50 protein-coding genes (2 of these 50 cut by a window edge) are annotated in these 57,322 nt (G+C 62.7%); 38 read left to right on the top strand and 12 right to left on the bottom strand.

Annotated features, from left to right (window positions below; genetic code table 11):
- The 5 genes from QUW25_RS06580 to QUW25_RS06560 all read left to right on the top strand — a co-directional run.
- A protein-coding gene (locus tag QUW25_RS06580) for an aldo/keto reductase (RefSeq protein WP_289511417.1) crosses the window boundary here: on the top strand, positions 1-652 show its 3' portion. Its footprint begins 374 nt before the window's first position; 652 of the gene's 1,026 nt are visible here — the last part of the coding sequence; its start codon lies off the left edge, out of view; the stop codon is at positions 650-652.
- A 36-nt stretch (positions 653-688) separates the two neighbouring features.
- The gene (locus tag QUW25_RS06575; RefSeq protein WP_289511416.1) at positions 689-1,648 is read left to right on the top strand and encodes an AEC family transporter; all 960 of its coding nucleotides are present in this window, start codon (positions 689-691) and stop codon (positions 1,646-1,648) included.
- Between the two features lie 19 nt (positions 1,649-1,667).
- Entirely contained in the window at positions 1,668-2,558 is an 891-nt protein-coding gene (locus QUW25_RS06570; protein WP_289511415.1) for a MurR/RpiR family transcriptional regulator, read from the top strand.
- A 199-nt stretch (positions 2,559-2,757) separates the two neighbouring features.
- The gene (locus QUW25_RS06565; RefSeq protein ID WP_289511414.1) at positions 2,758-4,635 is read left to right on the top strand and encodes a beta-glucoside-specific PTS transporter subunit IIABC; all 1,878 of its coding nucleotides are present in this window, start codon (positions 2,758-2,760) and stop codon (positions 4,633-4,635) included.
- Positions 4,636-4,708: 73 nt separating this feature from the next.
- Positions 4,709-6,121, top strand: a complete 1,413-nt coding sequence (locus QUW25_RS06560) for a glycoside hydrolase family 1 protein (RefSeq protein ID WP_289511413.1) — start codon at positions 4,709-4,711, stop codon at positions 6,119-6,121.
- Between the two features lie 218 nt (positions 6,122-6,339).
- Here the strand turns inward: QUW25_RS06560 and QUW25_RS06555 are convergent, their stop codons facing one another.
- Positions 6,340-6,612, bottom strand: a complete 273-nt coding sequence (locus QUW25_RS06555; protein ID WP_289511412.1) for a GNAT family N-acetyltransferase — start codon at positions 6,610-6,612, stop codon at positions 6,340-6,342.
- Positions 6,613-6,719: 107 nt separating this feature from the next.
- On the opposite strand from QUW25_RS06555, the gene QUW25_RS06550 reads away from it, so the two are divergent.
- Together QUW25_RS06550 and QUW25_RS06545 are read left to right on the top strand one after the other, a co-directional pair.
- Positions 6,720-7,649, top strand: a complete 930-nt coding sequence (locus QUW25_RS06550) for a CorA family divalent cation transporter (protein WP_289511411.1) — start codon at positions 6,720-6,722, stop codon at positions 7,647-7,649.
- 57 nt (positions 7,650-7,706) lie between these two features.
- Positions 7,707-8,399, top strand: coding sequence for an SdpI family protein (locus QUW25_RS06545; RefSeq protein ID WP_289511410.1), 693 nt, complete (start codon positions 7,707-7,709; stop codon positions 8,397-8,399).
- A gap of 4 nt (positions 8,400-8,403) precedes the next feature.
- On the opposite strand, the gene QUW25_RS06540 is transcribed toward QUW25_RS06545, so the two are convergent.
- Positions 8,404-9,900 carry an ATP-binding cassette domain-containing protein gene (locus tag QUW25_RS06540; protein ID WP_289511409.1) on the bottom strand — a complete coding sequence of 499 codons (1,497 nt, stop codon included), beginning with the start codon at positions 9,898-9,900 and terminating at the stop codon, positions 8,404-8,406.
- Positions 9,901-10,077: 177 nt separating this feature from the next.
- Between QUW25_RS06540 and QUW25_RS06535 the strand changes: the two genes are divergently transcribed.
- The 4 genes from QUW25_RS06535 to QUW25_RS06520 all read left to right on the top strand — a co-directional run bounded on the left by QUW25_RS06535 (position 10,078) and on the right by QUW25_RS06520 (position 14,892).
- Positions 10,078-12,084 carry an elongation factor G gene (locus QUW25_RS06535; RefSeq protein WP_289511408.1) on the top strand — a complete coding sequence of 669 codons (2,007 nt, stop codon included), beginning with the start codon at positions 10,078-10,080 and terminating at the stop codon, positions 12,082-12,084.
- 40 nt (positions 12,085-12,124) lie between these two features.
- Positions 12,125-12,604 carry a GNAT family N-acetyltransferase gene (locus QUW25_RS06530; RefSeq protein WP_289511407.1) on the top strand — a complete coding sequence of 160 codons (480 nt, stop codon included), beginning with the start codon at positions 12,125-12,127 and terminating at the stop codon, positions 12,602-12,604.
- Positions 12,605-12,754: 150 nt separating this feature from the next.
- Complete coding sequence (locus QUW25_RS06525; protein WP_289511406.1) at positions 12,755-14,158, top strand: ATP-binding protein; 1,404 nt, start codon at positions 12,755-12,757, stop codon at positions 14,156-14,158.
- Positions 14,159-14,166: 8 nt separating this feature from the next.
- A complete protein-coding gene (locus QUW25_RS06520; protein WP_289511405.1) occupies positions 14,167-14,892 on the top strand; it encodes a hypothetical protein in 726 nt (241 codons plus the stop codon).
- A gap of 32 nt (positions 14,893-14,924) precedes the next feature.
- Here the strand turns inward: QUW25_RS06520 and QUW25_RS06515 are convergent, their stop codons facing one another.
- Positions 14,925-15,881: a Fic family protein gene (locus QUW25_RS06515; RefSeq protein WP_289511404.1), complete on the bottom strand. Its 957-nt coding sequence runs from the start codon at positions 15,879-15,881 to the stop codon at positions 14,925-14,927.
- A 242-nt stretch (positions 15,882-16,123) separates the two neighbouring features.
- Between QUW25_RS06515 and QUW25_RS06510 the strand changes: the two genes are divergently transcribed.
- Positions 16,124-17,554 (top strand): alanine/glycine:cation symporter family protein, encoded by a 1,431-nt coding sequence (locus QUW25_RS06510; RefSeq protein WP_289511403.1) that lies wholly within the window; start codon positions 16,124-16,126, stop codon positions 17,552-17,554.
- 63 nt (positions 17,555-17,617) lie between these two features.
- Positions 17,618-19,018: a hypothetical protein gene (locus QUW25_RS06505; RefSeq protein ID WP_289511402.1), complete on the top strand. Its 1,401-nt coding sequence runs from the start codon at positions 17,618-17,620 to the stop codon at positions 19,016-19,018.
- Positions 19,019-19,151: 133 nt separating this feature from the next.
- On the opposite strand, the gene QUW25_RS06500 is transcribed toward QUW25_RS06505, so the two are convergent.
- The 3 genes from QUW25_RS06500 to QUW25_RS06490 all read right to left on the bottom strand — a co-directional run bounded on the left by QUW25_RS06500 (position 19,152) and on the right by QUW25_RS06490 (position 21,229).
- A complete protein-coding gene (locus tag QUW25_RS06500; RefSeq protein ID WP_289511401.1) occupies positions 19,152-19,511 on the bottom strand; it encodes an HNH endonuclease in 360 nt (119 codons plus the stop codon).
- A 191-nt stretch (positions 19,512-19,702) separates the two neighbouring features.
- A complete protein-coding gene (locus QUW25_RS06495; protein WP_289511400.1) occupies positions 19,703-19,939 on the bottom strand; it encodes a hypothetical protein in 237 nt (78 codons plus the stop codon).
- Between the two features lie 87 nt (positions 19,940-20,026).
- Positions 20,027-21,229, bottom strand: a complete 1,203-nt coding sequence (locus tag QUW25_RS06490) for a hypothetical protein (RefSeq protein WP_289511399.1) — start codon at positions 21,227-21,229, stop codon at positions 20,027-20,029.
- Between the two features lie 302 nt (positions 21,230-21,531).
- Between QUW25_RS06490 and QUW25_RS06485 the strand changes: the two genes are divergently transcribed.
- From QUW25_RS06485 to QUW25_RS06475, 3 genes are read left to right on the top strand one after another with little or no spacing between them, the layout of a single operon-like run.
- On the top strand, positions 21,532-23,130 hold the full coding sequence (locus QUW25_RS06485) for an HsdM family class I SAM-dependent methyltransferase (protein ID WP_289511398.1): 1,599 nt from the start codon (positions 21,532-21,534) through the stop codon (positions 23,128-23,130).
- Positions 23,117-24,226 (top strand): hypothetical protein, encoded by a 1,110-nt coding sequence (locus QUW25_RS06480; RefSeq protein ID WP_289511397.1) that lies wholly within the window; start codon positions 23,117-23,119, stop codon positions 24,224-24,226. Before QUW25_RS06485 ends, QUW25_RS06480 begins: the two co-directional genes overlap by 14 nt.
- Before the next feature lie 8 nt (positions 24,227-24,234).
- Complete coding sequence (locus QUW25_RS06475; RefSeq protein ID WP_289511396.1) at positions 24,235-27,402, top strand: type I restriction endonuclease subunit R; 3,168 nt, start codon at positions 24,235-24,237, stop codon at positions 27,400-27,402.
- A 64-nt stretch (positions 27,403-27,466) separates the two neighbouring features.
- Here the strand turns inward: QUW25_RS06475 and QUW25_RS06470 are convergent, their stop codons facing one another.
- A complete protein-coding gene (locus QUW25_RS06470) occupies positions 27,467-28,825 on the bottom strand; it encodes a reverse transcriptase domain-containing protein (protein ID WP_289511395.1) in 1,359 nt (452 codons plus the stop codon).
- Positions 28,826-28,827: 2 nt separating this feature from the next.
- Positions 28,828-29,406 carry an SLATT domain-containing protein gene (locus QUW25_RS06465; protein WP_289511394.1) on the bottom strand — a complete coding sequence of 193 codons (579 nt, stop codon included), beginning with the start codon at positions 29,404-29,406 and terminating at the stop codon, positions 28,828-28,830.
- A gap of 330 nt (positions 29,407-29,736) precedes the next feature.
- Here QUW25_RS06465 and QUW25_RS06460 point away from each other — a divergent pair, with 330 nt between their 5' ends.
- The 5 genes from QUW25_RS06460 to QUW25_RS06440 all read left to right on the top strand — a co-directional run bounded on the left by QUW25_RS06460 (position 29,737) and on the right by QUW25_RS06440 (position 35,025).
- Entirely contained in the window at positions 29,737-32,637 is a 2,901-nt protein-coding gene (locus tag QUW25_RS06460; RefSeq protein ID WP_289511393.1) for a GmrSD restriction endonuclease domain-containing protein, read from the top strand.
- A gap of 434 nt (positions 32,638-33,071) precedes the next feature.
- Entirely contained in the window at positions 33,072-33,413 is a 342-nt protein-coding gene (locus QUW25_RS06455) for a hypothetical protein (protein WP_289511392.1), read from the top strand.
- Positions 33,410-34,450 carry a type II TA system antitoxin MqsA family protein gene (locus tag QUW25_RS06450; RefSeq protein ID WP_289511391.1) on the top strand — a complete coding sequence of 347 codons (1,041 nt, stop codon included), beginning with the start codon at positions 33,410-33,412 and terminating at the stop codon, positions 34,448-34,450. The genes QUW25_RS06455 and QUW25_RS06450 overlap by 4 nt, the downstream gene beginning before the upstream one ends.
- A gap of 2 nt (positions 34,451-34,452) precedes the next feature.
- Positions 34,453-34,638 carry a hypothetical protein gene (locus QUW25_RS06445; protein ID WP_289511390.1) on the top strand — a complete coding sequence of 62 codons (186 nt, stop codon included), beginning with the start codon at positions 34,453-34,455 and terminating at the stop codon, positions 34,636-34,638.
- A 123-nt stretch (positions 34,639-34,761) separates the two neighbouring features.
- Entirely contained in the window at positions 34,762-35,025 is a 264-nt protein-coding gene (locus QUW25_RS06440; protein WP_289511389.1) for a DUF1016 N-terminal domain-containing protein, read from the top strand.
- 159 nt (positions 35,026-35,184) lie between these two features.
- Here the strand turns inward: QUW25_RS06440 and QUW25_RS06435 are convergent, their stop codons facing one another.
- A complete protein-coding gene (locus QUW25_RS06435) occupies positions 35,185-36,102 on the bottom strand; it encodes an Abi family protein (RefSeq protein WP_289511388.1) in 918 nt (305 codons plus the stop codon).
- A gap of 523 nt (positions 36,103-36,625) precedes the next feature.
- Here QUW25_RS06435 and QUW25_RS06430 point away from each other — a divergent pair.
- From QUW25_RS06430 to QUW25_RS06405, 6 genes are all read left to right on the top strand, one after another.
- The gene (locus QUW25_RS06430; RefSeq protein WP_289511387.1) at positions 36,626-37,417 is read left to right on the top strand and encodes an ADP-ribosylglycohydrolase family protein; all 792 of its coding nucleotides are present in this window, start codon (positions 36,626-36,628) and stop codon (positions 37,415-37,417) included.
- Positions 37,418-37,561: 144 nt separating this feature from the next.
- Positions 37,562-37,939 (top strand): type II toxin-antitoxin system RelB/DinJ family antitoxin, encoded by a 378-nt coding sequence (locus QUW25_RS06425; protein WP_289511386.1) that lies wholly within the window; start codon positions 37,562-37,564, stop codon positions 37,937-37,939.
- Positions 37,940-38,425 carry a type II toxin-antitoxin system VapC family toxin gene (locus tag QUW25_RS06420; RefSeq protein WP_289511385.1) on the top strand — a complete coding sequence of 162 codons (486 nt, stop codon included), beginning with the start codon at positions 37,940-37,942 and terminating at the stop codon, positions 38,423-38,425.
- Positions 38,426-38,448: 23 nt separating this feature from the next.
- Positions 38,449-39,183, top strand: coding sequence for a hypothetical protein (locus tag QUW25_RS06415; RefSeq protein WP_289511384.1), 735 nt, complete (start codon positions 38,449-38,451; stop codon positions 39,181-39,183).
- Between the two features lie 180 nt (positions 39,184-39,363).
- Positions 39,364-40,104, top strand: a complete 741-nt coding sequence (locus QUW25_RS06410) for an SDR family NAD(P)-dependent oxidoreductase (protein WP_289511383.1) — start codon at positions 39,364-39,366, stop codon at positions 40,102-40,104.
- A 404-nt stretch (positions 40,105-40,508) separates the two neighbouring features.
- The gene (locus QUW25_RS06405) at positions 40,509-40,907 is read left to right on the top strand and encodes a DUF3592 domain-containing protein (protein ID WP_289511382.1); all 399 of its coding nucleotides are present in this window, start codon (positions 40,509-40,511) and stop codon (positions 40,905-40,907) included.
- A gap of 24 nt (positions 40,908-40,931) precedes the next feature.
- Here the strand turns inward: QUW25_RS06405 and QUW25_RS06400 are convergent, their stop codons facing one another.
- Complete coding sequence (locus tag QUW25_RS06400) at positions 40,932-41,465, bottom strand: biotin transporter BioY (protein ID WP_289511381.1); 534 nt, start codon at positions 41,463-41,465, stop codon at positions 40,932-40,934.
- Between the two features lie 252 nt (positions 41,466-41,717).
- On the opposite strand from QUW25_RS06400, the gene dpaL reads away from it, so the two are divergent.
- The 7 genes from dpaL to QUW25_RS06365 all read left to right on the top strand — a co-directional run bounded on the left by dpaL (position 41,718) and on the right by QUW25_RS06365 (position 49,787).
- Positions 41,718-42,929 carry a diaminopropionate ammonia-lyase gene (gene dpaL, locus QUW25_RS06395; RefSeq protein ID WP_289511380.1) on the top strand — a complete coding sequence of 404 codons (1,212 nt, stop codon included), beginning with the start codon at positions 41,718-41,720 and terminating at the stop codon, positions 42,927-42,929.
- A 75-nt stretch (positions 42,930-43,004) separates the two neighbouring features.
- A complete protein-coding gene (locus QUW25_RS06390; RefSeq protein ID WP_289511379.1) occupies positions 43,005-44,411 on the top strand; it encodes a YgeY family selenium metabolism-linked hydrolase in 1,407 nt (468 codons plus the stop codon).
- Between the two features lie 166 nt (positions 44,412-44,577).
- Positions 44,578-45,780: a knotted carbamoyltransferase YgeW gene (gene ygeW, locus QUW25_RS06385; protein ID WP_289511378.1), complete on the top strand. Its 1,203-nt coding sequence runs from the start codon at positions 44,578-44,580 to the stop codon at positions 45,778-45,780.
- Between the two features lie 132 nt (positions 45,781-45,912).
- The gene (gene arcC / locus QUW25_RS06380) at positions 45,913-46,854 is read left to right on the top strand and encodes a carbamate kinase (RefSeq protein ID WP_289511377.1); all 942 of its coding nucleotides are present in this window, start codon (positions 45,913-45,915) and stop codon (positions 46,852-46,854) included.
- A gap of 83 nt (positions 46,855-46,937) precedes the next feature.
- Positions 46,938-47,882 carry an NTP transferase domain-containing protein gene (locus tag QUW25_RS06375; protein ID WP_289511376.1) on the top strand — a complete coding sequence of 315 codons (945 nt, stop codon included), beginning with the start codon at positions 46,938-46,940 and terminating at the stop codon, positions 47,880-47,882.
- Positions 47,883-47,966: 84 nt separating this feature from the next.
- Entirely contained in the window at positions 47,967-49,340 is a 1,374-nt protein-coding gene (gene hydA / locus QUW25_RS06370; RefSeq protein WP_289511375.1) for a dihydropyrimidinase, read from the top strand.
- A 60-nt stretch (positions 49,341-49,400) separates the two neighbouring features.
- The gene (locus QUW25_RS06365) at positions 49,401-49,787 is read left to right on the top strand and encodes a Rid family detoxifying hydrolase (RefSeq protein WP_289511374.1); all 387 of its coding nucleotides are present in this window, start codon (positions 49,401-49,403) and stop codon (positions 49,785-49,787) included.
- 98 nt (positions 49,788-49,885) lie between these two features.
- Here the strand turns inward: QUW25_RS06365 and QUW25_RS06360 are convergent, their stop codons facing one another.
- On the bottom strand, positions 49,886-50,194 hold the full coding sequence (locus QUW25_RS06360) for a CDP-alcohol phosphatidyltransferase (RefSeq protein WP_289511373.1): 309 nt from the start codon (positions 50,192-50,194) through the stop codon (positions 49,886-49,888).
- A 109-nt stretch (positions 50,195-50,303) separates the two neighbouring features.
- Complete coding sequence (locus QUW25_RS06355) at positions 50,304-50,984, bottom strand: HAD family hydrolase (RefSeq protein ID WP_289511372.1); 681 nt, start codon at positions 50,982-50,984, stop codon at positions 50,304-50,306.
- A 422-nt stretch (positions 50,985-51,406) separates the two neighbouring features.
- On the opposite strand from QUW25_RS06355, the gene aspS reads away from it, so the two are divergent.
- From aspS to QUW25_RS06335, 4 genes are all read left to right on the top strand, one after another.
- Positions 51,407-53,176 (top strand): aspartate--tRNA ligase, encoded by a 1,770-nt coding sequence (aspS, locus tag QUW25_RS06350; RefSeq protein WP_289511371.1) that lies wholly within the window; start codon positions 51,407-51,409, stop codon positions 53,174-53,176.
- Between the two features lie 137 nt (positions 53,177-53,313).
- Positions 53,314-53,787: a MarR family winged helix-turn-helix transcriptional regulator gene (locus tag QUW25_RS06345; RefSeq protein ID WP_289511370.1), complete on the top strand. Its 474-nt coding sequence runs from the start codon at positions 53,314-53,316 to the stop codon at positions 53,785-53,787.
- On the top strand, positions 53,787-55,526 hold the full coding sequence (locus QUW25_RS06340) for an ABC transporter ATP-binding protein (protein WP_289511369.1): 1,740 nt from the start codon (positions 53,787-53,789) through the stop codon (positions 55,524-55,526). Before QUW25_RS06345 ends, QUW25_RS06340 begins: the two co-directional genes overlap by 1 nt.
- Positions 55,527-57,322, top strand: the 5' portion of a protein-coding gene (locus QUW25_RS06335) for an ABC transporter ATP-binding protein (RefSeq protein WP_289511368.1). It continues 43 nt past the right edge of the window; 1,796 of the gene's 1,839 nt are visible here — the first part of the coding sequence; it begins with the start codon at positions 55,527-55,529; its stop codon lies beyond the right edge, outside the window.

Below are 57,322 nucleotides of genomic sequence, written 5' to 3'. Positions count from 1 at the left end.
CATCCATCGATTTGACTACGAAACGCCGATTGAGGAGACCATGGAGGCCCTCGACTCCCTCGTGCGTGCCGGCAAGGTGCGTGCCCTCGGCGCTAGCGCCATGTACGCCTACCAGCTCCACAATATGCAGGTCACGGCCGAGAAGAACGGTTGGACCCCGTTCACGAGCATGCAGTGCCACTACAACCTGCTCTATCGCGAGGACGAGCGCGAGATGATTCCCGTCTGCCGTCAGTTTGGCATGGCGCTCACGCCGTACAGCCCGCTCGCCTCGGGGCACCTGTGCCGTCCCACCTGGGACTCAGCGTCCAAACGCTCCACGACCGACACCACGATGCGCAACAAGTACGACGCCGACCGCGAGCGCGACATGCCCATCGTCGCGCGCGTGGCCGAGCTGGCCGAGCGCCGCGGCGTGCCCATGTCGCGCATCGCGCTCGCCTGGCACTGGGCGCGCGGCGTGGAGGCGCCGATTGTGGGCTGCTCCAAGCCCGAGCGCGTGGACGACGCGGTGGCCGCGCTCGACGTGGCGCTCACGGCAGACGAGGTTGCCTACCTCGAGGAGCCCTACGTGGCACACGAGCTCGTGGGTCCGGCAGCCCGCCCCGGCGAGAAGCCCCTCGCCGGCACCACGAACCCCAACGCAAAGTAGGCCAGCCGTGTGTGCCAATTGGCAGAAAGGACGCGCATGGACATCCTCACCGTCATCGGGAGCATGGGTTCACTTGTGCTCGTGACGCTCATCGGCTACGTTGCCGCACGAGCGGGCTTCCTCACCTCGGAAGTGCGGCCTAAGCTCTCCGCGCTCATCTTCAACGTGACCCTCCCGTGCACGATCCTGGCGTCGGTGGGCGAGGTCGACAGCTCTGCGGGCGCCGAGCAGATCACGTGGTCGTTCGTCCTCGGCACGGCGCTCTTCTTCGTGATGCTTGCCGCGGCTGCGCTGGCGTGCCTCGCGCTGCGGGTGTCGCGCGATGAGCGGCCGCTCTACCTCTTCATGGGCGTGCTCACCAACACGGGCTTCATCGGCTTTGCCGTGCTCGAGTCGCTCTTCGGCGGCGGGTCGGTCTTTCTCGGGAGCATCTTCATCGCGGTCTCCAACGTCTTTCTCTACAGCATCGGGGTGGGGGTCCTGACCTCGGCCGGCGAGAAGAACGGCGAGAAGGATGCGGCGCCCACGTGTTCTTCTCGTCTGGCGGGCGTCCTCAAGAACGTCCTCAACGTCCCCATGGTTACGAGCGTCATTGCGCTCGTCGTGTTCTTCTCTGGTGTGCCGCTGCCCGGCCCTGTGGCCCAGGCCGTCGACATGGTGGGTGGCGCGACGTCACCCCTGGCCATGATGCTTGTGGGCCTTGCCATCGCCGAGGCTGATCTGCGGCGGGTTCTGGGCAGCTGGCGCCTCTGGGGCTTCTCGGCCATCCGCTTTCTGCTCGTGCCCGCCATGTGCTACCTGCTGCTGGTCCCGGTGGTGCCGGACGCGCTCTCGCTCGGCGTCTTCATCGTTATGCTCGCCATGCCCACGGGTTCGATGGCGGCGGCGATCGCCTCCACGTACGGCCGTCCCGGTGAGCTGCTCTCCCAGGGCACCATCGTCTCAACCATCGCGTCGTTTGTCATCGTCCCCGTGCTCATGGCGCTCATGGGCTGACCCACGAAAGCGAGCCCCCATGTATCTCGTCCATCGTATCGAGGAAGTCGCCGCCACCTACGACGACTCGCGCCGGACGCTCGCCGAGTACGTGCTGCGCGAGCACGTCCGGCTGCCCGAGCTCACGATTGCTGAGGTCGCTCGCGAGACCTACACCTCAAAGGCCTCCGTCACGCGTTTTGCCAAGGCGCTCGGCTTCGACGGCTGGCGCGAGTTCCTCCGCGAGTTCGTGCGCGAGAGCGCCTTCGAGCGCCAGCACGCGGCCGACGTGGACGTTAACTTCCCGTTCACCGCGCAGGACTCGGACGCGCGCATCCTCGAGAACATCGGCAACCTCATGGCCGAGTCCGTGGCCGCCACCTACGCACAGCTCGACCGCGGCATGCTCGCCATGGCGGTGAGACATCTGCAGCGCGCCGAGCGCATCTGGGTCTTTGGGCGCACACCCAACCATTACTACGGCGAGTCCTTCTGTCGAAAGCTCCTCGCTATAGGCAAGCAGGCGACGGCGGTGAGCCCCGGCGACATGGGCATCGTGGCGCGCAGCCTCGGCCCGGACGACTGCGCGATCATCATCTCCTACTCGGGCAACAACGCCGACGCCAACCCTATGGCACAGGTGGGGGTGATGATCTCTAATCGCGTACGGCTCATCGCGCTCACGAGCGGTGGAAACAACTACCTGCGCAAAACCGTCCCGTGCGTGCTCACTATCGCCTCGCGCGAGCGGCTGTACTCAAAGATTGCCAACTTCTCAACGGAGGAGTCGGTGAGCTACCTCCTGAACGTCCTGTTCTCCTGCTACTTCGCGCGTGACTACGAGAAGAACCTCCAGGCCAAGCTCGTCGGCGGCCACGCGCTCGAGGAGGAGCGCCTTGCCGCGCTCAAGGAGATCTCCGAGCGGCGCTGAGGCGTCCCGCCGCTCGCCGACGCCTCGCCTCGGCGAGCGGAAAAGTTTCATCCCGTTTCACGTTCCTGGCCTCCCGCCCTTCTCGCCATGAAACCTCGTTTCATCATCTCCGGAAGTTATTGAGCCTATCTACCAGCGCTTTTATCGTCTCTCTCAACACGGTGCGGCACGGGCCGCACCACGACCGCAAGGAGGGACCATGTCCAAGAAGTACGAGGGGCTGGCGCGAGACATCGTGCGGCTCGTGGGCGGGAAGGAGAACGTGACGCAGGCGTACCACTGCCAGACGCGCCTGCGCTTCACCCTCGCCGACGAGGGCAAGGCCGACGAGGATGCCATCAAGGCACATGACGGCGTCGTGGGCGTCATCCATGGCGCGGGCCAGTTCCAGGTGTGCATCGGCCCGCACGTCGCCGACGTCTTCGAGGAGGTGGAGAAGCTCGTCGACACGGGCGAGAAGGACGCCGAGCCCCCGGCGGAGAAGAAGGGCGCCTTCGACCGGGTGATCGACTTCGTGGCCGGCACGTTCCAGCCCATCATCCCGGCACTCTCCGGCGCCGGCATGGTCAAGGCCGTGATGGCGCTGCTCACCACCTTCGGGCTCATCAGCACGGACTCGCAGACCTACCAGATGCTCAACATCTTTGCGGACGGCGTGTTCTACTTCCTGCCGATCCTGCTCGCCTTCACCGAGGCGCAGAAGCTCAAGTGCAACCCGATCCTGGCCGCAGGCGTGGCCGCGATGATGCTGCACCCCAACTGGAGCGCGTTTGTCTCCGCCGCCGAGCCGGTGAACTTCTTCGAGGTCATCCCGTTCACACTGGCAAGCTACGGCAGTAGCGTCATTCCCATCATCCTGATCGTGTTCGTCCAGTCCTTTATGGAGAAGTGGCTCAACAAGCACATCCCGGCCTCGGTGAACCTGGTCTTCGTCCCCATGCTCACGTTCCTCGTCATGGGCACGCTGGCCTTCTCCGTCCTTGGCCCCATCGGCTACATCGTGGGCGAGTGGCTCAGCGTCTTCTTCACGTTCCTCGCTGAGAACGCGGCGTGGGTACCGGCCGTGCTCATCGGCGGACTCTGCCCGGTGATGGTCATGTTTGGCATCCACAACGGCATCGCGCCGCTCGGTCCCATCCAGATGGCCGACCTCGGCTATGACTCCATCTGGGGTCCCGGCAACATCGTCTCCAACATGGCCCAGGCCTCGGCCGGCCTCGTGGTGGCGCTGCGCTCCAAGAAGGACCGCAAGGTCGCCATGCCCGGTGCCATCACCGCATTCATGGGCATCACCGAGCCCATCCTCTACGGCACCAACCTCCCCAAGAAGTACCCGCTCGTAGCAGCCATGATTGGTGGCGCCTGCGGCGGCCTCTACGCCGGCCTCACGCAGACCCACCGCTTTGCCACCGGCTCCGGCGGCCTGCCCGCGGTCCTGCTCTACATCGGCGACGGCACCATGCAGCACCTGATCAACATCATCATCGCCATGCTCATCGCCGCAGGTATCTCCGCCGCCCTCACCTTCGTCCTCTACAGTCACTTCGAGAAAGACGAAGAGCATGCGACCGAGAAGGAGGCTCCCGAGTCCGTCCCGGCAGCTCCCGCCGCTCTCGCGCTCGTCAGCGGCACGCTCGTGGCACCGATTGCCGGCGAGGTGCTCCCCATGGAGAGCTGCTCCGACCCGATCTTCGCCGGCAAGGGCATGGGCGACGGCTGCGTGGTCGTGCCCGCAGACGGCACGCTCGTCTCGCCCTGCGACGGCACCGTGAGCCTCGTCGCGGACACCGGACATGCCGTGGGCCTCGTCTCCGACCAGGGCGCCGAGATCCTCATCCACATCGGCATCGACACGGTGAACCTCGAGGGCAAGCCCTTCACGGCGCACGTGGCACCGGGAGACCGCGTGAGCGCGGGCCAGTTGCTCATGGACGTCGACCTGGAGCAGGTCAAGGCAGCTGGCCTCTCGACCGAGACCATGGTCATCGTGACCAACACGCCGGACTTCTCCGCCGTCACCACGACGGCTTCCGGAACCGTCGCCGCCGGTGACGAACTCCTGGATCTCACGGTCTAGCCGGGATGTGGAAAAGGGACAGTCCCTTTTCCACATCCCATCCCGTTCTTCTCGCCACAGAAAAGGAGCAACCATGTTCTACAAGGACCTCAAGCCGTTCCCCGAGGGCTTTCTCTGGGGCGCCTCCACCTCCGCCTATCAGGTCGAGGGCGCGTGGGACGAGGACGGCAAGGGCATGAGCCTGCAGGACCTCCACGAGCCGCCCGCCGGCGTCACGGACTTCAAGGTCGCGAGCGACCACTACCACCACGTGGAGGAGGACGTGGCGCTGATGGCAGAGCTGGGCCTCAAGGCGTACCGTTTCTCCATCAGCTGGTCGCGCGTGGTGCCGGACGGCTTTGGCGAGCCCAACGAGGCGGGACTCGCGTTCTACGACCGCCTGATTGACGCCCTGGTGGCGCACGGCATCACGCCGGTGGCCACGATGTTCCACTTTGATTTGCCGCTCGCGGTGCACGAGCGCGGGGGCTGGGCGAACCGCGAGTCCATTGATGCCTTCGAGCGCTACGCGCGTCTGATCTTTGCGCGCTACGGCGACCGCGTGAAGCACTGGCTCACCATCAACGAGCAGAACGTCATGGTGATCCATCCCAACGCGATGTATCCCGCCGCGATGGGCGTGCTGCCGGAGAAGAGGGACCTCTACCAGCAGAGCCACAACATGTTCGTGGCGAGCGCCAAGGCAACGCTGCTGCTTCATCAGATGTGGCCCGACGCCAAGATCGGCCCTGCGCCCAACATCACAGCAATCTACCCCGCCACGTGTGACCCGGCGGACGTGGTGGCGGCGGACAACTGGGAGTCCATCCGCTGCTGGAACTACCTCGACGTGGCGTGCTTTGGCCGCTACAACCCCATCGCCTGGGCGTACATGGTCGAGAAGGGCGTGGCTCCGGAGTTCGCCCCCGGCGACGCGGAGCTTCTCGCCGCGGCAAAGCCGGACTACCTGGGCGTGAACTACTACGCCACGGCGACCGTCGCGGCCGCGCGCAACGACGGAACCGACTGCGCGCCGCGCGCCGGAGACCAGCAGGTCATGCTCGGCGAGGAGGGCGTGTATCGCTCGGCGACCAACGAGCACCTCACGGCAACTGAGTACGGCTGGATCATCGACCCGGTTGGCATGCGCACCACGCTGCGTCGCGTGGCGAGCCGCTACGGCCTGCCGATCCTCATCACCGAGAACGGCCTCGGCGCGCGGGACGAGCTCACAGCCGACGGCCACGTGCACGACCCGTATCGCATCGACTACCTGCGTCGCCACTTCGAGCAGGCGCAGCTGGCGCTGACCGACGGAGTGGACCTCATCGGCTACTGCCCGTGGAGCTTCATGGATTTGGTGAGCACGCACCAGGGCTACGGCAAGCGCTACGGTTTTGTCTACGTGGACCGAGGCGAGGATGACATACGCTCGCTCGCGCGCATTCCCAAGGACAGCTTTGCCTGGTACCGTCACGTGATCGAGACCAACGGAGCCGAGCTGTAGCGCCTGGCCGGACGAGGTCACCCCGCTTGCTCGCAGTAACGTTGTGTACAAAGGCCCCCGCGTTGTGTACAGAGTTGCAAACTTGATGCTCTTCTCGCCTGTCGCTGACTTGCGAAAACGCGGCGAGAAGAGCGTCGTAAAAGTTTGAACTGTGTACACAACGCGGGGGCCACTGTGCACAACGCGGGAACGAGCGCACACAGCGCCCGGACGTGCCCCTACGCAAGAAGCGCAGCGTGCTCCGGGTGCTTCTCAAACCAGCTGACGGCGTACGAGCACGTGGGGCGTGCGTAGAACCCGCTTGCGGCGATGCTCGCCACGGCACGACCCAGAAGCTCGCCGGCAATACCCTGCCCGCGCAGGCTCTCGTCCACAAAGGTGTGGTTGATCTCAACGATGCCGGGCTTCACCTGCGGGAAGGTCACCTCGGCCAGGACGTTCCAGGCCTCGTCCAGCACCTGCACGCGGTCGCGCTCCATGATCCAGTCCATGTTGCCTCCTTCGATTGCGGTCTGCGGGGCTATTGTCTCACACCGCAACGGGTAGGAAATGATACGAAGGGACAGTCCCTTCGCATCATTGGCGAGCGGAGGCTGGCATGGCACGGGCTTGGCACATCGCAAACGGGCATCTCGCGACGGGCGAGAAGGACGGCGGGCACGTCGTCACCCTCCTGCGCCTGGAGGAGGCGCGGGTGCGCACCCTCTCCCACACGCAGCGCGAGGTGCTCGACCAGCTGGAGCACGCCGCGATGCCCTTTTTGGAGCGCACGTCCACCGGGGCGGCGGGCCTCGTGGTCACGCCGAGCGGGCGCCGTCGCTTTGGCTTCATCCTCACCCCCGTTGAGCTGGTGCTCATCGACGATGGGGACGTCTGCGCCACGGCGCTCGGTCGAGCCGTGGAGGACCGGGCGCGCGTCGAGGGGCCTGCCGGTGCCCTCTGCGCGCTGCTTCGCGAGCTGCTGCGCGACCACCCGGCGCGCCTCTCCCGCATGCGCGAGGACTTCGAGCTGATGGAGCAGCAGGTCTTGGAGGGCCGCGAGCGTCCGGACCGGCGCAAGATGATGGCGGACTCGCGGCGTATGCTCGGGCTCGACACGTTCTACCAGGGCATGTCCGACCTTGCCGCGGAACTTGCCGAGGATGACTCCGGCCTCGTGACGCCGACGGACCGCGCGCGGCTCCGCTCGCTCGCGCGCCTGCTGGGCCGGCTCGCCACGCGTCTGGAGTCGCTGCAGGACTACAGCCTGCAGGTCCACAGCCTCTACCAGGAGTCCATCGACGTGCGGCAGAACAACGTCATGCAGTGGCTCACGGTGGTGACCACGATCGTGATGCCGCTCACCTTTGTCACCGGGTGGTACGGCATGAACTTTCCGCGCATGGCGCTCTTCGACGTGCCGTGGGGCTACGTCGCGGTGATCGTGGTGTGCGTGGTGATTGTGGCCGTCGAGGTGGCGTTCTTCTGGCATCACGGCTGGCTGAGCTTTGGCGAGCGGCGCCACGGGGGCGGCGAGCGGCGAGATTGATAAGCGCTCGCAGGAGGGATATAACATCGCGTATCAAGTTCGTCTGAGGAGGCTCGCATGGCTGGCTTGGACTACACGACGCGTGACAAGGCCCTATGGGGCGCGCTGCTCGCCCTGTGTCTGGCGAGTGCGGCGGCCTACGTCCTCTGGGCGCTGCCCGCGATGCCGGAGACGGTGCCCACGCACTGGGGCGTGGATGGCACGGCGGACGGCTGGGACAGCAAGGGCTCCACGATCCTCATGGGCGCGCTCATGCCGCTTCTGATCCTGGTGTTGCTCTTCGCGGTCCCGCACCTCGACCCACGCGGCGCGAGCTTCAATCGCTTCAAGGGCATCTATGAGGGATTCTCCGCTGCATTCACGGTGTTCATGGTCGTCGTGGCGTGGATCACGCCGCTCTCGGCGCTCGGCGTCCTCCCGACGGCGGGCGGCTCGGTCGTCAACATCATCGTCTTTGGCTTCCTGGGTCTCCTGTTCGTGGGACTCGGTGTGGTGATGCCGCGTATCGAGCCCAACTACACCTTCGGCGTGCGCCTGCCCTGGACGCTCGCGGACCCGGAGAACTGGCGGCGCACGCATCGCTTCGCGGGCCCGGTCTTCGTGGTCATGGGCGTGGTCACGGTTGCCTCGGCGCTTCTCGCCTCCATGGCGCCCGAGCTCACGCTGGTTGTGCTGCCGGTCGCCCTTCTCGGCGGTGTTGCGCTCGTCGCGCTCTACAGCTTCCTGCTCTGGAAGGGCGTCATCCGGTAGGCGCTCACGCCTCCCGCACGAGGCCGTCGCGAACCTCCCAGGTGCGTGTGGTGCACGCCGAGAGGAACCGTCGGTCGTGGCTCACCAGCACGAGCGCGCCGGGGTAGGCGGCGAGCGCGCGCTCGAGCGCCTCGGTCGAGTGCAGGTCCAGGTGGTTGGTGGGCTCGTCCATGACGATGAGCGCGGGGTGGCGCAGGATGCCCTCCGCCAGCATGAGCTTGCGCAACTCACCGGGACTCGTGCACCCACCCTCGAGGATGCGGTCTGGGTCTGAGTTGAGCTGCGCCACCGTGGAGAGCACGCGCCCGCGGTCGGCCGAGGTCAGCGCGGCGATGCGTCCCACCATGGCCTCGCGCGCCTCCGCCGGCAGCTCCTGCGGGATGTCCAGCACCTCCACGCCCTGTCCGGCCTCCGCCGCCCTGGCGAGCAGGGCGCGCAGGTGCACGAGGAGCGTGGACTTGCCGGCGCCGTTGGGGCCGACGACGCCCACGTGCTCGCGGCTCCCCACCCAGAGCTCGGGAATTTGGAGCGTGCCCTTCGGCCCGCAGGGGATGGTGGTGGCGGACACGTGCAGCACGGTGCGCCGGCGCGAGGGCTCAGCGTCCACCCAGAGGTCTCCGTCGTAGCGCTTGGACACCCGCGCGGCGGCCAGGCGCTCCTGAGCGGCTGCCACCCGCGCGTCCATCTGTGAGGAGAGTCGCCCCGCCTGCCCGTCCTTGCCGGTGAAGATCGCGAGGTCGATCTTGCCGCGCGTGTCGCGGTCGCGCGGGTCCAGGCCGCGCTTGCTGCGCCGCGCGTCGGCGCGTGCCGCCTCGTGGGCACGCGCGTCCTTCTCGGCAGAGAGCCGTGCCAGCTCGCGCTTGGCACTCGCCCTCTCCGCCACGGCCGTCGCGCGCTCGAGCTCCGCCTGGCCATGCGCCGCGCTGTAGCCGCCCGGCCGCACGACGATGCCCCCGGGCTCGAAGGACGCACAGCGCGTGGCGAGAAGGTCCACGAGGTCGCGGTCGTGGCTCACGAGGATCCCGATGCCGCGGAAGCGCGCGAGCGCTGCGCCCAGCTCCTCGCGGGCGTCCGAGTCCAAGTGGTTGGTGGGTTCGTCCGCCACGAGCACGTCCGGGCGGCCCCAGAGAGCGACCGCCACCTGCAGCTTCTTGCGCTCGCCAAAGGAGAGCTCGCCAAAACGCCAGGGCATGTCGTCCTCTATGCGGAAGGCCTCGCGCAGCTCGCGGGCCTCGCGGCCGTAGTCCAACGCAAAGTCGGCGAGCCCCTCGGGTGGCTCGTCGGCGTCCTGCGCCACGTAGGCGCAGACCAGGCCGTGCGTGACGGAGCCCGCGTCCGGCGCCAGCAGGCCGCAGGCGATCTTTGCCAGTGTGGTCTTGCCGCAGCCGTTGTCGCCCAAGAGCGCGGTCCAGCCGACGGGGAAGGTGATGGTGACGTTGTTGAGCACGGCCTCGCGGGCCGCGGGATAGGCGTAGCGCACGCCGGAGAGCACAAGCTGCATAGACATCTCTTCTCTGGCGAGGCGTCGAGTGAGCGTCCTTCTCGCCATCAGGGGTTTCTTAGCTGATGATGTCTAGCGAATGCGCACGGCTCCGGGTCCTTCCGACGGGGCTACGACGTCGCCAGTATACCCTATGATGAGACGGGTTCGTCGGTTGTAGTCAGAGGGGAAGGTAGCATGAGGCAGGCGGTCGTGGGACTCCTGGCGCACGTCGACGCGGGCAAGACCACGCTCGCGGAGGCGCTGCTCGCCGAGGCGGGCGCCATCCGCAATCCCGGCCGCGTGGACAGCGGCACCACCCACCTGGACACCGACGCCATGGAGCGCGACCGCGGGATTACGATTTATTCGGCCACCGCCGCACTCGACTGGGCGGACGCCCACCTCATGCTCGTCGACGCGCCCGGCCACGTTGACTTCTCCGCGGAGGCGGAGCGCACGATCGCCGCGCTCGACTGCGCGATCCTGGTGGTGGGCGCAAGCGATGGCGTGCAAGGGCATACCGAGACGCTCTGGGACCTGCTCGTACGCTACGAGGTGCCCACCTTCGTCTTTGTGAACAAGTGCGACCTGGAGAACCCGGGGCGAGAAGAACTTCTCGTCGAGCTTGCCTCGCGGCTCTCGCCGGGATGTGTCGACGCGTCCTCGCTGCTCGCGGGCGACGCGGGCGCGTTGGAGGACGCGGCGTCGACGGACGAGGCGGCGCTCGAGGAGTATCTGGAGTCGGGCGCGCTTCGGTCGGACACGCTGCGTCGACTGGTGGCCGAGCGAGCCGTCTTCCCGGTCTTCTTTGGCGCGGCGCTGCGCGACGACGGCGTGCGCGAGCTGCTCGACGGCATGTGCGCCCTTCTCGCCGAACGCGCCTGGCCCACCGCGTTTGCGGCGCGCGTCTACCGCGTGAGCCGCGGCGCGCGTGGCGAGCGGCTTGCCTGGGTGAAGGTCACGGGCGGCATGCTCCGTGCAAAGGAGCAGGTCACAGGCGTGGACCGTCGCGGCGAGCCATGGGCTGAGAAGATCAACGAGGTTCGCCTCTACCAGGGTACGAGCTTTGAGACCGTGGCCGAGGTGCCGGCCGGGCAGATCTGTGCCGTCACCGGGCTCAGCCACGTGATACCGGGAAGCGCCCTCGGCGCGGAGCCGGAGGGTGCGCGCCCGGTGCTCGCGCCCGTCCTGTCCTACCAGGTAATCCCCGAGCCGGGTACGGACGTCTCCGCCTTGGTGCGGGCGCTGCGCGAGCTTGCCGACGAGGACCCGATGCTCGGCGTCACGTGGCAGGAGCAGCTGCAGGAGGCGCACTTCCAGCTCATGGGCGAGGTCCAGCAGGACGTGATTGCCGAGCTCCTGCGCGAGCGCTACGGCTTCAACGTGACCTTTGGTCCCGGCGGCATCCTCTACAGGGAGACGCTGACCGCGCCCGCCGAGGGCGTGGGCCACTTTGAGCCGCTGCGCCACTACGCCGAGGCGCGCCTTCTGGTGGAACCGCTGTCGCGCGGTGCCGGCGTGGAGTTTGGCACGCGCTGCTCCACGGATGAGCTGGACCTCAACTGGCAGCGCCTCATCCTCACCAACGCTATGGAACGCGACCACCTGGGCGTCCTTACGGGCGCGCCGCTCATGGACGTGCGCATCACCCTGCTCGCCGGGCGGGCGCACCCCAAGCACACCGAGGGCGGGGACTTCCGCCAGGCAACGTATCGCGCCGTGCGTCAGGCGCTCATGGGAGCGCGCGAGCGCGGGGAGTGCGAGCTTCTGGAGCCGTGGTACCGCTTCCGCCTGACGGTGCCGGCCGACCGCGTGGGCCGCGCGCTCACCGACCTCACGCGCATGGCGGCTGAGTTTGACGCACCGGCGGCGACGGGCGACGCGGCGACCATCACAGGCGAGGTGCCCGCCTCCGAGGTGGGGGAGTACGCGCTCGAGGTCGCGCGCTACACGGGCGGGCGCGGGCGCATCTCGCTCGAGCTCGCGGGCTACCGGCCGTGCCACAACGCCGGCGAGGTCATCGCCACCGCTGCCTATGACCCCGAGGCCGACCTCCCCAACACGCCCGACTCCGTTTTCTGTAGCCACGGTGCCGGTCATACCGTTAAGTGGTACGACGTGCCCGCGCACGCCCATACCGTCGTGGACCCCACGCGCCAGCGTCCGTACCGCCCCGCCGACGCCACGTTCTTCTCGCGCTGATGGAAGGCGACGGCGGCTTTCCATCGTCTGGAGGTCAAAGATGAGCAACGAGCCGCAGTTCAGGGATGCCGAACGTGTTGATGTGCCGCTCATCCTGCAGTTTATTTGCGAGCTGGCCGACTATGAGGGCATGCTCGACGAGGTTGTGGCAGATGAGGCCACGCTGGAGGAGTGGATCTTCGACAAGCGCCGAGCCGAGGTGATCTTTGTGCTGGACGGCGGGCGCGAGGTTGGCTTTGCTCTCTTCTTCCACAACTTCTCGACCTTCCTCGGTCGTGCCGGCATCTATCTGGAGGACCTCTACGTGCGACCTGAGCATCGTGGCAAGGGTTATGGAAAGGCGCTGCTCAGGCGGCTTGCGCAGATTGCCGTGGAGCGCGGCAGCGGTCGCCTGGAGTGGTGGTGCCTGGACTGGAACCGCCCGAGCATCGACTTCTACCTCGCTATGGGCGCCGAGCCCATGAGCGACTGGACGGTCTACCGCGTGGCAGGCGAGAAGCTCGGGGAGCTAGCGAGGTAGGCGGAAAACTGAGATGGCTGGCCGGCGAGTGGCACCGTAGGGCCAGCGTCCGCAGCTTTACTGCCAGTGGCGGTGAAACCTCTTGCCACCAAAGATTATTCTAAATAGAATAATTCTGTAGAGAATAATCTTTACCGAGAGGAGTCGTCCATGCGCGCCTTCGTGGATCGAGACGCAGAGCTTCGAGCCCTCGAGCGCGAATATGCGCGCGAGGGGTCCTCCTTCGTCGTTGTCTACGGTCGTCGTCGTGTGGGCAAGACGGAGCTCATCTCCCAGTTCATTCGCGACAAGCGTGCCCTCTACTACCTCGCAACGGAGGAGCCCGAGCTCCAGAACCTCGAGAGCTTCCAGTCCGTGGCGGCAGACTTCCTCCAGAGCGACCTGCTTCGCACGGCGCGCGTCTCGCGCTGGGAGGACATCTTCCGCGAGATTGCTCGCGCGTGCAGCCCTGCGGACGAGCGCACGGTCATCGTGATCGATGAGTTTCAGTACCTCGGCAAGGCAAACCCCGCCTACCCGTCGATCTTCCAGCGCGCCTGGGACACGATGCTCAAGCATGCCAACATCATGCTCATCCTCTGCGGCTCGCTCATCTCGCTCATGAGGGATCAGGTGCTCTCGGAGGAGAGCCCGCTCTACGGTCGCCGTACGGCTCGGATCGGGATGGGCCAGATTCCGTTCTCTCACTATCGTGAGTTTCTGCCGGGGCGCTCGACGCGCGAGCTGGTGGAGCGCTACGCCGTGACCGGCGGCGTGCCCAAGTACATCGAGCTCTTTGAGGATAAGAAGGACGTCCACTCGGCAATCTCCGCAAACGTCCTCGACCGCAGCGGCTTTCTCTATGACGAGCCGAACTTCCTGCTGCAGCGTGAGGTCCCCGACGTGGGCACCTACTTCGCCCTCATCCGCGCAATCGCAGGGGGAGCGCACCGTCCCAATGAGATCTCACGCGACTTTGGCCTGAAGCAGACGAGCCTGGGCAAGTACCTCAAGACCCTCATCGACCTCGACGTCCTTGAGCGCGAGGTGCCCGTCACGGCGGGCAATCCTAACAAGAGCAAGAAGGGCCTCTATCGGATAAAGGACAACTTCCTCCAGTTCTGGTTCCGGTTTGTGCTGCCCAACCTGAGCTACCTGGAGACGGGTCGTACAGCGGCGGTGGAGCGGCGCATACGCGATCGCTTCATCGACGGTCATGTGGCGTACGTGTACGAGGACGTTTGCCGCGAGCGCCTGTGGGAGCTGACGGATTCTGGTGAGTTGGGCTTTGTGCCGGAGCGCATTGGTCGTTGGTGGTCGGGGAGCGACGAGATTGACGTCGTTGGCCTGAGCACGGGCGAGAAGCGCGCCGTCTGGGGTGAGTGCAAGTTCTGGAAGGATCCCGTCGGCGCGAATGTCCTGCGCACCCTGGAGGATAAGGTGGCACGCGTCCCGTGGGAGAGGGACGCGCGGGCGGACTCCTTCGCGCTCTTCAGCGTGAGCGGCTTCACGGACGAGCTGCGGCGGATTGCCGCCGCGCGCGACGACGTGCTGCTGGTGGACGACTCGGAGTAGGAGGCTGTATGGCTTCGCAAAGGGCAGACAATCAATTGCTAATAAGGTGTTTTACTCTTTGGAAAAGGGATATCGGTAGAAAGGGCAGGGCCTGGCGTACAGTTGTGTTTGTCGTAAAGCTCGTTATGTGGATAGTGTTGACACTTGTTGGCGCGATGCTCGTAGCGCAGCAATTACTAGACATCGGAACTGTGATGCTTTTCCTGTCACTTCTTTGTGCGATGAGTTTTGATTTCATGTCAGGCTGCAGCCTCGTGAAACAAGACACTGATTGGCCTTCTGATGAGCGGAAAGCCACTATATCCCGGTTTATCTTTAGCTTGAAGGCTGAAGGGGAGTTTGAAGCGTCAGACCTTCCCACTCTGATTTCTGTAATCGATGAGCAAAAGACCCTCATGGACGAAAAAGTTCGCAATCTGCGCTCGTTAATGACCGATGTTGTAGCTGCCGGGTTGTTTGCGACAATTTGCACTCAGGCAATGAGTATTAACGTACTAACTGAGGAGGGCTCGATTCAGGAGACTGTTGGATCGATATTGCTGCTTGGAATGGCGCTCGTTGCTCTTGTGGTTTCGATTGCGATAGTTGCGCAGCACTTTCTGGACGAATGCATTTGGATGTCTGGATCTGATCTCAGCTCTTGTAAGGAGGCTTTACGCCTGGCATCGATGAGCTGTTTTCAAGACTGTTGGATGACAGCCGAACGTATCGGAAAGCATATGCGACATGTGTGACCGGAACACATGTTCAAATTATACATATGACGTTATTCCCGAACAGCCCACGTGCCACCCCGGGCGCCTCCCTCGCGCCTGAGCTTGCCCTCTTGGCGCAGGCTCGCTACAAGGCGCTCGGCCGAGCGCTTGGAGCAGCCGAGAAGGTCGGCGAGCTCCGCAATCGTCCCCTTGGGGTGAGCCGAGAAGTACGCGAGGGCCTGTCGGACGCGGCTCTCCCTTTGGGTCTCCGGTAACGAGAAAGGGAGCAGTGCGTCGTGAATGACTTGCAGCATGAACGTGACAAAGCGCTCCGAGGAGCCTGCGGCGTTGGACTCCGCCAGCACACGGTAGTACTCATGCTGCCGCTCGCGAATGACGCTCTCGACGGGAAGCCATGCGAGGGCGGGCCTCCAGCGCGAGAGCAGCAGTGTGTGCCAGAGCCTCCCCGTGCGCCCGTTGCCGTCGGCGAAGGGGTGGATGAACTCGAACTCGTAGTGGAAGATACACGAGACGAGAAGCGGGTGCAGGTTGGTCGCGCCAAGCCACCCGAAGAGGTCCGACATGACCTGCGGGACGTAGTTTGCCGGCGTACCGGCATGGATGAGCGTCTCCCCGTCAAAGACCCCGACGTCACCCGAGCGGAAGCAGCCAGCGTGCTCGATGAGTCCGTCCATCATGACGCGATGGGCGCGCAGGAGGTCGTCCAGGCTCAGCGGGTCGAGGGAGTCGATGAGCTCATAGGCCCGCTTTGCGTTCTCTACCTCGAGGATGTCCCTTGCGGGTCCGAGAACGCGCTTGCCGTCCATAATGGCGGTCACCGCTTCCTCGGAGAGTGTGTTTCCCTCGATCATGAGAGACGAGCGGATGGTGCGGATGCGCAACTCGCGGTGGAGGGTCGGGCTTGTGCCAAGGCCCGAGTCAGGGTGCAGCTTGCCCACGAGCTCTGCAATCTCCATGCAGAGGTCGTCGATCTCTGACGTTCTCTCAAAGGGCGGCTCATATCCCATGCGACCTCCTTTTACCGCCATTATTTTACCGCCATTGGCGGTAAAACGTATGTCGGCAGTGCGATACCAAGATTATTCCGCCGAGAATAACCCTGCGTCTGAGAAGAACACGTCGCTGGTAGATGGCTCGGAATGAGGTGTCCCATCTGTCAACGCTCCCGTCATGCTGCGGAAACACGCGTAGGGCAAAGTTAACCACTGCATAGCCGACGCCGCTCCGCGCGCCTAACGAGAGGCCTCTCATGTTCGATTTCCTCATGTCCGCCATCACCGCCCTGAACGACAACGTGCTGTGGGGCGTCCCCATGGTCGTGCTGATGCTGGGGACCGGCCTGTTCCTGCTCTTCATCACCCGCGGCGTCGTGTTCACGCGCTTCAACGTGGTCATGCGCTACACCACCAAGACGCTCTTCCAGCGCGCCGACCCGCGCGCGGCAGGGGAGGGCACCATCTCGCCCTTCCAAGCGGTGTGCACCGCGCTCGCGGCGACGCTCGGCACCGGCAACATCGTGGGCGTGGCGCTCGCGGTGGCCACGGGCGGCCCGGGGTCGATCTTCTGGCTGTGGCTCTCCGCGCTGGCCGGCATGGTCATCAAGTTCTGCGAGGTCACGCTCTCGGTGGCGTACCGCACGCGCAACGAGCGCGGCGAGATCGTGGGCGGCCCCATGTACTACATCGCCCGCGGCCTGGGCAAGACCTGGCTCGCCATGCTGTTTGCCGCCTTCGGCTTCCTTGCGTCGTTCGGCATTGGCGCGAGCGTGCAGGCCAACTCGCTCGCCGGCAGCGTGAACGCGACCTTTGGGGTGCCGCTTCCCGTCATTGGCATCGTCGTGGCGCTTCTCGCGGGCCTTGTCCTTATCGGCGGCATCACCCGCATCGCGCAGATCACCGAGAAGCTCGTTCCCTTTGCGGCGATTTTCTACCTCGCCGGGGCGGCGGCGGTGCTCGTGGTGAATGCAGCCGAGATTCCCGCGGCGATCGCCCAGATCTTCCGCGACGCCTTCACCGGTACGGCCGCCACGGGTGGTTTTCTGGGCGCCACGGTCATGTACGCGTGCCGCGTGGGCATGTCGCGCGGCGTGTTCACGCACGAGGCGGGCATGGGCTCGGCGCCCATCGCGCACGCCTCCGCCGACACCGACCACCCCGCCCGCCAGGGCCTGTGGGGTACGTTCGAGGTGTTCTTCGACAGTATCGTCATGTGCACGGTCACGGGTCTTGTGATCCTCACCTCGGGGCTGTGGCACGCCGACCCCATGATGTCCGAGGGCGCCATGAGCTCGGCGGCCTTTGGGCAGAGCATCCCCGGCGGGCAGTACATCGTGACCGTGGGCCTCATGCTCTTCGCGTTTGCCACGCTCATCGCGTGGTACTACTACGGCGAGAAGTGCGTCGAGTACCTCTTCCGCAGGAGCCGCGGCATGCGCGCGGCCGTGCGCGTCTACCAGGTTGCCTACGTGGCCATGGTGTTCGCGGGCTGCGTGACCAACCTCGACGTGGTCTGGGAGTTCGCCGACTGCTTCAACGGCCTCATGGCGATCCCGAACCTCATCGCGCTGATCGCGCTCTCGCCGGTGATCCGCCGGCTTGCGGCGGACTTCTTCCGCGACCCCGACCGTAGGCGGTCGCGCGATGCGGATTACAGCGGGTTGCTGTCGTTCAGGGACAAGTAGCGGGCCCCTGGCGTTCGTTCTGCGACAATGGAGCCACAATCCCCCTCGCGCGGGAGGTTCCCCATGACGTATGCCATCGCCCCGATTTTGCGCCGCAAGCTCGCCCCGCTCGTTCTTCTCGCCATAGTGACCGTTCTTGCCCTCGGGAGTTGCGGCAACCTGGGGGAGTTCGACGAGGAGGATGTCGCCAGGCAGGCGGAGCAGTATTACGCCGAGAAGTACGGTGACAACGCCCACGTGGTCGACGTCTGGGAGGACCGGTCGTACGCCCTGTTTGGCTACCAGTCGTCCGGTCGGGCGTTCTGCACCATGAGCGACGGTCAGACGGTGCTCGTGGACTTTGAGGACGGCGTCGTTGGCGACAACCGGCAGCAGGACGAGGTCACGGCAGCCTACGAGCAGCGCTTCCGCGAGGAGCTCGAGGGTTGCTGTGAGCGCCTGGGGGACGCGGGCTGCGACGTTGCATCCGTGACCGTGAACGGCGTCCCGCTTGAGGGGGACGGCTTCTTTGAGGGGTGCATCTCGACGTACTACTGGCCGGAGGATCCAGCTGGCGAGAAGAACGGCGAGGTCGAGACGACCGTGGAGCAGAGCGCCTCGTTCTTCTACGCGCGCTACACGGGCGACGACAGCTTTTTCGAGCAGGAGGCCTCGCGCGTCAGCCTGGGTGTGCCGTACGTTAAGATCGAGCTCTCCAGTGTGGACGCGGACTACGCGGACGGCTTCCCGACAGACGTTCCCGAGACGCCCGCGTGGGTGGCGCCCATCGAGGGGGCGTGCCGCGCGCTGCTTCCTTTGACGGACGGGGACGCGGAGACGCGGGTGGTCGTCTACCAGGCCGGGTGTCGCGATGGGGTGCCCGAAGACACCGACGCCGCCGTTCTCAGCGACGCGGAGAACGGCAAGCTCGGCGAGCTCAGTCCCTTTGACGATAGTGATACGGGTGCCGATGACATTGGCAGCTGGCTCATCGTGGAGTGGTTCCCCGTGGGCAAGGGCGTTTACGTCACCTCCGACGAGTGCGGCGTGCGTCTGCGCACGGGTGATGTGGAGCTGGAGACCGTGGAGAGTCCCGTCTCGCTGGAGGAACTCCAGGAGAGTGGGAGCCTCGAGCGCTTTGACGAGCGCGAGTTCGCACCGGGGGCCTTTGAGGCCTATAGCCTAGCGGTGGCCCCAGACCTCTTTGCGCGTCTGCCGGAAAGCGTGCGGGACAAAGGTTGGTTTAACATCAGGTTGGCGTATGACAACCAGGACCCGCAGACGGGCCTTGCGGAGCTGGGCGTCACGCCGGGCGGCCTTGCGCCCACGCTCTATCGGGTCGAGAAGAACTCTGCCGCCGAGGACGTCGACGACGCACCTCCCTACGAGGTGATTGCGATGCGGACGGAGACGCTGGCGAACGGCTTCCAGTACAGCGAGCCCGAGCTGTACGCTGACGCGCCCACGCTCCTTGTGCGGATGTAGGTGGCGTACCGCGTCCATCGCCGTGAAGGCAGGAGCCTTTTTGGTCTCCATCACACCGTCAAGGAGGCAATGTCCGCGCTCGATGAGGAGTGGCCGCTAGGACTTTGAGTGTCGGTAGTGATTGATGGCTCGGCTATACACGCCGCTCGAAGACGCGGTCGTTGTGGTAGTGGATGAAGTCGAGGCTCGGCCAGGTCGACTCGTCGCTGCCTGGCAGGGCGATCTTCCTCCCGTCGAAGGCGCAGAGCCATTGGTCGTTGGCGGGCGTGTGCGGCACGCGCGAGGAGACCACGACGCGGTAGCGGTCGTCGAGCGTGATGAGACCACGGTCGAAAGCGCGGTCGTGCAGCGCGTTGAGCAAAAGGCCGTTCGACGACATGAGGCGCTCGCCCGGCGTGGCCACCGCCCACGGCTTGATGTGGCTCGCCGTGAGCAGGGCAGGAATGTCGATGCCCGTGAGACAGCAGGTGCCGCCGTAGTTGGCGAGAAGCACGCTGCGGAAGTAGTCCTGGTTGACGCGCGTGCGAACCTGTTCGACGCGATCCAGCCCGAGCTGCTGCGGCCGGTCGGGGCGAGAAGAACCCGAGGCCTCGATCTCTCCGTCGTAGGAGATTCAAATCCCGATCTGCTCGAGCTCCCACATCGCCTCGGACATGGTCGCGTCCGGGTCGGCGAGGTACTCGCTTATGACCTGTCTGTCCATTCCGGCGGTGTTGGCGAAGCCGATGTTGGTCTGGTTTGGGTCGCTGCCTTGAGGTTGGCGGTCTTGAGGCAGACGGCAGACTCTGTGCGCTCGATCTCTCCGGCAAGAAGCTGGATCTCGGCGTCGCTGTCGTCCCAGTTCTTCCGGGGAAGGGGAGGGCACAGGTAGAAGGCGAGCGCCATGAGGGTCTCCTGACGCGACCAGTTCCTGCGGGACATCACGCCTCCTCTTACCAGCGTCCAGGATAGCAAGACAGCCAGCAGATACGCTGTACGAGCAAAGTCGAGTGAAACCGGACGGCAGGGCTATTCCGAGTTCTCTAGCTCTGAACTGTCGACGATGGGAGAGACTGCTGGAAAGGCGATGGTTTCCCGTATGGGAGTTCCATTCCACATCAGAGTAATGTCTACCCGTTCGGCTGTCGCCGCCTTTTCCAAAAAGTTTGCAAGCCGTTCCATTTCACCATTTACTGGTTTAACAGTTTTTTCTGAAAAAGCCTGTTCAAAGGAAAGTTTGTTAATTGGGATGGTGCTGTTTTCTGGCTTGCCTTCTAAAAGAATTTCATCGTTAATGTTGATTACAACGCTGTTTTGCTCTTTGTCGAAGGCATAGAAACCCTCGTATGTATCGAATACCTCGCCCGACGCATCGATGAGCAGGGCGTCTACGGCGCAGGCGGGGCATTGAATGCGCCTTGCTATGACTACATTCAGCTTCTTAAACTCAGGCATTTTATCCATGGAGATACCTTGGGCAGGTATTGAGCCGGCAGGGCCGACGTATGCAATACCGATGCCAAGTTCGCAAGGTCCGCCACCTGCGACGACTTGTGACGTCCATATTTCAGGTGAAAGACCAAGATTATGCGAGCTATCGATTTCCCGAATCAAATTAAGCAAAGAGCATACTTTAGTTGCAAGAAGAGATACGAGGAATACGCCCCGGTTGTATCTGGTGTTGTATGGGAACCTTAAGACAACCTCTTTCTCCTGTTTGGGGTCGGAATGGACGAGGTCCGCGTAATACCATCCGAGCCCAAGCAAGGTGTCAGTTGCAGACGCTATTTCACCAGAATCAAGTTGCTCTATCTCTTCCTGAGTCGCGATTGCTGCATGAGAATTAGGCGCGATATGATTCTCGTACCAAGTATCTATTTCATCCAATAGCTCGACCTGTTGTTCGTTCAATTCTGCGTCTTTAGTGAGAATACGGATGGCGGCGACAACCTTTTCGAGCTGGATGGGCTCGCTGTCAACAATGCACGGGCGGATTCTTGCCGCAAGAGACTCGAATACCTCTTCATCCTCAGGTCTGCTATTCAGTCGCAGTAACGTGGACGACCCATTAAAGAGTAAGGTGTAGTTCTGTCGTGCGAATTCCTCGACCTTTCGGCTTTTCACCAGCGAGTGAGCCTCAATCCTCCGTGCTCGGGTCACGAAACGCTCAAGAGTGTCGACTGCATCGTTGGGGGTTTCCGGAAGCCTGATGTATCGTCTGGTTTTCGTCATAATCCCTCCTTAATTGATTGAATATAGTTTGCCCACATATTGGAAAAGGAAATCGATAAGTTTCTGATTAAGATGTGGCTGAGAGAAAGGCTTCTCTAGTCCTTATCGCAGGCCTAGCTTATACAGTCAGGCCTCGATGTCGCTGGGTAAGGCGCGGTCGGATGGGCTGAGCTGTGGTGCATCGAATGCTAAGAGATTAACATCGTCACGCTGGTACAATGAAATTTGCTGACACATTTGCGCACCTTTATCCAACTGGAATCCAGCGATGCAACTCGCGTATAACGACTGGAGTGTGAGGGATGGCTAGAGCCGCCAAGAAGCAGAAGGAGAAGACCCTAGAGGAAGTTCTTTGGAACTGTCGAGTTGCCCTAAGGGGTGTCGGTAGCATCGAGAAGAACCGCGACGCTGTCATCAGCCTCGTGTTCCTCAAGTTTGCCGGCGACAAGTTCAAGGCGCGGCGCAAGGAGCTCATTGAGGAATATGGCGACGTCCCCGCCTTTCTTGAGAAGCCCTCTTTCTACAACGCTGCTAACGTCTTCTATCTACCCGAGGAATCGCGCTGGTCATACTTGGTCGCCAATGCGTCCCAGAACGACATCGCCACCAAGATCGACACGGCCATGGCACATGCGGAGGAGAAGAACCCCTCGCTCAGGGGCGCGCTGCCTCTCGGCCTGTTTGCCACGCTTGGTGCCGACCTTCGTTCGGTGAAGGCGCTCATCGACAACGTCAACGACATCAGCGAAGAGCGCTTCCACGAGGAGGACCTCATCGGTCGTGTGTACGAGTACTTTCTCCAGTCTTTCGCCGTGGGCAGCTCTAAGGAGGACGGAGAGTTCTACACGCCCGCCTGCGTGGTCCAGCTCATCGCAGAGCTCATCGAACCCTACGAGGGCGTCGTGTACGACCCGTGCTGCGGGTCCGGCGGCATGTTCGTCCAGTCCCACAAGTTCGTCGAGCAGCACCACGGCAACCGCTCGGCGATCTCCGTTGTGGGCCAGGAGTCAAACCCCGACACGTGGCGGCTCTGCAAGATGAACCTCGCCGTCCGGGGTATCGCCAACAACCTCGGCGAGAAGGCTGTCTCGACCTTCACTGACGACCAGCACAAGGACAAGAAGGTCGACTACATCATGGCCAACCCGCCGTTCAACCTCAAGAACTGGCGCGGGGAGGACGAGCTCCTCAAGGACGCGCGCTGGAGCGGCTACCCGGTGCCACCCGTGTCTAACGCCAACTACGCCTGGATCCTGCACATGCTCTCCAAGCTCGACGTCAACCACGGCGTCGCCGGGTTCCTGCTCGCCAACGGTGCCCTCAACGCCGACGGGGACGAGGGAGAGATCAGAAGGAAGCTCCTCGAAAACGACCGCGTCGAGGCGATAATCGTGCTCCCGCGAGACATGTTCTACACCACCGACATCTCCGTGACGCTGTGGATCCTGAACATGGACAAGCACGAATCCGAGCGAAACGGCCGCAGGCTGCGCGAGCGCTCCGGGGAGGTGCTGTTCGTCGACCTGCGCACCTGGGACCAGAACATCGAGAAGTACCAGCTCGACAAGAACAAGACGAAGAAGAAGGTCGTCCTCACGCCCGAGCAGATCGCGAGAGTGAAGGACATCTACGAGTCCTGGCAGGACGTCGACGGCGGGTACGAGGACGTCTCTGAGCTCTGCAAGTCCATGCATGTCGAGGGCGCAGATAGTATTGCCTCCCACGGATACAGCCTGACTCCCAGCAAGTACATCGAGTTCATCGATCGTGATCTTGACATCGACTACGACGGCGAGATGGGTCGCATCCAATCCGAGATGCGTGAAATCCTTGCGATGGAGAAGGAGTCCCAGGCGATGCTCGAGACCGCGTTCGAGGGGATTGGCTATGGGATTGATTAGGCTCGGCGCACTTATATCTAGGTCTAATGTTCGCAACGACGGCGGAGAGTACGGCATCGATGATGTCAGGGGCATGTCCGTTGAAAAGAAATTCATTCCCACGAAGGCGGACATGAGAGGTGTTTCTCTTAGGCCGTATAAGGTTGTTAGGCCCAAATGGTTCTCGTACGTAACAGTCACTTCCCGAAATAGCGGCAAGTTGACATTAGCCTATAACGACTCCGGTGAGACTTATCTGGTTTCGGGCACCTACGAAGTCTTTTCCGTTGCGAACGAAAATCAGCTTGACCCTCGATACCTCTTTCTTCTGATCAATCGAGGAGAATTCGATCGCCTAGCCCGCTTCAACTCGTGGGGCAGCGCGCGAGAAACTCTCTCTTGGGAAGATTTTTGTGACGTTGAACTCGATTTGCCCCCGATTGAAATCCAGCGCAAATACGCCGCAATCTATGAATCGATGCTTACGAATCAGCGTTCCTATGAACAGGGGCTGGATGACTTGTCGATTTCTTGCGCCTTGCTTTTGGATAAGTGCAAAATGGCAAGTCGATGGGAACCTATCGGTAACTTCCTCCGGGAGATCGACCTCCGGAATAGAGACGGAATTTGTGAGCGTGCTCATGGAGTAAACCTTGCAAACCAATTCGTGGAATCGAAGGCAAGTAGCGATGATCTCAGGAAGTATAAGCTTGTAGAGCCCGGTCAACTTGCATGCAACTTACTTCACGTCGGACGAGACGTCGCCTATCCGATTGCAATCAATGACTCCGACGAAGTTCGTGCGGTATCGCCGGCATATGCTGTTTTTGAACCGGATGATTCGGTTGCTTCGTACTACCTTCTAGCGTGGCTATCTCGTGATGAAGTTGGGCGATACGGCTGGTTTATCTGTGACGACAGCATACGTGGAAGTATGAGTGTGGCGAGATTCTTATCTCAGAAAGTCCCCGTGCCCGACAGAAAGTTGATGGAGGCTGCTGCAGAGCTGTCTATTGCTTTTCGCAATCGTCATGCGATAAACGAACGGCTTAAGTCCCAGCTCAAAGAGATCACTCCCGTTCTCATCCGGGGATCTGTCGAAGAGGCTTCGCGTTAGGAATCGCCATGGACAAGTACCGGCAGTTCATCAGAGGAAAGTTCACTGAAGAGGAGCTCGAGAGTGCCATCATCGGTCTCTTCCAGGAGGAGGGGTGGGGCTACGCCCACGGCGAGTCCCTGCACCGCCGCTACGAGGACGTGCTCATGGAGGACGCCCTCGCCGACAGCCTCCGCCGGAGGTACGCAGACCTCGCTCTGACGGACGGCGAGGTATGCTCCCTGATCAACGAGCTGAAGTACACCCCATCCGCGCCCCTCTACAACGGCAACCGAAGGACTTTCTGGCTCATCAACGAGGGAATCGACCTCCCGCGCGAGGACGCGAGCCTCCCCGCGGCGCACATCGAGTACGTGGACTTCGACGACGTGTCCGCCAACGATCTGCTTGTGGTGAACCAGTACAGCGTCACCGACAAGGCGACGCGCCGTCCCGATCTGCTGTGCTTCGTCAACGGTATCCCGCTCGCCATCCTGGAGTTCAAGTCCGCCGTCGAGGAGGGGACGACCATCCACGACGCGTGGAGGCAGGTGTGCGTCCGCTACGCCCGCGACGTTCCGAGCCTCCTCAAGTACTGCTGCGTCGCCGCGATATGCGACGGGGCGAACAACAGGCTCGGCACCGTGTTCACCCCGTACCCCTACTTCTACGCCTGGAACAAGGCGGACGATGCCGACAGGGTCTCCAATGGAATCGGGTCACTCTACACCCTCGTCAAGGGTGCCTTCGCTCCCGAGAGGTTCCTCGCGATCGTCCGCGACTTCGTCTTCTACCCCGACGACGGCGACAAGGAGATCGTCTGCCGGTACCCGCAGTTCTTCGCCGCGACGAAGATGCTCGACAGCATCTGCGCCCACCTCCGCCCCTCCGGCGACGGCAAGGGCGGCACCTACTTCGGCGCCACCGGGTGCGGCAAGACTTACACCATGCTCTTCCTCTCACGCCTAATGATGCTCAGGCGCAGCAGCGTGCTCGGCAACCCGACGATCGTCATCATCGTGGACAGGGAGGACCTGGACAGCCAGACGAGCGAGCTGTTCGTGACGGCGAAGCGGTTTCTGCATGAGGAGGACGTCCGCAGCATCGAGTCGCGCTCCGAGCTGAGGAGCACGCTCGCAGATAAGGCGTCCGGGGGCGTCTACGTCACGACCATCCAGAAGTTCAGCGAGGACACGGGGCTGCTCTCCGAACGGACCAACATCGTGTGCATCTCCGACGAGGCGCACCGCACGCAGACGGGCGTCGGCTCCAAGCTCAAGAGGACCGACAAGGGCGTGTTCACCCGGTACGGCTTCGCGAAGTACCTCCGCGACGGTTTCCCGAACGCGACCTACGTCGGCTTCACCGGCACCCCGATCGACGAGACCATCGCCGTGTTCGGCCCCGTGGTCGACCGGTACACGATGAAGGAGTCGAGCGACGACGGGATCACGGTGCGCATCGCGTATGAGCCCCGCCTCGCCCGCGTGCAGCTCTCCGATGATCAGGTGAGCAAGATCCAGGAGTACTACGACCGCTGTGCGGAGCAGGGGTCGACCGAGGAGCAGATCGAGGAGAGCCAGCGCGCGATGAGCGCGATGTCCGTGATCCTCCGCAACCCCGAGCGCATCGCGCGCCTCGCGGAGGACCTCGTTGGCCACTACGAGGCGCTCTGCTCCGAGAAGCCGGGGGTCGTCCAGAAGGCGATGGTCGTCTGCTCCGACCGCCTGCACGCCTTCGACCTCTACAAGGCGATCGTCGCCATACGGCCCGACTGGGCGGTCGCCCGTAAGGCCGAGGACGAGTCGGAGCTCACGCAAGACCAGCTCGAGGACCTAGAGGCTCTCCCGAAGATCAACATCGTCGCGACGAGGGGCAAGGACGACGAGAAGGAGCTCTACGACCTCTGCGGCACCAAGGAGCGGCGCAAGCTCCTCGACAGGCAGTTCAAGAACAACGACTCCAACTTCAAGGTCGCCGTCGTCTGCGACATGTGGATCACGGGCTTCGACGTGCCGTCTCTCGCCGTCATGTACATCGACAAGCCCTTGCAGAAGCACACGCTCGTCCAGACGATCAGCCGCGTCAACCGCGTCTTCGAGGGCAAGGACAAGGGTCTCGTCGTCGACTACATCGGCATCAAGGACAACATGATGGAGGCGCTCAAGAGGTACGGGGACGACGACGAGGGGTCCGTGGACGAGCTGGCGGTCTCGCTCGGCATCTTCCGCAACCACCTCGCCATGCTCGACGAGCTCATGGTGAACTTCGATGCCTCCAGGTTCGTCTCGGGCGCCCCGCTCGAGCGCCTCGCGTGCCTGAACGACGCGGCGGAGTACGTGCAGCTCTCCAAGGACTTCCAGACGAGGTTCATGGGCCTGTCCCGCATCCTGAAGTCCGCCTACGGGATATGCTTCCCCTCCGGCGAGCTCACCGACCACGAGACCGCGGTGGCCCAGTTCTACCTGGCGATCAGATCGATCGTCTACAAGCAGACCATCGGCGACGCGCCCGACACGGAGACGATGAACGCGGTCGTCGAGGACATGGTGGCCAAGGCCATCAGCTGCACGGGGGTCGAGAGCGTCGTCGACGCGCAGAAGTCCGAGGACCTCTTCAGCGACGAGTTCGTCGCCGAGCTCGACGCGGTCAAGATGCCCATCACGAAGTTCAACGCACTGCTCAAGCTCGCGCGAAAGGCAATCAGGGCATACGGCAGGACGAACAAGGTGAAGTCAGTCGAGTTCAGCGAGCGACTGCGCAAGGTCGTCGACGCCTACAACACGCGCGACAGCCTGCAGTTCACGAGCGAGGTCGTAGCCGACTTCGTCGACGACCTCTCGGACCAGCTTCTCACGATCCTGAAGAATCTCGAGGAAGACAAGCGCTCGTTTGAGAAGATGGGCATCACGTACGAGGAGAAGGCCTTCTACGACATCCTGGTGAGGGTCCGCGACGACCACGGCTTCCCCTACGCCGAGGAGAAGTGCGTCACTCTCGCCAAGGAGATCGCAAAGCTCGTGAACGACAAGGCACAGTACGCAGACTGGTCGACGCGCGACGACATCAAGAGCCAGCTCAACATGGATCTGACCGTTCTCCTCTACCGTAATGGGTACCCTCCCGAGTGGGACGAGGAGGTCTTCGAGAGGGTAATGGAGCAGGCGGAGAACTTCAAGGCGAATGCGACGATATGAGAATGGCTGAGTTTTCTGTAAGCCGGTCTCGACTATGACCCAACTTACGAAAACCGGCTTGATGCTACGAGACTACTCCAACGTCCTTTTCCAAAGTTCTTATTATTCGATTTACAACTTGTTGGAATAGCTGCTTTATGTCTTCGTCCGAGTAGGAGTCAATGATTTCTTTGGCAACTAGACCTGTAAGTTGCGCGCGAATATCGGCGGCAGGCCGACTGAAATCAAAAACAGGGAAGTAGCTGCTTTCACGACCATTGAAGCGCATTTGATAGTACGCCGTTTTGAATCTGGGCAGCTCTCCATCGAGACTAACGTTATACCTATTTGCAAGCTTACGGACTAGCGAATCTAACTTGCCGAGATATGCAACATCATTGATTCTTGAATAATAAAACAGCCAGCCATATCTAGTATAGCTAATCCCATCGTAAGTTACCTTGCAACCAGTAATGCGCCTATACAAATCTTTATATAGCCAAGTTTTTTCCGTAGATTTCTTAGCTACATTGGCGTGTGAAATCGCTCTGATAGTTCTTTCGAGTGAGCCTTCGATCTTCCTTTTTGATGATTCGCGAACTGAGATAATCCCATCTTGAAATCGGTAGCCAAGGTATTCAATAGCGTCGGCTTCGATAATTCCGTCAACACACTTTTCTTTACTAAGCTTAAGGCCAAGATTTTGAATAGTAGATTCGACGAACGACTTAATATGTGAGATTTCATCGGATGAGCAAAGTATGAGGATGTCGTCAACGTATCTCTTATACAGAATTTCCGGAAACTTGCGCTTAACAGCAGTGTCAAGCTTGGAAGCATATAGATTCGATAGTTGATTTGAAATTGAGAGGCCTTGAGGCAATCCGCTTTCATTGGGGCGAGTTGCCTTAATCCCGAACGGAACGGTGGGGGTAGAAATTGCAGACTGAATGAGCTGCAATAGTTCTCGTTTCCTGATTTTTGATCTAATAGACTTGATCAGCGGTTCATGCGGGATGCTTCCGTAGAAGTCCTTCAAGTCAAGTTTGATATATGCGGGGTACGTTTTAGCTGATATAGCACTAGCAAGCTCAGAAACGACCAATTGAGGCTGAGGAGTTTTGCAGCGATTCCCAAACGTCTTTCCGAGGATATCGGAAAGAGCTTTCAACGTCAGCCTATCGCGGACAGTCGGGATGCTAAGTACTCTCGGAAGCTTCCCCGCTCCCTTGCTAACCAGTAATTGGCGATAGGGGGTAAATGAATATCTCCCTGAGAGTACTTTCTTGGATATGACGGAAACGTGAGAATCAAGGTCTGAGATAAACCTTTCTGTAGTTATGTAGTCAATGCCTACTGAGGATGTTCCGTAAAGTGATTGCAAGAATAGGAACTTTAGATGGTCTTCGCGAAATCCAATTTTAAACAACTCTGATGCAGCCATAGTTACTCAATCACCAGAATTGATATCGCAACAAGAAGAATGGGAAGGCCGATATACACCATGAACCTAAGTAGTATGTACCGTGCGCGACGGATGGTCTCGTCAGCATCCGTGACCTTATCTCCAACACCAAATAGATAGTCGCTCTCGGTGTGGTTCTCAGTGCTTGCAACTATGTCAACGTAACGCCCGGCAATTTCGGATAGTGCATTCTCGTATTCTTCTGAGTCCACCTTTAGAGAATCGATTTGTAGCCAGAGCCGCTGCAGTTCCAAATATGCATGCCTCATTTGTTCCGCTCTAACTGCATAGTTTTGTCCGGAGGCGTAAATCGTGCAGATTGTTATAATAATTGCTGATGCAATTGAGAGGAACGTTATGCGGTCCTCCCAACTCCCAAAAGAACTGCTCAAAAATAGCGGTACTATAGAAAGCAAAGTGGTTATACAAGCATAATAAATCGTTGCATGCTTTAGCAGGGTGTCAAACTCTAGGAGTCGTTTCTCCGATTGAATTCTCGCTAACCTTGTGTTCTCAATCAATTGCGGTAGATACTGACTCAGTGTCTTTTTCTCGGCCACAACGCATACTCCCTAATCAGATAATGAGGACGACGCTATTGTAATTCTCGAAATAAATCTCCAGGGAGACAGAAATCAGCTATAAGCTAGGGCTTACCCGTACTATTGCACTAGACAATAGTCGGCGAAAAAATCGCCAGCGCCATCCTCGAGCCTATTTTATGCATTCGATATGATTGATGCAGCATCTCGTCAGAGTCGTATGCGTGCTGCGCCGACGTTGGAACTAATCATCAAGAGGTCCCCCGCCTTCAATACTGTATTCCGTCTTACTATCTCGTATCACTGAATAGAATTAGTTTGTCCATCATTCCTCATGCTGGAGCTAACATGAACGCCATACCACAGTCGATTGTCAGCCTGCTCACCTTCGCCAACCAGCGGATGGTCATCCCCGTCTATCAGCGAGCCTACTCGTGGGACGAGGAGCAGTGCCGGCAGCTCTGGGATGACGTTGTTGCCGTTGGGCGGCGAAGCTCCGGCACTCACTTCACGGGCTCCGTGGTCAGGGTGCTGGGAGGGGAGTTTAGCGCCTCGGGCGTGAACAAGCTCCTGATCATCGATGGCCAGCAGCGTATCACCACGCTCAGCCTGCTCATTATCGCTATGGCGGAGTTTGCTCGAGAGCATCCTGACAAGCTGACGCATGTCTCCTACGATGAGATCATCGACAGCGGCTACCTTGTCCTTAAGTACAAGAAGGGGGAGGACCACTATCGTCTCACCCTTTCGCAGGGAGACGAGAAGACGCTCTGCTCCGTTGTCGACCACCTGGAGAATCCAGATATCGAGGTCGTGAACGAGTCTCATCGAATCGTCGACAATCTCGCGCTTTTCCGCACGTGGCTGAGCAACATTGATGACCCCAATGTGGTCTGGGACGGTATCCAGCGCCTTGAGATCGTCGATATTACGCTCTCGCAGGGCCAGGACAACCCGCAGCTCATCTTTGAGTCGATGAACTCCACGGGAAAGGACCTCTCCACGGCGGACCTCGTGCGTAACTTCGTGCTCATGGGGCTTCCCATGGACGAGCAGGAGGACATCTACGCCAACTACTGGCGCAAGATCGAGGAGACACTCGGTGCGGACAGCTACGATGAGGTCTTCGACGAGTTTCTGCGCAACTGGCTGACGGTCATCAACGCGCCGACCAGCATCGTCGCGCGTGACGTGTACCGACTGTTCAAGCGGCACGTCATGGACAATGGCTACGACAAGCCTGGGCAGATGACCGAGCTTCTCAAGGAGATTCGCCGCTACGCCGGGCACTACGCGTGCATCACGGCTGGTGCCTGCGAGGACAAGGAGCTCCGCGTTCTTCTCGCTCGCATCCACGCTCTCGACGTCTCCGTCGTGAACCCGCTGCTTATGTCCTTCTTCGAGGACTATATCAGTGGGTCTCTCTCACATGATGACCTTGCCTCCATGCTGAGAACCACGGAGAGCTACCTCTTCCGTCGCTCTGTGTGTGACGTCGCGACGAACAGCCTGAACAAGTTCTTCTCGTCCGTGATCGCACGGCTGAACGCGGTACGAGACGACGGCGGCATTATCCGCGAGGCCTATGAGGCGATTCTCCTGGGCGAGGAGGGAACGGCTCGACGCATGCCGAGTGACGCGGAGTTCGAGCGGGCGCTCAGGACGCGCGACTGCTATGCGTTCAAGCGCGGCTTCTATCTGCTCACCACGCTCGAGAACAGCTGGCATGCGAAGGATCCGATGGACTTCTCAGGCGGTACCTTCTCCATCGAGCACATCATGCCGCAGAATGCGCTCAACAGTGCGGAGTGGCGTGAGATGCTCGGGGACGACTGCGAGCGCGTCTACGAAGAGCTCATCAACACGCTGGGCAACCTCACGCTCACGGCGTACAACCCCGAGCTCTCGGATGCGCCCTTCGCGGAGAAGAAGGCGCATCTCAAGGGTGGCTTTGACCAGGACTACCTGGTGATTTCCAAGGAGCTGCATGACCTGGAAAAGTGGAACGAGGGGGCAATCTGCACCCGCGCCAAGCGATTGGCGGAACGCGCCCTCGAGGTTTGGCCGTTCCCTGAGCTGAGCGCTGACGTCGTGGCGTCGTATAAGCCGATCAAGAAGGCCACGCCCACGATGAAGTCCATGACGTTCAGAGCGGTCTGCACCATGGCGAAGATTGTCCCGGGGACCGAGCTGGTTGCCAGCGAGGGCGACCGTGCCGTTGTTGCCACGGTGACCGACGACTACGGCATTCGCCTCTTCAACGGGGATGTCTTGGAGAGCCCTTCCCGTGCGGCGGAGCGTATGAAGGAGCTCGTGACAGGAAAGCGAATCTCCACCAACGGGTGGAAGTACTGGAGCGTGGGGGAAACCGGCTCGTCCCTCTATGACATACGAGCGAAGTGCCTTGTGGAGACCCCGAACCCCGACCTCAAGTCGCTCTTTTGGGACGGCTTCTACGACTATTGCGCCGAGCGGCAGGACTTTGTGTCTGCGTATGCCGACCCATCGGGTAGGGCTGAGAACAACGGGTGGTATGCGACGTTCGGACTGGGCATGCGTGGCGTTCATGCGACGGCGTATTTTGTGCAGCGCGATGGTTGGGTCGGCGTGAATCTCTGGTTCACGGATGCGTCGCTGTACGAGGGGCTTGTCGCGCGCGGTGAGGAGGTCGAGGTGCTGCTTGCCGACCTTGGCGGGAAGATTTCCTGGCGAGAGCCGAGCGAGAAGACGCGAGAGCTGCAGGTGCGATTGGACGCGGACGTGAGCCCTGGGCGCTGGGACGAGGTGTATGCCTGGCTCGTGACGGGGCTGCTGCGAATGCGCACAGTGGCGAAGATGCTGAGAGTCGAGCGAGATGGCGTTGGGGCAGAATATTACGGGCATGTGAAACAGCTCGGAGAGTCTGACTTTGATGAGCCCGGTATCCTTATCAAGATCTCTAACGTCAACCTCTCGGAAATGAGTGCCCAGGAACTGTACGACAGGGTGCGTGGGAATTGGCGAGTTGGTCTCACAAGAGCGCGTAACGCCAAGCTCGCTTTCGGTGTTTGTGGCGGTCGCATTGTCGAGGTCTATCGCATCGATGAATGGCTTCCTGCAGGACAGGATGAGGCATCAGAGTCGGGGGATGGCCGTTATCAGTTTGTCGGGCATCTTGCTGACGACGAGCTGCGTGAGCGTTACAAGGGGCAGGCCGTTGCGAGTCTGTGCAGCGGACAGAATCCCATCAGGTACGTTGGTGGAGCATAGGCGAGGCTAGCCGAATACGACCCTATATCTTGGGCCCCCAGTACTTCTCCCACACCTCTTTTGGCGTGGGCTGAGACATGAGCCACGCATCAACAAACTCTCGCTTGGTTATCCAATGAATGTGATGACGCCTCTCGTCTTTCGCCCGGCGCTCGGGATACGTGACCGGCTTTTCGTAGGCTTCAAGTTCGCCTGCCCAGATTGCTCTTCGTAAGGTTTCAGCGCTGAGGCCAGCGTATTTTGCGGCCATGCTAACGGTAATCCAGCCTCGCTCAATTGTGGGTGCCGCTTCATCCGGTTGGTTTGATCGCTCTGGGTCTGTCCGGCTCATCTCGCTTTCCTTTCATCGCTCTTCGAGGGTTGACGGGGATTGCCGCCTCTTGCGTAGTATACTATGTAATCATATGATTACATTCAGCTCGAGAGGGGGGGCAATGGACCAAAGGGCATTGTTTCTGCGGCAGGTCAAGCTGTTCGTCGAAAAGCACGGGTTCATTCTCGCCCCTCGCGAGCAGAACATCTCATTCATGGCCGAGCACGGTATGACGGTAGATGACCTAGGACGAGTGATTCTCTCGCTAGAACCGAGAGACATGTTCGACGGGCCGGAGCCGGACAGGGATCCTCGACGTGCTGAAAAGTGGACTGTGGCAGAGTTCTCGCCGGAGTATGGGGATGAGACGCTGTATCTGAAGTTGTCAGTTCGAACGGATGTGGAGCGATGTAAGTGCTTGTCGGTAAAGCTGTATGTGGACCGACGGGAGACGAGGGAATGAACGCAGAAAAGACGCTGAACACGTACTGCCCCGAATGCGACTGTGAGGTCGACGCGCGGCTCGAGTACAGGACCGAGACGCTGCCCGTCAAGGGCGAGTCGACCTCCTATGATGCCGAGGTGGCCGTTTGCCCGTGCTGCGGCGAGGCGATTGGCGACTCCCGCGTCGAGGAGGGCAACCTGCGCCGCGCATACTCCGCCTATTGCGCGGCTCATGGCCTCATGGCCCCCGACGAGGTCAAGGAGCTTCGGAACAGCTATGGCCTATCTCTCCGTGAGTTCAGCAAGTTCCTTGGCTTTGGCGAGCAGACGATTGCCCGCTACGAGGCGGGCGCAATCCCCGATGACTCGCACAACACCATGCTCAAGCTTGTTTCGACGGCAGAGGGGGCGGCCTCCCTGCTGTCGGTCAGGGAGAGCCAGCTGAGTGCGAGGACAGCGTCAGCAGTCCGCCGGTTCATTGAGAGCAGGACTCCGCTTTCTGGGTTGGCCGCAGCTTTTGCTGCGTATCAGTGGCCGACCCAGGAGATGGTGACGCCAAGCGGTCGCAACGGTTTCCGTTCCTTCAGCATGGAGCGCGTTGCCGCTGTGGTGTGCGAGCTTGCCGCTCGTTGCAAGGACCTCTACAAGACAAAGCTCCAGAAGGCGATGTTCTTTACCGACTTCCTCTGCTATGCAAGGACGTCGCGGTCCATGACTGGGCTTGCCTACGCACATGCGAACTATGGTCCCGTAATGGACGACAGGGACAGGATCGTCGCCGGGCTTCAGGATGCGGGCTTCGTTGAGCTCACGGAGAAGGGCTGGGGCGAGGTCGTGGTTCCCACGCGCTGCCCGGAAGGCGTTCTTAGCGAGGACGAGGTCCGGCTCGTCGACGAGGTTGCCGACTTCGTTAATACGTTTGGGACGTCTTCGGAGATTTCGTCCTTCTCGCACGAGCTTGATGCGTGGAGCAGCACCGATAGTGGCCAGTTTATCGAGTATGATTCAAACGCGGAGCAGGTTGAGGCTGCAATTGCTCGCAGAATGGCGGGCTGACCATGGGCGCACACGATTGCGACAGACAAATTGAGACCGCTATCCTCAACGACAAGCTCTTGAGGGGCCGCGAGCAGTTTGCCCGCAGCGAAGTTTCTGAGCTTGAGTTTGCCCGCGCGATGGACGCCCGCTATCGTGCCATGCTTGAAGGCGGTGAGACTGCCCACGACTTGGTTGACGAGGGATGAGAAGCTGCCAGCAGTGCTCTAAATTGCGCCGAGGAGTGTTTTCCAGCGCGAACATGAGACCTAATTGTTGTCCGGTGCCAGAGCGACACTGAGCCTGAGGAAGTCTCTCGGGAAGGTGGCGCCATGGCAGAGGCGATTATCAAGAATGACTCCGAGTACCTGGCTTGGGTGCGAGAGCTGAGCGAGCGGTATCGCCGCAGCCAGATCAAGGCGGCGGTTTCGGTAAACCGTGAGATGCTGCTGTTCTACTGGCGGCCAGGAAAGGACATTGCAGATTTGCATGCCGAGAGTCGGTGGGGCTCGGGATTCTTCGAAACGCTGAGTAGAGACCTCGAGAAGGAGATTTCGGATGCCAAAGGCTTCTGCCACGCAATCTTCGGTAGATAAAGCACTTCTACGGACTGCAGTGTGAGGCCGCGAACAACCTTTTGACTACGTTTCCGACCTAACGATAAACATCTCCTCGCTCATAATGAGATTGGGTACAGGCTTCGCTTTTCTTGGTCCGGGGTACTGCTGCCGACGTGTTTTGAGGTCGAATAGTTTCTAGCTTTGATTGGCAAACTTAACGCCCATCTCTGTGTTGATCTGAACAAGGACTTCCGCACTGATTCTCCCTTGGTAAGCCCGGATGAGCGAATTGAGAGTGTCGATCATTGTGTGTGTATCCTCTTCGGGGAGAACAACACATAGTTCATCAAACATATCCGCGAAGCGAGCTCCTTTCACTGTGGCGCAGTAGAGTCTCTCGTCATGAGCACAGATGTTTCTATACCCAACGAGAACGTCGAACGCTCTCAGGAGGTCATGAGGGTTGAGTCGGACACCTCTTCCGGAGATTTCGCCGACGATCTTGCAGGCTGCGTTCTGAACGCCTCTCTTTTGGAGTTGGTAGAAGTGAGCGATATTGCCGAAGGTTAGGTCATTCTGAAGAACCCAGAGGGGAACCTTTCCATAGCTGTTGAGATAGTGCTTCACGAAGGGTCGCATCTTCTTCTTGTTGGTGAGCTTTCCGTTCAGGATCTTCATGAGGTTGGCCATGTTTGTTGCGTGCTCTTCAGCTTTGTTTCCTTGGTAGGACTTTGGCACCAACATGTCCTTTGCCGAAGTGTAGTTTGATCGTTCGAGGTAGGCCTCCGCGTCCCGATTCTTCTCACAGAAGGCGTAGACGACTGCGTTCTTGAGCGCAGACTCCGCGGCGGTTAGGTAGGGGAACGTTGACTCCCTCAGATTCCGGTCAAACATAAAGAGGTCATATATCTGCTGGAAGGTTGTACCTTCGAGATAGACGTCGTCGGCGGAAGACTTCATTGCTTCTCTATCAAGGAATGGGGCTTTGTATCCATTGATGATGGCGTAGTAGCTCTCTCGCTTGATTGCCGCCGCCGTCTTTTTGTCCGTGACAATCCCACGGCTTTCCATGAGCTCAACGAGCTGGTCAATAGTCTTGAATTCCTTGGCCATGGTGACCCCCTCGTAAGTCAAAGGGCCGCTACCGGACAAGCCCGGCAGCGACCCTTCTTTGTCACCGCCTCACGTAGAGTCCACGGTGACTGCATCACTGCTCTTATAATACCCGCGATGCTGATGCGGTCAAGAAATCTTTACATCCGGCTGGATATGAACGTGTTGGGGCATCTGGCTGTCAATGAAAGCTGCGGGGACAGGTAATCTTGCAACAAGTTGTTGCACAATTCCTGGCGCCAAGTTTCTCCCATAAGTTGCGGGAGAATTGTTCTTGGTCTTATGAACTAAGCTACGGCGTATATGGGTGCCAGGGCAGTCCCGAACACGATGGTTACTGGGGGATTGATTGCCACAGCTTGTGGCAGATTTTGTCGCTCTTATCGATATGTCTCGTGCTTCCATTTCTGGCAGGCGCCACAACGTCGAACATTTAATAGCGGCACCATATCCAATGTCTGCTCTGGATTGATGGCTGTTGAGTTCCTATGATGGGCAGGCCGTTGATAAAGAGGGAGCTGGCGTGGCAAGGACACTTTGCGACTGCGTCTACGGCCAGGCGGTGGCCGAAGCGCTGGGCGTTCCGTATGAGTTCCGTCCGCGGGGCTCGTTCCGCTGCACGGACATGACCGGCCATGGCAGCCACAACAAGTCGACAGGCACGTGGAGCGACGACACGTCGATGGCGCTTGCAATCTGCGATAGCTACCGTGAGCTGGGGCGCATTGACGTCAATGACATCTGCGGGCGCTTCGTGCGGTGGTATCGCGAAGGCGCCTACACGGTCGACGGGCTCTTCGACGTGGGCAATGCCACGCGCGAGGCGCTCGAGCGCGGGCACGGCCTTGCGGGGGAGTGGGACAACGGCAACGGCTCGCTCATGCGCACGGTCCCGCTCGTGTTCACCGATGCCACCGACGACGAGGCGCGCGCCGTCTCCGCGATTACGCACGCGCATCCGACCTCGACGGAGGCGTGCTTCGCCATGGTGCATATCGCGCGGAACCTCATCTCCGGCGCGAGCCCGGCGGACGTGGCGGGTGACGTCGCTGCGCGCCCCGTGGACGAGATTCGCTCCGGCGGCTTCGTGCGCCACACCTTCGACGCCGCGCTCTGGTGCCTCGCCAACACGTCGAGCTACGCCGAGTGCGCGCTCGCCGCGGTGAACCTCGGGGCGACACGGACACCACGGCTGCCGTCGCCGGCGCGCTCGCTGGCATCGTCTACGGCGTCGAGGGGATCCCGTCCGAGTGGCTCGACAGGCTGCGGGGCAAGAACGTCATCGAGAACTGCCTGTTCTGAGAGCCGTGCCTGATTCAATTCACGACATGTTCGAGCTTACTTAGCTGTTTTGCTTAGAAAACTTGACTCAAAAGTTTTGAGTCAAGTTTTCTGAGCAAAGGGCCATCGTATGTCCGCTTATACTGCTATACTGCTATACAAAGGCGAGGTGACGAACATGTCAGAAACAACAGCAGCGTCGCAGGCGCGTCAGACGCAGATGAACACGCGTATCGACGCCGCGCTCAAGGAGGCCGGTGACGCCGTGCTTGCGCGGCTGGGCTACTCGCCGTCGGCGGCGGTGCGCGGGCTCTGGCAGTATATGGTGGACCATCAGGAGGACGCGGCATCTGTGCGTAAGGTCATCGAGCCCGGTGCGGCTTCTGCGCTCTCCGACGAGGCAGCCCGGAAGGCCTCCGCAATTGCCGGCCTGCGGTCCTTGTACGCACAGACGACCTACGAGCTTGGCATCTCCGGATACCACAGCGTTGACCTTCCGTCCTGGGACGACCTTCGCGAGGACTGGTATCACGAGCGTCTGGGGAGGGAGGCGTAGATGCCGCAACCTTCGCGCGTTCTTCTCGATACCAACGTCTGGCTTGACGCGTTCGATGGGGCACGTCCGCGCTCCCGCGAGGCAAACGAGCTGATCGATGTCTGCGTGCGCAAGGGGATTGATCTGCTCTACGCGGTTGGCACGTCGAAGGACGTGTTCTACCTCGTGGACGCCTCGCTCAAGCGTCAGGCACGGACAGCGGGTACGGCGCTCTCCGAGGACCAGGCCCGCGCCATAGCCGCCTACGCCGCGGCTTGCGTCACCAACATGGACGAGATTGCGACGGCTGTGGGCGCCGATTCCTCGGATGTCTGGCTCGCGCGAAAGTACCAGCGCATCCACGCGGACTTCGAGGACTGCATGGTGCTGGCGGCAGCCCAGCGTGCGAAGGCCGACTATCTCGTGACTAGCGACGAGGCGCTCCTGCGTCACGCTCCTGTGGCGGCGCTCTCGGTGGACGACTTTCTCGCGCTGGTGGGGGAGTAGACGCGTTCGGAAAGGCTATGGAGATGAGTAGGGGACAAGAGCGAGCCAGCCAGCGTCTGGCACAGATCATCGAGCCGACCGACGACGAGAAGGCTGCGGCAAAGGCCGCCCAGACGTTCGGGCGCTCCTACGCGCATGACAGCACGGCGCTCGGGGTGGCCGCCTTCGCCGGGGCCTTCTTCATTGTCTTTGCCATCGTCGTCGTGACGCTTGTCGACGGCGTCTTGCGCGGCGAGTTTGGGGAGCAGGACATCACTTGGCTCGTCGTGATTGGCGCCGCCGTGTTCGTCGTGTTTGCCGCGCTCGCGGTCGTGTCGGTTTTTGTCGCGCGTCACCATTACCTCAATCCGGTCAAGAGCGACGTGTTTGCGGCCGGCGGGCGCCTGTTCCACACCTGGTTCATACGTGACAAGGAGGAGCACAGGGACGACCGTGAGATCGTTCGCATCAACGTCGTTGACATTGCGGAGTGCACCGGGTTCCACAACAGGAAGGACAGGACGGTCTGGATTCTACCGAGCCCCGACGCGTGCATCTATGACGTGTGGCGGCGCAGCAAGCGGTGGGAGGACGAGCGCGAGCTGTGCCTCGCCCTTCTGGAGAAGGGGATCCCGGGCGGCGCGGACACGGACCCGTTCTTTGGGGTGGACGAGCAGTACCGGGGATTCCTCGAGCGGATCGGCGTGCGGATAGAGGAGACGACCGAGCCCGTCCACTTCCTGGCCGGGACGTGGTCTCTGGTGGACGATCCGCGTTAGGCGCTGCCGTTTCGTCACAAACCTTGGGTAACGCCCCATACACGCCTGTCAAGCTCGGCGCGTTCGCCGAGTGACGTCGCGCCTTACACCGGGCGCCACGCGGCCCCCGCGTTCTTCTCGTCATTTGCTGGGTAGGGTAGGAGCAGTTCGAACCAACCCCACGTAGAAGGGACAATCGCTATGCTGCTCAAGGGAAAGACCGCCGTCGTCACCGGAGGCTCGCGCGGGATCGGCCTTGCCATCGTCAAGCGCTTCCTGGAGGAGGGCGCCAACGTGGCGCTCTGCGGGAGCCGCGAGGAGACCGCTCAGCGCGCGCTCGACGGCATCCTGGCCGAGAACCCGGACGCCCCCGTCATGGCCATCTGGCCGAGCGTCGCTGACGAGGCGGAGCTCGAGGCCGCCTTCCGCCAGGTGGCGGAGCGCTTTGGCGGGCTCGACATCGTGTGCAACAACGCCGGTATCTCCCAGTCCACGTCGCTTGATGACTACACGCCCGAGGAGTTTGACAAGATCATCGAGATCAACGTCAAGGGCGTGCTCAACGGCTGTCAGGCGGCGTCGCGCGTGCTCGGCGAGGGGGGCGTCATCATCAACACGAGCTCCATGGTGAGCAAGATGGGCCAGCCCTCCGGTGTTGCCTACCCCATGTCCAAGTTTGCGGTCAACGGCATCACCATCTCGCTCGCGCGCGAGCTGGGGCCGCGCGGAATCCGCGTGAACGCCGTCGCGCCGGGCGTCACGGCCACGGACATGGTGGCGTGCCTGCCCGAGGAGCTGATCGCCCCCATCGAGGCGGGCATCCCGCTCAAGCGTGTGGGCCAACCCGAGGACGTGGCCAACGCCTTCGTCTACCTGGCGAGCGACCTCGCGTCCTACGTGACGGGCGAGGTCCTAGCCGTCGACGGCGGCATGACGGTATAGGTGCCGGCGGATAGAGCGTGTGGGCCTGGGAGCTGAGGTCAGCTCTCGGGCCTTTTGTGGTGTGCGGTCCGGCTCAAATAAAAAAACGACAAATAATAAAAAACGAAAACGGATAAAAAGACGAAAACCTGGTTCGCAAAACGACCGGGAGTTGTAGCCAGTCGCCAGTCTTTTTCGGTATTGCACGGCATTTCTCGGTATGAAATTCGGCATTCTCGGCCAAATTACGGTATCGAAAGCAAAAGAACGGTATGAGATTACGGGTTAACGGTATTTCTCGGTACCGAGAAATGATGCAGAGACACGTCCGCCACCCTCCAACCACCACCCCATCTCCGCCCGCTCGTGATGCTATTCTTGCACCACCCGCACCGTCCCACCAACCCGCAACGCACGGAGCGCCCATGAGCGATGGCATCATGATCCTTCTCATCTTTGGCCTGATCGCGGTTCTCGGCGGCGGAACCACGGCGCTGGTGCTCCTGGTCGCAAAGCGCGTTCGCGCGCGCAAGGAGCAAACCTACTCCGGCTCCACCACGGGGACCGTCGTGCGCGTTCGCCCCGGGAGTACGGATCGTCCCACCGTGGTCTACGTGCGCTACGTGGTCGACGGCACGGCGTACGAGTGCCACGAGACGGTCAAGCTCACGAGCGAGCCCATCAAGCTCGGGCCCGTTCCCGTGGGGCAGCGCAAGCGCGGCAAGATTCCCTCGAGCGTGGGCAGCGAGGTGCGTGTGGCGTACCTGCCGGCCGACCCGTCCAAGGCAATCCTTGCGGACAACGGTGGCCTGATGAACGTGTAGGGGAGCTACGCTCTCCTGTCGCGCCTACCGCCTCGCCGCCGTTCCCAGCGCGCGGCAGATCCGCTCCGCCACGCTCACGCTTGCCACGACCTTCACCATATCCGGTACCACAAACGGCACCACCGCCACGGCCAGCGCCGCCGGCGCGTCGAGCGCGTAGACGTTCATGAGCTGAAGCGTCCCCAGCACGTAGCTCACCGCCAGCAGCGCCACGCCCGCCAGCGCCCCGCGCGCCCTTCTTGGCAGCGCGCCAACGCGCATAATGGCACCCGCAACGGGCATTCCGGCGGCAAAGCCCAGGAGGTAGCCACCCGTTGGCCCCAAGATCACGCCGAGCCCGCCCTGAAAGCCGGAGAACACCGGCACGCCCGCCGCTCCCAGCAGCAGGTAGACCGCCACCGTGAAAAACGCGTCGCGCGGGCCCATGACCTGCGGTATCAGCGCCAGCACAAGGGTCTGCAGCGTAAAGGGCACGGGCCCCAGCGGCACGGTGACCCACGCGCTCACGGCGAGCAGCGCTATGCAGACGCCGCAACGGGCGATCGAGCGGGTGGACATGACGGCTCCCTTGCGGCCGGACGTTCTTCTCGCGTTCCCACGGGGCGAAAGCTTACCGCATTGCACCGCCCTCCAAGAGGTCCTTCTCGCCAACCGTTCACGGGCGCAAAAGGGACGCTCGCCGTCTCACGAAAAATCCCGTTGCAACAGGCTTGAAATATGCCACCATATGCAGTAACAAACTTTTAGTCTGGTAATCAGACAAAAAGTTGGCACGCAGGAGGCACGGCCGTCACGGCGCAAGGAGGAAGCGTGAGCGAGAAGATCAAGTGGGTTCTCAATACCATGCCCAAGAGCGAGGACGCGCAGCTGCCGGTGATGGCGCTCGACAACGTGGCGAAGGCGCAGGCCTTCCACCGCGGCTTCCCCCAGTACAGCGTGACCCCGCTCGCCAAGCTCGACGGCATGGCCGAGCGTCTTGGCCTGGGCGGGCTCTTTGTGAAGGACGAGAGCTACCGCTTTGGCCTCAACGCCTTCAAGGTGCTTGGCGGCTCCTTTGCCATGGCCCGCTACATCGCCCAGGAGATGGGTCGCGACGTCTCTGAGATGACGTACGACTACCTCACGAGCGAGCAGTTCCGCGAGGACTTTGGCCAGGCGACCTTCTTCACCGCCACCGACGGCAACCACGGCCGCGGCGTGGCCTGGGCCGCCAACAAGCTGCACCAGCGCGCCGTGGTCCACATGCCCAAGGGCTCCACGCAGACGCGCTTTGACAACATTGCCAAGGAGGGCGCCGAGGTCACCATCGAGGAGGTCAACTACGACGACTGCGTGCGCATGGCAGCCGCCGAGGCAGCCCAGACCGAGCACGGCGTCGTGGTCCAGGACACCGCCTGGGACGGCTACGAGGAGATCCCGTCCTGGATTATGCAGGGCTACGGCACCATGGCCGCAGAGGCCGCGGGCCAGCTGCGCGCCGTTGAGGTGAACCGCCCCACGCATGTCTTTGTCCAGGCGGGCGTCGGCTCGCTCGCGAGCGCGATGGTGGGCTACTTTGCCAACCTCTTCCCCACGTGCCCACCCAAGTTCGTCATCATGGAGGCCGGCGCCGCCGACTGCCTCTACCAGGGCGCGCTCGCCGCTGACGGCGACCCGCGCATCGTGGGCGGCGACCTGCAGACCATCATGGCCGGCCTCGCGTGCGGCGAGCCCAACACCATTGGCTGGGACATCCTGCGCAACCACGCGGACGCCTTCCTCTCCTGCCCGGACTGGGTGGCCGCCAACGGCATGCGCCGCCTTGCCGCGCCCGTCAAGGGCGACCCCGCCGTCACCTCCGGTGAGTCCGGAGCGGTGGGCATGGGCGTCATTGACGCCATCATGACCGACCCGGACTACGCCGAGCTGCGCGACGCGCTCGGTCTCGACAAGAACAGCCAGGTGCTGCTCTTCTCCACCGAGGGCGACACCGACCCCGAGCGCTACCAGCAGATCGTTTGGGACGGCGCCTGGGCAAAGTAGGCGGGACGCCGGGGCTTCTCGGCACTTCTCGGCACGTGTTTTGGCAACGGAAGCGTCAGAAAGGACGTAAGCAAAATGGCCAAGGAACTGAACTTCGAAGAGATCAAGAGCGTGGCGGCGGCGTACGGCCCCGACATGACCGCGTTTCTGCGCGCCATGATCTCTCACCCGTCCGAGTCCTGCGAGGAGGGCGAGGTCGTGGCCTGCATCAAGGCCGAGATGGAGAAGCTCGGCTTTGACAAGGTCGAGGTCGACGGCCTGGGCAACGTCATCGGCTGGATGGGCGAGGGCGACAAGATCATCGCCATCGACTCGCACATCGATACCGTGGGTATCGGCAACCGCGACAACTGGGAGGCCGACCCCTACGAGGGCTACGAGACCGACGAGCTCATCTACGGTCGCGGCGGCTCCGACCAGGAGGGCGGCATGGCCTCCGCCACCTACGCCGCCAAGATGATGAAGGACCTCGGTCTCATCCCCGAGGGCTACAAGATCATGGTCGTGGGCTCCGTCCAGGAAGAGGACTGCGACGGCATGTGCTGGCAGTACATCGTCAACAAGTACTTCGACGGTCCCGAGGACGCGCGCGAGAAGATCGAGTTTGTGATCTCCACCGAGCCCACCGACGGCGGCATCTACCGTGGCCACCGCGGCCGCATGGAGATTCGCGTGGACGTCCACGGCGTCTCCTGCCACGGCTCCGCTCCCGACCGCGGCGACAACGCCATCTACAAGATGGCCGACATCATCGCCGACGTTCGCGCCCTCAACAACAACGGTTGCGACGAGTCCACTGACATCAAGGGCCTCGTCAAGATGCTCGATCCCAAGTACAACCCCGAACACTACGAGGACGCGCGCTTCCTGGGCCGCGGCACCTGCACCGTCTCCCAGATCTTCTACACCAGCCCCAGCCGCTGCGCCGTGGCCGACTCCTGCGCGATCTCCATCGACCGCCGCATGACCGCCGGCGAGACCTGGGACTCCTGCCTCCAGGAGATCCGCGACCTGCCCGCCGTCAAGAAGTACGGCGACGACGTCAAGGTCTCCATGTACATGTACGACCGCCCGAGCTGGAAGGGCACTGTCTACGAGACCGAGGCCTACTTCCCCACGTGGATCAACGCCGAGAGCGCCGCTCACGTTCAGGCCCTCGTTGACGCACATCACGCCCTCTTCGGCGAGGAGCGCATCGGCTGCGAGGCCTCGATGGACAAGCGCACCGGCCGCCCGCTGACCGACAAGTGGACCTTCTCCACCAACTGCGTCTCCATCCAGGGCCGCTACGGCATCCCGTGCGTGGGCTTTGGCCCCGGCGCCGAGAGCCAGGCGCACGCACCTAACGAGGTCACCTACAAGCAGGACCTCGTGACCTGCGCCGCGCTCTACACCGCCGCGCTCAACCTCTACGACCCGTCCAAGAAGACCGGCGACGTCACCGTCTTCCGCGCCGGCGCCACGGACAACGACATCAAGTAGGCTCGACGCTGCGCGGCGCTGTGGCGGGCGATCTGCCCCTCACGCGTCGGCCGCCGCACTCCAGGCGTGCGGCCTCCCCGTTCGGGGCACCTCGCCTCGCCACAGCGCCGCTCGCTGACTTTGTTTGACCTGCGATTTCTTGATCATGAATCGAAAGGAACCAACCATGGCAAAGGACTTCTCCGCTCTTCTCGACGAGCTCAAGGGCTACGACTTCTCCGGCATGTACAACGCGGACTTCCTGCACACCTGGGACAAGACCACCGACGAGCTGCGCGCCCTCTACGCGGTTGCCGCCGCCCTGCGCAACCTCCGCGAGCGCAACATCTCCCCGCGCATCTTCGACTCCGGCCTTGCCGTCTCGCTCTTCCGCGACAACTCCACCCGCACGCGCTTCTCGTTCTCCAAGGCCTCCAACCTGCTGGGCCTCCAGCTCCAGGACCTCGATGAGGGCAAGTCCCAGATCGCTCACGGCGAGACCGTCCGCGAGACTGCCACGATGATCTCCTTCATGGCCGACGTCATCGGCATTCGCGACGACATGTACATCGGCAAGGGTGACGCCTACATGGCCGAGGTCGCCGAGTCCGTGGACGAGGCCTATAGGGACGGCGTGCTCGACCACCGCCCGACCCTCATCTCCCTGCAGTCCGACTCCGACCACCCCACCCAGTCCTCCGCCGACATGCTCTACCTCATCGAGGAGTTTGGCGGCCTGGAGAACCTCCGCGGCAAGAAGGTGGCCGTGACCTGGGCCTACTCGCCCTCCTACGGCAAGCCGCTCTCCTGCCCGCAGTCGCTCATCTCGCTGCTGCCGCGCTTTGGCATGGACGTCACGCTGGCGCACCCCGAGGGCTACGACCTCATGAGCGACCGCGTCGAGGCCGCCAAGACCTACGCTGCCGAGTCCGGCTGCACCTTCAAGCAGGTGAACACGATGGCCGAGGCCTTTGAGGGCGCCGACATCGTCATCCCCAAGAGCTGGGCGCCGTATGCCGCCATGGAGAAGCGCACCAACCTCTACGCCGAGGGCGACGACGCCGGCATCAAGGCCCTGGAGAAGGAGCTCCTTGCCCAGAACGCCACCCACATGGACTGGTGCTCCACGACCGACCTCATGGCGAAGACGGCCAACGGCCAGGACACCATCTACATGCACCCGCTGCCCGCCGACATCTCCGGCGTCTCCTGCGAGCACGGCGAGGTCATGGCCGACGTCTTTGACATGCACCGCGTGGGCATGTACAAGGAGGCCAGCTACAAGCCGTACGCCATCGCGGCCATGATCTTCCTGCAGAAGGTCAAGGACCCCGTGGCCACGCTCGCGGCGCTCGAGGCCGCCGGCAAGCCCCGCTGGAACCAGGCCTAGTTTCCGCTAGCAAGACCGGGGGCCGCCCGCACGTCGCTCGCTCGCTGCGGCACGCCGCAGAAGTCGCACGTTGACGTGGGGGCGGCCCCGCCCTTCTCGCCATGGTTTTATCGGCATAAGGAGCAATATCAAATGTCTAAGCGAATCGTCATTGCTCTCGGCGGCAACGCGCTTGGGAAGAACCTGCCCGAGCAGATGGAGGCGGTGCGTCACACGGCCCGCGCGATCGTGGACCTCATCGAGCAGGGCAACGAGGTCGTGGTGGCCCACGGCAACGGCCCGCAGGTGGGCATGATTCAGGAGGCCATGACGCAGCTCACGCGCTTTGACCCCGAGAAGTACATTCCGTGCCCGCTCTCGGTGTGCGTTGCCATGAGCCAGGGCTACATTGGCTACGACCTGCAGAACGCGCTGCGCGAGGAGATGCTCAACCGCGGGATCGACCGCGGCGCCGCGACGGTGCTCACGCAGGTTGAGGTTGACCCGGACGACCCCGCCTTTGCTCATCCCACCAAGCCGATTGGCGCCTTCATGACCCGCGAGGAGGCGGACCGCATGATCGCAGAGCGCGGCTACGAGGTCATCGAGGACGCCGGGCGCGGGTTCCGCCGTGTGGTTGCCTCGCCCAAGCCGGTGGGGATCGTTGAGCTGGACACCATTCGCTCGCTGGTTGAGACCAACCACGTGGTCATTGCCTGCGGCGGTGGCGGCATCCCGGTCTTTCCCACGGAGGGCAACCATCTCAAGGGCGCGGCGGCGGTCATCGACAAGGACTTTGCCGCGGCAAAGCTCGCCGAACAGCTCAATGCGGACTTCCTGGTGATTCTGACCGCCGTGGAGAAGGTCGCCGTCAACTTTGGCAAGCCCAACCAGGAGTGGCTCGACGAGCTCACGCCCGAGACCGCCCAGCGCTACATTGACGAGGGCCAGTTTGCGCCCGGCTCGATGCTGCCCAAGGTGGAGGCCGCGCTTGCGTTTGCGCAGTCCGGCCCCGGTCGCAGCTCGCTCATCACGCTGCTCGAGCGCGCGAGCGACGGCATTGCCGGCAAGACGGGTACCATCGTACGTGGGTAGGTTACGAAGGGACAGTCCCTTCGTAACATCAAGAGCGAAATGTGACGAAGGGACTGTCCCATCGTCACATGGGATGGGGAGGCATGAGACCCGACCTCAGGGCATATCTTCTGGGTGACGACGGGCACCGGGTCTTTGGGCCCGGTCCCGTCGACCTGTTGGAGCGCGTGGGCGAGCTCGGCAGTCTCCGGGCGGCGGCCATCGAGATGGGGATGGCCTACACCAAGGCAACGCGCATCGTCCGCGACGCCGAGCGGGCCTTTGGCTTCCCGCTGACGGAGCGCACCGTGGGCGGCAGCGGAGGCGGCGGCTCGCGCCTCACCGCCGAGGCACGCGACCTCATCGAGCGCTATCGCGCCTTCGAGCGCACGAGCCGCTGGGCGCTCTCTGCCGCCTACGCCACGTGCTTCTCGGGCTTTTGCGACGTGGCACGCCTGGGCTGCGTGGTCATGGCGTCCGGGGAGGGCGCGCGCTTTGGCGGTGCGCCGGGCGAGAAGCTCACTGCGCCGCTCGACGGCGTTCCCGTGCTCGAACGGACGCTCTCGGCGTTGCCGGCGGACCTGCTGGACGTTGTGGTGGTCACCCGCTGGGATGCGGTCGAGGGGCTCTGCGACCGCCTCGGCGTGCGCTGCGTGCGCGCGGAGGGCCCGCTCAAGAGCGACACGATGCGCGCCGGGCTCGAGGCGCTGGGGGAGCGTGCCGGCTGCCTCTTTGTCACGGGTGACCAGCCGCTTCTTAGCGAGAAGAGCGTGCGCTCGCTCGTGCGCGCGCTCACACACGAGCCTACGGCCATCGTGCGGCTGGCCTGGCACGGTCGCCCGGCCAACCCGGTGCTCTGGCCAACGGACACGCTTGCCGCCCTCTCGCACCTTGAGGGGGATACCGGTGGGCGCGTTCTTCTCGCCGCTCACGAGGAGCTTATGGAGCGCGTGCGCCTGGTTGAGGCGTACGATGAGTGGGAGCTCGAGGACGTGGACACCAGAGACGACCTCGACCGTCTTGAGGCCGCGCTGGCCGACAGAACCTGACAAAGGTGACAGGGTAGTTTGTCAGGTTCCAAAACCTGACAAACTACCCTGTCACCTTTGTCAGGTTACGAGGAAGGGGATGCGATGAGAAGAATTCTCGCAAACGGAACGCTCGTAACTCCCGAGGGCCTGCGTCGAGGTGACGTGGCCCTTGAGGGCGAGAAGATCGTGGACCTTGCCGCTCACATTGTGCCGGGCCCGGACGACGAGGTCGAGGACGTCTCTGGCTGCTGGGTCTTTCCCGGCTTCATTGACGCGCACACCCACCTGCAGTGCTGGACCGGCATGGACTGGACGGCCGACAGCTTTGAGACCGGCACGCGTGCCGCGGCCTGCGGCGGCGCCACGTGCATCGTGGACTACGCCACGGCCGATCGCGGCGTGACGATGGACGAGGCGCTGGCAGAGTGGCACAGGCGCGCGGAGAGCGGCGCGGGCTGCACGTCCAACTACGGCTTCCACATGGCCATCGCCGAGTGGGGCGAGGACTCTCCCGCCCAGATGCGCCGCATGCGCGAGGCGGGCGTGCGCAGCTTCAAGACCTACCTGGCCTACGACCACCTGCGCCTCTCGGATGCCGAGACGCTGCGCTGCCTGGAGGTCGTGCGAGACCTGGATGCGGTTCTCTGCGTGCACTGCGAGAACGGCGACGTGGTAAACGAGCTCCAGCGTCAGGTGCTTGCCGAGGGCATCACGGGACCGGAGGGCCACCCCTTGAGCCGTCCCGCCGAGGCAGAGGCCGACGCCGTCTCACGCCTGCTCTACCTGGCGCAGATCGCGGGTGCCCGCGTGAACGTGGTGCACCTCTCCACCGAGCTTGGGCTTCTCGCCGTGCGCGCCGCCCGGGCCCGCGGTCAGAAGGGCATCTACGTGGAGACCTGCCCGCAGTACCTCACGCTCGACGACACGCGCTACCTTGAGGCGGGGGAGGACGGCTTCGCGGGCGCCAAGTACGTGATGAGCCCGCCGCTGCGCAAGCCCTCCGACGTGCGCGCGCTGCGCGGGGCGGTGCTTTCCGGCGAGGTGGACTCCATCGCAACGGACCACTGCTCGTTTAACCTGCACGGCCAGAAGGACCGCGGCATCGGCGACTTCACCAAGATCCCCAACGGCGGTCCCGGCATCGAGCACCGCCCGGCTGTGATGGCCACGACCTTTGAGGGCCAGCTCGGGCCAATGGAGCTCTGCCGCCTGCTCTCCGAGGGGCCGGCGCGCGTCTTTGGCCTGTGGCCGGAGCGCGGGCGCCTCGCCGTGGGCGCTGCGGCAGACGTGTGCGTGTGGGACCCCGCTGCGCGCTGGACCATCAGCGCAGCGACCCAGCACCAGGCAGTGGACTACACGCCCTGGGAGGGCTTCGAGGCCCACGGGCGGGCGCACCTCGTCTACGTGGGCGGCGAGCTCGTGGCCCGCGACGGCGAGCCTACCGGGTGCACCCCCGGCCGATACGTGGCAAGATGATGCAAAGGGACAGTCCCTTCGTATCGTTTCCTTTCGACCAGAGAGAAGAAGGAGAAGAACATGGCTATTGAGGCAATCGTTACCGACAAGGCGCCCGCGGCGCTCGGCCCCTACTCCGCGGCCACGATCGCGCCCGCGACGCGCGCGATCCACGTGTCCGGCCAGCTGCCGATCGATCCCGCCACCGGCGAGTTTGCCGGCGAGGACATCCAGGCCCAGACCCGTCAGAGCCTGACCAACATCAAGAACATCCTCGAGGCCGCCGGCGCCTCCATGGCCGACGTTGCCGAGGTCACCGTCCTTCTCGACGACATCGCCGACTTTGCGGCCATGAACGAGGTCTACGGCGAGTTCTTCACCGCGCCGTATCCCAGCCGCGCCGCCTTTGAGGTTGCCGCGCTGCCCAAGGCCGCCAAGGTCGAGATCAAGGCCGTGGCCTACCTGTAGGTCCGCTTGCGGGTGCGTCTAACGCGCAAACGAAAACGGGGCCGGTTCCCAACGGAACCGGCCCCGATGCGTTTCTAAGTGAGTGTGCCCGCGCGGCGCTACTCGTCCTTCTCGCCGGAGAGGGAGGCGTAGAACGTGGCGTGGTCAAAGACGTCCTGGATGGTCTTGCCGTTGACAAAGGGGAGCGCGAGGAACTCGTCAACAGTGGGGACGAGCTCGGAGCAGTCGACAAAGTGGTTCTTCTCGTTGCGGCGGCTCGTGTCCTGTGCGCGCCAGGACTCAAAGTTGCAGTCGGTGAGGTAATAGACGGACGAGCCGATCTTCATGTAGACGGAGTGATTGCAGTGCAGGTACTCGACCAGACCCTCGTAGTTGATGTCGAGAGCCTCGGCAGCCTTCTTTCCCATGGCGATCCCCTTTCGTCGGAGGCCAAACGGACGTTAGCAAGACTATAACCCGTGCGGGCCGATGTTATGCGCGGGTTCACAAATTGTTAGGCGAGCGTTGCCCGAGCGGTCAGCGGGCGGCTGACGCGTCCAAGCCGAGAAGAACGCGCTCCAGCTCGGCGGGGGTGTCCACGAGGGTGGTGGCGCCCGCGGCGAGAAGCTCGTCCACGCTGCGGAATCCCCAGGTGCAGCTCACGCACGGGCAGCCCGCGTTTGCGGCGGTCTGCACGTCAACCTCGGAGTCGCCAATGTAGACCATGCCCTCGGGCGTTGCACCCATGCGCTTGAGGGCGGCGCGCACCATGTCCGGAGCCGGCTTCTTGCGGATGCCGGCTGCCTCGTTCTCGCCGAGAACCGCGTCAAAGGCGCCGGGGAACTGTCGCGCCACGAGCTCCTGGACGGCAAAGTCCCCCTTGTTGGAGACCACGGCCAGCGTCACGCCCGCTGCGCGCAGGTGGGCAAGAAGTTCGGGAATTCCCTGATAGGGACCGGTGTGATCCTCACAGTGCGCGGCATAGTGCGCGCAGAAGTCCTCGTAGACTGCCGCTTCCGTTGCGGCGTCCGTTCCGGCGGGCACGGCGCGGTGAATGAGCAGCTTGATGCCATTGCCCACAAAGCGGCGCACGTCATCAATTGTGTGGGTGGGCATGTCGCGGGCCGCAAGAGCGGCGTTGGTGGAGAGGTGAAGGTCCTCGAGCGTGTCGAGTAGGGTTCCGTCGAGGTCAAAGACGGCGGTTCTGTAGGCAGGCATGTACGCTCCTTCGATGATGACAAAGGTGACAGGGTAGATTGTCACCATCTTATTGATGGTGACAATCTACCCTGTCACCTTTGTCATCAAACAAGTCCGGCGGCGTCTTGCTCTGCGCAAAACTGACGCTTGTGGCACGAGTGACTTTTTTGCGCAGCGGAGAAGGTTTCGCGCGGCCTCATACTTGATGGCAAAGGTGACAATTACCCTGTCACCTTTGTCATCACCTTACGGTTGGCGCCCAAATGGCCTGCCCTCAGCCTTTGGGTCGCCGTTTATTGTGTTCCGGTTACGTGGGCGTGCTCTCCCTTGTGCCCGTAGTACAATCAGCCTCGCCGCAACGTGCGCCGTTTACGTGCGCTGCGGCCATCCGAGAGGCGCCGCCCGTACGGCACGGGGCGGCAGGACGAGAAAGGCACCATATGGATTCCCACACCATGCACACGCACACCTGCGGCGAGCTGCGCCGCGAGCACATCGGTCAGCAGGTGACGCTTACCGGCTGGGTCTGGCACCGCCGCGACCACGGCGGCCTCATCTTCGTGGACCTGCGCGACCGCGACGGCGTGACGCAGGTCTCCTTTGACCCGGAGCACTCCGGTGGCGAGGCCTTCCACGCGGCCGAGACCATCCGCTCCGAGTGGCCGATCAAGGTCACGGGCGTTGTTCGAGAGCGTCCCGAGGGCATGGAAAACTCCAAGCTCGCGACCGGCGAGATCGAGGTCCTTATCGACGCCATCGAGGTCCTCAACTCCTCCAAGACGCCGCCCTTCCAGATTGAGGATCACGTGGACACCTCCGAGGACGTCCGCCTGCGCTACCGTTACCTCGACCTGCGTCGCCCGCGCATGACGGCCAACCTCAAGCTGCGCTCCGACTTCACCTTTGCCATTCGCGAGGCACTCCACAACCGTGACTTCCTCGAGGTGGAGACCCCCGCGCTCTTCAAGTCAACCCCCGAGGGCGCGCGCGACTTCCTCGTGCCGAGCCGCACCCAACCCGGACACTTCTACGCCCTCCCGCAGTCCCCGCAGCTGCTCAAGCAGCTGCTCATGGTGGGCGGCGTCGAGCGCTACTATCAGGTTGCCAAGTGCTTCCGCGACGAGGACCTGCGCGCCGACCGCCAGCCCGAGTTCACTCAGGTGGACATCGAGATGAGCTTTGTCGAGCAGGACGACGTCATGGGCGCGCTCGAGGACGTTCTGTCCGACGCCTTTGCCAAGATGGGCGTCGAGATGCCCACGCCGCTGCGCCGCCTGGACTACTGGGACGCGATGGACACCTACGGCTCCGACAAGCCGGACACCCGCTTTGGCATGGAGCTCCATGACGTGACCGGCATCTTCCAGGCCTCCAAGTTCAAGCTCTTTGCGAGCGCGGCGGCCACCGAGGGCCAGTACGTCAAGGCCATCAACGCCAAGGGTGCCGGGGCCTGGCCGCGCGCGCAGATCGACAAGCTGGCAAACGTGGCAGCAGAGTTTGGCGCCAAGGGTCTCGCGTGGATTGCGTTCCGCGAGGACGGCTCCGTGAACAGCCCGATCGTCAAGTTCTTCTCTGACGAGGAGATGATGGCGCTGCGCGAGGAGATGGGCGTTGAGCTGGGTGACCTCGTGATGTTTGCCGTCGCCGACCGCAAGGGCGCCGACGAGATCCTGGGCGGCATGCGCCTGCACATGGCAAACGCGCTCGACGTCCCGCGCGAGGGCCACGACTTCCTCTGGGTGGTCAACTTCCCGCTCTTCCATTGGGACGACGAGGCCAAGCGCTACGAGGCCGAGCACCAGCCCTTTACCCTGCCAACCGAGCTTGACGTCGAGAAGATCAAGGCGGACCCGCTGGCCATTGGCTCTGCCACGTACGACTTCGTCATGGACGGCTGCGAGGCCGGTGGCGGCGGCATGCGTATCCACAACTCCCAGATGCAGCTCGACATGCTCGAGCTCATGGGCTTCTCGGTGGAGCGCGCCCGCGAGCAGTTTGGTTTCCTCATGGACGCCCTCGAGTACGGTGCGCCCCCCATGGGCGGCTTTGCTCTCGGCCTCGACCGCGTGTGCATGCTGCTGGCAGGGGAGGACTCCATCCGCGACGTCATGGCGTTCCCCAAGACCAGCTCCGGCAGCGATCTCATGTCCGACGCGCCGAGCGAGGTTTCCGGTAAGCAGCTCAAGGAGGTCTCCCTCCGGCTTCTGTAAAAACGGGACGTGTTATTTGTCTCAGAGAAAAGGGGACAGGCCTTGCAAGGCCTGTCCCCTTTTCTCTGAGACAAATAACACGTCCCGTTTTTACAGTACACTTGCATAGACAACCATTGACATGCCAAGGAGTGCCTATGCCTGATTGCCCGCCCGAGCCGGGGTCGTCGCTCGAGGACTTCCACATGCGCCTCATGCGCGCCTTTCACGCGCAGCGCACCTATCTCAAGCCCCACGTTGACGAGCTCGGCCTTGGTCCCGGCCAGCCGAAGATGCTCGTCTACCTGGCCGTTCACGGCCCGTCCAGCCAGCGCGAGGTGGCCGACTTCTTTGAGTGCGACCCCGGCGCCGTCTCGCGCATGTTCGACTCCCTCGAGCGCGCGGGCTTTGTGACCTCCGCCCCCGGCCGTGACCGCCGCACCAAGGCACTTGCCCTCACGGAGCGTGGTCGCGCCGCCGCGGACGCCTGGGACGCCGTCTGCGCCGAGGAGCAGGAGGTGATGCTCACGGGCTTCACACCCGAGGAGCGCGCCACGTTTGCCGATCTTCTCGGCCGCGCCCGCGCCAACCTCTGGAGCGCCATCGACGGCAGCGGGGGAGGCGAGGCCTGATGGACGGGGTTCGCCTCATTGCCCGCTACCTGGGCCCGTATCGGCGGGACTTCCTTCTCGCCGTGCTCTGCGTGGCCGTTGAGACCTCGCTTGAGATCTTCATTCCCGTGCTCATGGCCTACGTCCTGGACGAGGGCATCATGGCTGGCAGCCTCCGCACCGTCCTCACCGGCGGCGCCGGCATGCTCGTCTGCGCGCTCATCTCGCTGGGCCTGGGCTTTCTCTACGCGCGCTTCTCTGCCCGCGCCGCCATGGGCCTGGGCTCGCGCCTGCGCGAGGCAGAGTATGCCCACCTGCAGGAGTTCTCGTTCTCAAACCTCGACGACTTTGAGAGCTCCTCGCTCGTGACGCGCCTCACCACCGACGTCACCGTCATCCAGAACGCGCTGGTCTCCGGCACGCGCCCGCTCGTCCGTGGGCCCGTGATCCTGGTGATGGGCCTGCTCTGCGCCGCGCTCATGTCCGCCGAGCTCGCGGTGGTCTTCTTTGCGGTGATCCCCGTGCTCGCCGTGGCCGTCTTCTTTGTGGTGCGCCGCGTGGGCCCGCTCTACCGCGTGCTCCAGGGCGTGATGGACCAGCTCAACGACGCCCTGCAGGAGGACCTTGCCGCCATCCGCGTGATCAAGGCCTATGTGCGAGAAGGACATGTCGCCGAGCGCTTTGCCGGCGTGAACGGCCAGCTCGCCTCCACGGCCACGCGGACCTTCCGCACCGCGGTGCTCAACCTGCCGATCTTCCAGGCCACGATGTATACCTCCTGCGTGGGCATCATGTGGCTCGGCGGGCAGATGATCCTGGCCGGCACGCTCACGGTGGGCACCTTCACCGGCTTCATGAGCTACGTCCTGCAGATCGTGAACTCCCTCATGATGATCTCCAACGTCTTCCTGCTGCTCGCGCGCGCTGTGACGAGCGTGGAGCGCGTGGGCGAGGTGCTGGACGAGAAGCCCACCATCGCCTCGCCGCGCCAGGCGGTGCACGAGGTGCGCAACGGCTCGGTGAGCTTTGACCACGTGAGCTTCAAGTACGCGAGCACGGCCGAGAAGAACGTGCTCGAGGACGTCTGCCTGGACTTTGCGGCGGGCTCCACCATCGGCATCCTCGGCGGCACGGGCTCGGGCAAGTCCACGCTCGTGCAGCTCATCGCGCGCCTCTACGACGCCAGCTCGGGCACCGTGCGCGTGGGCGGCCGTGACGTGCGCGACTACGACCTCGCCGCCCTGCGCGATGCGGTGGGCGTGGTGCTGCAGAAGAACGTGCTCTTCTCGGGCACCGTTAGGGAGAACCTCGCCTGGGGCGACGCCGCGGCATCGGACGCGGACATGCTCGAGGCGTGCCGTCTCGCCTGTGCTGACGAGTTCCTGGAGCGCATTGGCGGGCTGGACGGGGACCTCGGCCAGGGCGGCGCTGGCGTCTCGGGCGGCCAGCGCCAGCGCCTCTGCATCGCGCGTGCCCTGCTCAAGCGTCCGCGTGTCCTCATCTTTGACGACTCCACGAGCGCCGTGGACATGGCCACCGATGCCACGATCCGCGCAAACCTCGCAACGCTCAAAGACGTCACCAAGATCGTGATCGCCCAGCGCGTGGCATCCGTGATGGACGCCGACAAGATCGTGGTGCTGGACGACGGGCGTGTGCACGCCCAGGGCACCCACGAGGAACTTCTCGCCAGCGATCCCATCTACCAGGAGATCTACGAGTCCCAGATTGGCTCTGGGATCAGTGGGGAGGTGGCGTAGATGCCGTCCCGTCAGACCGCGGCGCCCGCGCGCCCGCAAAACCCGCTCGCCACGCTGAGGACGCTCCTCTCCTACATGAGCCACGCGCGCTGGATGCTCCTGCTCGTGGCGGTGCTCGTCACCGTGAGCGCGCTCGCCAACCTCTTTGGCACGTACATGATCAAGCCCGTGGTCAACGCGGTGGGGGAGGGCGACTTCGCGTCCTTCTCGTCCGGCGTTGCGCTGACTGCGGTGATTTACCTGCTGGGCGTGGCGTCTGCTGCCGGCTACACGCAGACGATGGTGCGAGCGGCGCAGCGCGTGGTCTTTGACATCCGCCGCGACCTCTTTGACCACATCGAGCGCCTGCCGCTCTCCTTCTTTGACCGCAGCCGCCACGGTGACGTGATGAGCTACTTCACCAACGACGTGGACACGGTCTCCGAGGCGCTCAACAACAGCTTTGCGAGCCTCGTCCAGGCGGGCGTGCAGATCGTGGGCACGCTCACGCTGCTTCTGGTGCTCGACTGGCGCCTCACGCTCGTCACCCTGGCGTGTGACCTGGGCATTGCGCTCTACGTGCGCTTCTCGGGCGGCCGCAGCCGGCGCTTCTTCTCGCGCCAGCAGCACGAGCTGGGCGCGCTCGACGGCTACGTGGAGGAGATGATCTCCGGCCAGAAGGTCGTGAAGGTCTTCAACCACGAGGCAGCCAACCTCGCCGGCTTCCGCGAGCTCAACGAGCGCCTGCGCGAGGCGGGCACGTCGGCGCAGGCCTACGCGTCCACGATGGTGCCGGTGACCGTGTGCGTGGGCTACATCAACTACGCCGTCGTCACCATTCTGGGCGCGCTTCTCGCCATGGGCGGGCAGATGGACGTGGGGTCGCTCGCGAGCTACCTCGTCTTTGTGCGCCAGGCAACGGCCCCGCTCAACCAGTTCACGCAGCAGGGCAACTTCCTGCTCACGGCGCTGGCCGGCGCGGAGCGCATCTTCTCCGTGATGCGCATGGAGCCCGAGGTCGACGAGGGTGTGGTGCGCCTCGAGCACGCCGACGACGTGGAGGCCGCGCGCGTGGCGGCCGGTGCCGCGGGCTGGGCGTGGTTCATCGACGGCGAGCACGTGCCGCTTCAGGGAGACGTGCGCTTCTACAACGTTGACTTTGGCTACGAGGAGGGCCAGACGGTCCTGCGCGATCTCACGCTCTACGCCAAGCCGGGGCAGAAGATTGCCTTTGTGGGGTCAACGGGCGCGGGCAAGACCACCATCACCAACCTCATCAACCGCTTCTATGAGACGCGCTCCGGCGTGATCACGTACGACGGCATCGACGTGCGCGACATCGAGAAGGCCAGCCTGCGACGCTCGCTTGGCATCGTGCTGCAGGACACGCACCTCTTTGCGGGGACCATCGCGGAGAATATCCGCTTCGGCAAGCTCGATGCCACCGACGAGGAGGTTCGCGCCGCGGCGCGCGTGGCCAACGCGGACGGCTTCATCTCGCGCCTGCCGCGCGGCTACGACACGCCCGTGGTGGCCGATGGCGCCAACCTCTCGCAGGGCCAGCGGCAGCTCCTCGCCATCGCGCGCGCGGCGGTTGCCAACCCTCCGGTTCTCATCCTCGACGAGGCAACCTCGAGCATCGACACGCGCACCGAGGCGCTCATCCAGCGCGGCATGGACTCGCTCATGGCGGGGCGCACGGTGTTTGTGATCGCGCACCGGCTGAGTACGGTGCGCAACGCGGACGCGATCATGGTGCTCGAGCATGGGCGGATCGTGGAGCGCGGCACGCACGAGGAGCTTCTCGCCCAGCGCGG

It is taken from the genome of Thermophilibacter provencensis (genome assembly GCF_030372065.1).
GTDB lineage: Bacteria > Actinomycetota > Coriobacteriia > Coriobacteriales > Atopobiaceae > Thermophilibacter > Thermophilibacter provencensis_A.
The sequence above is the reverse complement of the archived record's forward strand: the minus strand, read 5'-3'. Positions and strand labels throughout refer to the sequence as shown.

Coding starts and splice junctions, on each gene's coding strand:
- QUW25_RS06575 (WP_289511416.1), top strand. CDS start 689: ATGGACATCCTCACCGTCATCGGGAGCATGGGTTCACTTGTGCTCGTG.
- QUW25_RS06570 (WP_289511415.1), top strand. CDS start 1,668: ATGTATCTCGTCCATCGTATCGAGGAAGTCGCCGCCACCTACGACGAC.
- QUW25_RS06565 (WP_289511414.1), top strand. CDS start 2,758: ATGTCCAAGAAGTACGAGGGGCTGGCGCGAGACATCGTGCGGCTCGTG.
- QUW25_RS06560 (WP_289511413.1), top strand. CDS start 4,709: ATGTTCTACAAGGACCTCAAGCCGTTCCCCGAGGGCTTTCTCTGGGGC.
- QUW25_RS06555 (WP_289511412.1), bottom strand. CDS start 6,612: ATGGACTGGATCATGGAGCGCGACCGCGTGCAGGTGCTGGACGAGGCC.
- QUW25_RS06550 (WP_289511411.1), top strand. CDS start 6,720: ATGGCACGGGCTTGGCACATCGCAAACGGGCATCTCGCGACGGGCGAG.
- QUW25_RS06545 (WP_289511410.1), top strand. CDS start 7,707: ATGGCTGGCTTGGACTACACGACGCGTGACAAGGCCCTATGGGGCGCG.
- QUW25_RS06540 (WP_289511409.1), bottom strand. CDS start 9,900: ATGCAGCTTGTGCTCTCCGGCGTGCGCTACGCCTATCCCGCGGCCCGC.
- QUW25_RS06535 (WP_289511408.1), top strand. CDS start 10,078: ATGAGGCAGGCGGTCGTGGGACTCCTGGCGCACGTCGACGCGGGCAAG.
- QUW25_RS06530 (WP_289511407.1), top strand. CDS start 12,125: ATGAGCAACGAGCCGCAGTTCAGGGATGCCGAACGTGTTGATGTGCCG.
- QUW25_RS06525 (WP_289511406.1), top strand. CDS start 12,755: ATGCGCGCCTTCGTGGATCGAGACGCAGAGCTTCGAGCCCTCGAGCGC.
- QUW25_RS06520 (WP_289511405.1), top strand. CDS start 14,167: ATGGCTTCGCAAAGGGCAGACAATCAATTGCTAATAAGGTGTTTTACT.
- QUW25_RS06515 (WP_289511404.1), bottom strand. CDS start 15,881: ATGGGATATGAGCCGCCCTTTGAGAGAACGTCAGAGATCGACGACCTC.
- QUW25_RS06510 (WP_289511403.1), top strand. CDS start 16,124: ATGTTCGATTTCCTCATGTCCGCCATCACCGCCCTGAACGACAACGTG.
- QUW25_RS06505 (WP_289511402.1), top strand. CDS start 17,618: ATGACGTATGCCATCGCCCCGATTTTGCGCCGCAAGCTCGCCCCGCTC.
- QUW25_RS06495 (WP_289511400.1), bottom strand. CDS start 19,939: ATGTCCCGCAGGAACTGGTCGCGTCAGGAGACCCTCATGGCGCTCGCC.
- QUW25_RS06490 (WP_289511399.1), bottom strand. CDS start 21,229: ATGACGAAAACCAGACGATACATCAGGCTTCCGGAAACCCCCAACGAT.
- QUW25_RS06485 (WP_289511398.1), top strand. CDS start 21,532: ATGGCTAGAGCCGCCAAGAAGCAGAAGGAGAAGACCCTAGAGGAAGTT.
- QUW25_RS06480 (WP_289511397.1), top strand. CDS start 23,117: ATGGGATTGATTAGGCTCGGCGCACTTATATCTAGGTCTAATGTTCGC.
- QUW25_RS06475 (WP_289511396.1), top strand. CDS start 24,235: ATGGACAAGTACCGGCAGTTCATCAGAGGAAAGTTCACTGAAGAGGAG.
- QUW25_RS06470 (WP_289511395.1), bottom strand. CDS start 28,825: ATGGCTGCATCAGAGTTGTTTAAAATTGGATTTCGCGAAGACCATCTA.
- QUW25_RS06460 (WP_289511393.1), top strand. CDS start 29,737: ATGAACGCCATACCACAGTCGATTGTCAGCCTGCTCACCTTCGCCAAC.
- QUW25_RS06455 (WP_289511392.1), top strand. CDS start 33,072: ATGGACCAAAGGGCATTGTTTCTGCGGCAGGTCAAGCTGTTCGTCGAA.
- QUW25_RS06450 (WP_289511391.1), top strand. CDS start 33,410: ATGAACGCAGAAAAGACGCTGAACACGTACTGCCCCGAATGCGACTGT.
- QUW25_RS06445 (WP_289511390.1), top strand. CDS start 34,453: ATGGGCGCACACGATTGCGACAGACAAATTGAGACCGCTATCCTCAAC.
- QUW25_RS06440 (WP_289511389.1), top strand. CDS start 34,762: ATGGCAGAGGCGATTATCAAGAATGACTCCGAGTACCTGGCTTGGGTG.
- QUW25_RS06435 (WP_289511388.1), bottom strand. CDS start 36,102: ATGGCCAAGGAATTCAAGACTATTGACCAGCTCGTTGAGCTCATGGAA.
- QUW25_RS06425 (WP_289511386.1), top strand. CDS start 37,562: ATGTCAGAAACAACAGCAGCGTCGCAGGCGCGTCAGACGCAGATGAAC.
- QUW25_RS06420 (WP_289511385.1), top strand. CDS start 37,940: ATGCCGCAACCTTCGCGCGTTCTTCTCGATACCAACGTCTGGCTTGAC.
- QUW25_RS06415 (WP_289511384.1), top strand. CDS start 38,449: ATGAGTAGGGGACAAGAGCGAGCCAGCCAGCGTCTGGCACAGATCATC.
- QUW25_RS06410 (WP_289511383.1), top strand. CDS start 39,364: ATGCTGCTCAAGGGAAAGACCGCCGTCGTCACCGGAGGCTCGCGCGGG.
- QUW25_RS06405 (WP_289511382.1), top strand. CDS start 40,509: ATGAGCGATGGCATCATGATCCTTCTCATCTTTGGCCTGATCGCGGTT.
- QUW25_RS06400 (WP_289511381.1), bottom strand. CDS start 41,465: ATGTCCACCCGCTCGATCGCCCGTTGCGGCGTCTGCATAGCGCTGCTC.
- QUW25_RS06390 (WP_289511379.1), top strand. CDS start 43,005: ATGGCCAAGGAACTGAACTTCGAAGAGATCAAGAGCGTGGCGGCGGCG.
- ygeW (WP_289511378.1), top strand. CDS start 44,578: ATGGCAAAGGACTTCTCCGCTCTTCTCGACGAGCTCAAGGGCTACGAC.
- arcC (WP_289511377.1), top strand. CDS start 45,913: ATGTCTAAGCGAATCGTCATTGCTCTCGGCGGCAACGCGCTTGGGAAG.
- QUW25_RS06375 (WP_289511376.1), top strand. CDS start 46,938: ATGAGACCCGACCTCAGGGCATATCTTCTGGGTGACGACGGGCACCGG.
- hydA (WP_289511375.1), top strand. CDS start 47,967: ATGAGAAGAATTCTCGCAAACGGAACGCTCGTAACTCCCGAGGGCCTG.
- QUW25_RS06365 (WP_289511374.1), top strand. CDS start 49,401: ATGGCTATTGAGGCAATCGTTACCGACAAGGCGCCCGCGGCGCTCGGC.
- QUW25_RS06360 (WP_289511373.1), bottom strand. CDS start 50,194: ATGGGAAAGAAGGCTGCCGAGGCTCTCGACATCAACTACGAGGGTCTG.
- QUW25_RS06355 (WP_289511372.1), bottom strand. CDS start 50,984: ATGCCTGCCTACAGAACCGCCGTCTTTGACCTCGACGGAACCCTACTC.
- aspS (WP_289511371.1), top strand. CDS start 51,407: ATGGATTCCCACACCATGCACACGCACACCTGCGGCGAGCTGCGCCGC.
- QUW25_RS06345 (WP_289511370.1), top strand. CDS start 53,314: ATGCCTGATTGCCCGCCCGAGCCGGGGTCGTCGCTCGAGGACTTCCAC.
- QUW25_RS06340 (WP_289511369.1), top strand. CDS start 53,787: ATGGACGGGGTTCGCCTCATTGCCCGCTACCTGGGCCCGTATCGGCGG.